This is a genomic window from Pararhodobacter zhoushanensis, from assembly GCF_025949695.1.
Lineage (GTDB): Bacteria > Pseudomonadota > Alphaproteobacteria > Rhodobacterales > Rhodobacteraceae > Pararhodobacter > Pararhodobacter zhoushanensis_A.
Map to the genome: position 1 here is coordinate 1 of NZ_JAPDFL010000001.1, position 55,132 is coordinate 55,132.

56 protein-coding genes (1 of these 56 cut by a window edge) are annotated in these 55,132 nt (G+C 65.6%); 20 read left to right on the forward strand and 36 right to left on the reverse strand.

Features of this window, described 5'->3' with window-relative positions; genetic code table 11:
• Positions 1-178: 178 nt before the first annotated feature.
• From OKW52_RS00010 to OKW52_RS00020, 3 genes are all read right to left on the reverse strand, one after another.
• Positions 179-2,236 (reverse strand): bifunctional DedA family/phosphatase PAP2 family protein, encoded by a 2,058-nt coding sequence (locus OKW52_RS00010; RefSeq protein ID WP_264503878.1) that lies wholly within the window; start codon positions 2,234-2,236, stop codon positions 179-181.
• A 10-nt stretch (positions 2,237-2,246) separates the two neighbouring features.
• Positions 2,247-2,672: a GlcG/HbpS family heme-binding protein gene (locus tag OKW52_RS00015; protein ID WP_264503879.1), complete on the reverse strand. Its 426-nt coding sequence runs from the start codon at positions 2,670-2,672 to the stop codon at positions 2,247-2,249.
• Positions 2,673-2,788: 116 nt separating this feature from the next.
• Positions 2,789-4,948: a malate synthase G gene (locus tag OKW52_RS00020; RefSeq protein ID WP_264503880.1), complete on the reverse strand. Its 2,160-nt coding sequence runs from the start codon at positions 4,946-4,948 to the stop codon at positions 2,789-2,791.
• Between the two features lie 231 nt (positions 4,949-5,179).
• Here OKW52_RS00020 and OKW52_RS00025 point away from each other — a divergent pair, with 231 nt between their 5' ends.
• From OKW52_RS00025 to OKW52_RS00040, 4 genes are all read left to right on the forward strand, one after another.
• Positions 5,180-5,572 (forward strand): VOC family protein, encoded by a 393-nt coding sequence (locus tag OKW52_RS00025; RefSeq protein WP_264503881.1) that lies wholly within the window; start codon positions 5,180-5,182, stop codon positions 5,570-5,572.
• Positions 5,573-5,710: 138 nt separating this feature from the next.
• Entirely contained in the window at positions 5,711-6,049 is a 339-nt protein-coding gene (locus tag OKW52_RS00030) for an ArsR/SmtB family transcription factor (RefSeq protein WP_264503882.1), read from the forward strand.
• Positions 6,046-6,519, forward strand: coding sequence for an SRPBCC family protein (locus OKW52_RS00035; protein ID WP_264503883.1), 474 nt, complete (start codon positions 6,046-6,048; stop codon positions 6,517-6,519). The genes OKW52_RS00030 and OKW52_RS00035 overlap by 4 nt, the downstream gene beginning before the upstream one ends.
• Complete coding sequence (locus tag OKW52_RS00040) at positions 6,516-7,388, forward strand: SRPBCC domain-containing protein (protein WP_264503884.1); 873 nt, start codon at positions 6,516-6,518, stop codon at positions 7,386-7,388. The genes OKW52_RS00035 and OKW52_RS00040 overlap by 4 nt, the downstream gene beginning before the upstream one ends.
• Here OKW52_RS00040 and OKW52_RS00045 read toward each other — a convergent pair.
• On the reverse strand, positions 7,385-8,716 hold the full coding sequence (locus OKW52_RS00045) for an FAD-binding domain-containing protein (protein ID WP_264503885.1): 1,332 nt from the start codon (positions 8,714-8,716) through the stop codon (positions 7,385-7,387). The genes OKW52_RS00040 and OKW52_RS00045 overlap by 4 nt on opposite strands.
• Before the next feature lie 124 nt (positions 8,717-8,840).
• On the opposite strand from OKW52_RS00045, the gene OKW52_RS00050 reads away from it, so the two are divergent.
• Positions 8,841-8,999 carry a hypothetical protein gene (locus OKW52_RS00050; protein ID WP_164736631.1) on the forward strand — a complete coding sequence of 53 codons (159 nt, stop codon included), beginning with the start codon at positions 8,841-8,843 and terminating at the stop codon, positions 8,997-8,999.
• 9 nt (positions 9,000-9,008) lie between these two features.
• Here the strand turns inward: OKW52_RS00050 and OKW52_RS00055 are convergent, their stop codons facing one another.
• From OKW52_RS00055 to OKW52_RS00075, 5 genes are all read right to left on the reverse strand, one after another.
• Entirely contained in the window at positions 9,009-9,818 is an 810-nt protein-coding gene (locus tag OKW52_RS00055) for a division plane positioning ATPase MipZ (protein WP_264503886.1), read from the reverse strand.
• A gap of 91 nt (positions 9,819-9,909) precedes the next feature.
• Positions 9,910-11,094: a hypothetical protein gene (locus OKW52_RS00060; protein ID WP_264503887.1), complete on the reverse strand. Its 1,185-nt coding sequence runs from the start codon at positions 11,092-11,094 to the stop codon at positions 9,910-9,912.
• A gap of 72 nt (positions 11,095-11,166) precedes the next feature.
• Positions 11,167-11,388 carry a 50S ribosomal protein L31 gene (rpmE, locus tag OKW52_RS00065; RefSeq protein WP_264503888.1) on the reverse strand — a complete coding sequence of 74 codons (222 nt, stop codon included), beginning with the start codon at positions 11,386-11,388 and terminating at the stop codon, positions 11,167-11,169.
• An 11-nt stretch (positions 11,389-11,399) separates the two neighbouring features.
• Positions 11,400-11,777, reverse strand: coding sequence for a 50S ribosomal protein L19 (rplS, locus tag OKW52_RS00070; RefSeq protein WP_264503889.1), 378 nt, complete (start codon positions 11,775-11,777; stop codon positions 11,400-11,402).
• Positions 11,778-12,095: 318 nt separating this feature from the next.
• Positions 12,096-13,079 carry an Abi family protein gene (locus tag OKW52_RS00075; protein WP_264503890.1) on the reverse strand — a complete coding sequence of 328 codons (984 nt, stop codon included), beginning with the start codon at positions 13,077-13,079 and terminating at the stop codon, positions 12,096-12,098.
• A gap of 530 nt (positions 13,080-13,609) precedes the next feature.
• On the opposite strand from OKW52_RS00075, the gene OKW52_RS00080 reads away from it, so the two are divergent.
• On the forward strand, positions 13,610-13,933 hold the full coding sequence (locus OKW52_RS00080) for a hypothetical protein (protein ID WP_264503891.1): 324 nt from the start codon (positions 13,610-13,612) through the stop codon (positions 13,931-13,933).
• A gap of 3 nt (positions 13,934-13,936) precedes the next feature.
• Here the strand turns inward: OKW52_RS00080 and trmD are convergent, their stop codons facing one another.
• The 7 genes from trmD to ffh are packed head-to-tail and all read right to left on the reverse strand — an operon-like array spanning position 13,937 to position 18,716.
• On the reverse strand, positions 13,937-14,746 hold the full coding sequence (trmD, locus tag OKW52_RS00085; protein ID WP_264503892.1) for a tRNA (guanosine(37)-N1)-methyltransferase TrmD: 810 nt from the start codon (positions 14,744-14,746) through the stop codon (positions 13,937-13,939).
• The gene (gene rimM / locus OKW52_RS00090) at positions 14,743-15,246 is read right to left on the reverse strand and encodes a ribosome maturation factor RimM (protein ID WP_127107116.1); all 504 of its coding nucleotides are present in this window, start codon (positions 15,244-15,246) and stop codon (positions 14,743-14,745) included. Before rimM ends, trmD begins: the two co-directional genes overlap by 4 nt.
• An 8-nt stretch (positions 15,247-15,254) precedes the next feature.
• Entirely contained in the window at positions 15,255-15,890 is a 636-nt protein-coding gene (gene bluB / locus OKW52_RS00095; protein WP_264503893.1) for a 5,6-dimethylbenzimidazole synthase, read from the reverse strand.
• A 4-nt stretch (positions 15,891-15,894) separates the two neighbouring features.
• Positions 15,895-16,257, reverse strand: a complete 363-nt coding sequence (rpsP, locus tag OKW52_RS00100; RefSeq protein ID WP_264503894.1) for a 30S ribosomal protein S16 — start codon at positions 16,255-16,257, stop codon at positions 15,895-15,897.
• Positions 16,258-16,316: 59 nt separating this feature from the next.
• Positions 16,317-16,613 carry a chorismate mutase gene (locus OKW52_RS00105; RefSeq protein WP_127107110.1) on the reverse strand — a complete coding sequence of 99 codons (297 nt, stop codon included), beginning with the start codon at positions 16,611-16,613 and terminating at the stop codon, positions 16,317-16,319.
• On the reverse strand, positions 16,610-17,203 hold the full coding sequence (locus OKW52_RS00110; RefSeq protein ID WP_264503895.1) for a GNAT family N-acetyltransferase: 594 nt from the start codon (positions 17,201-17,203) through the stop codon (positions 16,610-16,612). The genes OKW52_RS00105 and OKW52_RS00110 overlap by 4 nt, the downstream gene beginning before the upstream one ends.
• A 4-nt stretch (positions 17,204-17,207) precedes the next feature.
• Positions 17,208-18,716, reverse strand: coding sequence for a signal recognition particle protein (ffh, locus tag OKW52_RS00115; protein ID WP_264503896.1), 1,509 nt, complete (start codon positions 18,714-18,716; stop codon positions 17,208-17,210).
• A 293-nt stretch (positions 18,717-19,009) separates the two neighbouring features.
• On the opposite strand from ffh, the gene OKW52_RS00120 reads away from it, so the two are divergent.
• The gene (locus OKW52_RS00120) at positions 19,010-19,828 is read left to right on the forward strand and encodes a rhomboid family intramembrane serine protease (RefSeq protein WP_264503897.1); all 819 of its coding nucleotides are present in this window, start codon (positions 19,010-19,012) and stop codon (positions 19,826-19,828) included.
• A 27-nt stretch (positions 19,829-19,855) separates the two neighbouring features.
• A complete protein-coding gene (trhO, locus tag OKW52_RS00125) occupies positions 19,856-20,758 on the forward strand; it encodes an oxygen-dependent tRNA uridine(34) hydroxylase TrhO (protein ID WP_264503898.1) in 903 nt (300 codons plus the stop codon).
• Between the two features lie 70 nt (positions 20,759-20,828).
• Here the strand turns inward: trhO and OKW52_RS00130 are convergent, their stop codons facing one another.
• The 4 genes from OKW52_RS00130 to OKW52_RS00145 form a co-directional block, all read right to left on the reverse strand.
• The gene (locus tag OKW52_RS00130; protein ID WP_264503899.1) at positions 20,829-22,310 is read right to left on the reverse strand and encodes an inorganic phosphate transporter; all 1,482 of its coding nucleotides are present in this window, start codon (positions 22,308-22,310) and stop codon (positions 20,829-20,831) included.
• 154 nt (positions 22,311-22,464) lie between these two features.
• Complete coding sequence (locus OKW52_RS00135) at positions 22,465-22,923, reverse strand: NUDIX hydrolase (protein ID WP_264503900.1); 459 nt, start codon at positions 22,921-22,923, stop codon at positions 22,465-22,467.
• Between the two features lie 93 nt (positions 22,924-23,016).
• Positions 23,017-23,442 carry an alternative ribosome rescue aminoacyl-tRNA hydrolase ArfB gene (gene arfB / locus OKW52_RS00140; RefSeq protein ID WP_264503901.1) on the reverse strand — a complete coding sequence of 142 codons (426 nt, stop codon included), beginning with the start codon at positions 23,440-23,442 and terminating at the stop codon, positions 23,017-23,019.
• 264 nt (positions 23,443-23,706) lie between these two features.
• On the reverse strand, positions 23,707-24,342 hold the full coding sequence (locus OKW52_RS00145) for a queuosine precursor transporter (RefSeq protein ID WP_264503902.1): 636 nt from the start codon (positions 24,340-24,342) through the stop codon (positions 23,707-23,709).
• A gap of 208 nt (positions 24,343-24,550) precedes the next feature.
• On the opposite strand from OKW52_RS00145, the gene OKW52_RS00150 reads away from it, so the two are divergent.
• Both OKW52_RS00150 and OKW52_RS00155 read left to right on the forward strand, forming a co-directional pair.
• Complete coding sequence (locus tag OKW52_RS00150; RefSeq protein WP_264503903.1) at positions 24,551-26,995, forward strand: hypothetical protein; 2,445 nt, start codon at positions 24,551-24,553, stop codon at positions 26,993-26,995.
• A gap of 104 nt (positions 26,996-27,099) precedes the next feature.
• Entirely contained in the window at positions 27,100-28,362 is a 1,263-nt protein-coding gene (locus OKW52_RS00155) for an aminotransferase class V-fold PLP-dependent enzyme (RefSeq protein WP_264503904.1), read from the forward strand.
• Positions 28,363-28,408: 46 nt separating this feature from the next.
• On the opposite strand, the gene OKW52_RS00160 is transcribed toward OKW52_RS00155, so the two are convergent.
• From OKW52_RS00160 to OKW52_RS00205, 10 genes are all read right to left on the reverse strand, one after another.
• Entirely contained in the window at positions 28,409-29,203 is a 795-nt protein-coding gene (locus tag OKW52_RS00160) for a ferredoxin--NADP reductase (RefSeq protein WP_319800438.1), read from the reverse strand.
• Positions 29,200-29,577: a DUF934 domain-containing protein gene (locus OKW52_RS00165; protein ID WP_264503905.1), complete on the reverse strand. Its 378-nt coding sequence runs from the start codon at positions 29,575-29,577 to the stop codon at positions 29,200-29,202. Before OKW52_RS00165 ends, OKW52_RS00160 begins: the two co-directional genes overlap by 4 nt.
• The gene (locus OKW52_RS00170) at positions 29,574-30,284 is read right to left on the reverse strand and encodes a phosphoadenylyl-sulfate reductase (RefSeq protein ID WP_264503906.1); all 711 of its coding nucleotides are present in this window, start codon (positions 30,282-30,284) and stop codon (positions 29,574-29,576) included. Before OKW52_RS00170 ends, OKW52_RS00165 begins: the two co-directional genes overlap by 4 nt.
• Positions 30,274-31,938 carry a nitrite/sulfite reductase gene (locus tag OKW52_RS00175; RefSeq protein WP_264503907.1) on the reverse strand — a complete coding sequence of 555 codons (1,665 nt, stop codon included), beginning with the start codon at positions 31,936-31,938 and terminating at the stop codon, positions 30,274-30,276. Before OKW52_RS00175 ends, OKW52_RS00170 begins: the two co-directional genes overlap by 11 nt.
• Positions 31,939-31,949: 11 nt before the next feature.
• Complete coding sequence (locus OKW52_RS00180; RefSeq protein WP_264503908.1) at positions 31,950-32,249, reverse strand: DUF2849 domain-containing protein; 300 nt, start codon at positions 32,247-32,249, stop codon at positions 31,950-31,952.
• Positions 32,249-33,643 carry a siroheme synthase CysG gene (gene cysG, locus OKW52_RS00185; protein ID WP_264503909.1) on the reverse strand — a complete coding sequence of 465 codons (1,395 nt, stop codon included), beginning with the start codon at positions 33,641-33,643 and terminating at the stop codon, positions 32,249-32,251. The genes OKW52_RS00180 and cysG overlap by 1 nt, the downstream gene beginning before the upstream one ends.
• Before the next feature lie 187 nt (positions 33,644-33,830).
• A complete protein-coding gene (locus OKW52_RS00190; protein ID WP_264503910.1) occupies positions 33,831-34,904 on the reverse strand; it encodes a hypothetical protein in 1,074 nt (357 codons plus the stop codon).
• Entirely contained in the window at positions 34,885-35,745 is an 861-nt protein-coding gene (locus OKW52_RS00195) for a viral aspartic protease (protein ID WP_264503911.1), read from the reverse strand. The genes OKW52_RS00190 and OKW52_RS00195 overlap by 20 nt, the downstream gene beginning before the upstream one ends.
• Before the next feature lie 93 nt (positions 35,746-35,838).
• Positions 35,839-36,930, reverse strand: a complete 1,092-nt coding sequence (locus OKW52_RS00200) for a DUF475 domain-containing protein (protein ID WP_264503912.1) — start codon at positions 36,928-36,930, stop codon at positions 35,839-35,841.
• A 157-nt stretch (positions 36,931-37,087) separates the two neighbouring features.
• On the reverse strand, positions 37,088-37,798 hold the full coding sequence (locus OKW52_RS00205) for a helix-turn-helix transcriptional regulator (RefSeq protein ID WP_264503913.1): 711 nt from the start codon (positions 37,796-37,798) through the stop codon (positions 37,088-37,090).
• A 75-nt stretch (positions 37,799-37,873) separates the two neighbouring features.
• Between OKW52_RS00205 and OKW52_RS00210 the strand changes: the two genes are divergently transcribed.
• The 3 genes from OKW52_RS00210 to OKW52_RS00220 all read left to right on the forward strand — a co-directional run bounded on the left by OKW52_RS00210 (position 37,874) and on the right by OKW52_RS00220 (position 40,952).
• Positions 37,874-38,395 carry a VOC family protein gene (locus OKW52_RS00210; RefSeq protein ID WP_264503914.1) on the forward strand — a complete coding sequence of 174 codons (522 nt, stop codon included), beginning with the start codon at positions 37,874-37,876 and terminating at the stop codon, positions 38,393-38,395.
• Between the two features lie 173 nt (positions 38,396-38,568).
• The gene (locus tag OKW52_RS00215) at positions 38,569-39,744 is read left to right on the forward strand and encodes an alpha/beta fold hydrolase (RefSeq protein ID WP_264503915.1); all 1,176 of its coding nucleotides are present in this window, start codon (positions 38,569-38,571) and stop codon (positions 39,742-39,744) included.
• A gap of 2 nt (positions 39,745-39,746) precedes the next feature.
• Entirely contained in the window at positions 39,747-40,952 is a 1,206-nt protein-coding gene (locus tag OKW52_RS00220; protein ID WP_264503916.1) for an FAD-dependent monooxygenase, read from the forward strand.
• A 3-nt stretch (positions 40,953-40,955) separates the two neighbouring features.
• Here the strand turns inward: OKW52_RS00220 and OKW52_RS00225 are convergent, their stop codons facing one another.
• Positions 40,956-41,405 carry a MarR family winged helix-turn-helix transcriptional regulator gene (locus OKW52_RS00225; RefSeq protein WP_264503917.1) on the reverse strand — a complete coding sequence of 150 codons (450 nt, stop codon included), beginning with the start codon at positions 41,403-41,405 and terminating at the stop codon, positions 40,956-40,958.
• A 65-nt stretch (positions 41,406-41,470) separates the two neighbouring features.
• Between OKW52_RS00225 and OKW52_RS00230 the strand changes: the two genes are divergently transcribed.
• Positions 41,471-42,319, forward strand: coding sequence for a p-hydroxycinnamoyl CoA hydratase/lyase (locus tag OKW52_RS00230; protein ID WP_127107060.1), 849 nt, complete (start codon positions 41,471-41,473; stop codon positions 42,317-42,319).
• 55 nt (positions 42,320-42,374) lie between these two features.
• Here OKW52_RS00230 and OKW52_RS00235 read toward each other — a convergent pair whose 3' ends face one another.
• From OKW52_RS00235 to OKW52_RS00255, 5 genes are all read right to left on the reverse strand, one after another.
• Positions 42,375-42,893, reverse strand: coding sequence for an NADPH-dependent FMN reductase (locus tag OKW52_RS00235; protein WP_264503918.1), 519 nt, complete (start codon positions 42,891-42,893; stop codon positions 42,375-42,377).
• 99 nt (positions 42,894-42,992) lie between these two features.
• Complete coding sequence (locus OKW52_RS00240) at positions 42,993-44,531, reverse strand: tripartite tricarboxylate transporter permease (RefSeq protein ID WP_264503919.1); 1,539 nt, start codon at positions 44,529-44,531, stop codon at positions 42,993-42,995.
• Complete coding sequence (locus OKW52_RS00245; protein ID WP_264503920.1) at positions 44,528-44,986, reverse strand: tripartite tricarboxylate transporter TctB family protein; 459 nt, start codon at positions 44,984-44,986, stop codon at positions 44,528-44,530. Before OKW52_RS00245 ends, OKW52_RS00240 begins: the two co-directional genes overlap by 4 nt.
• 115 nt (positions 44,987-45,101) lie before the next feature.
• The gene (locus OKW52_RS00250) at positions 45,102-46,091 is read right to left on the reverse strand and encodes a Bug family tripartite tricarboxylate transporter substrate binding protein (RefSeq protein ID WP_264503921.1); all 990 of its coding nucleotides are present in this window, start codon (positions 46,089-46,091) and stop codon (positions 45,102-45,104) included.
• Positions 46,092-46,196: 105 nt separating this feature from the next.
• The gene (locus OKW52_RS00255; protein ID WP_264503922.1) at positions 46,197-47,186 is read right to left on the reverse strand and encodes a Bug family tripartite tricarboxylate transporter substrate binding protein; all 990 of its coding nucleotides are present in this window, start codon (positions 47,184-47,186) and stop codon (positions 46,197-46,199) included.
• A gap of 521 nt (positions 47,187-47,707) precedes the next feature.
• Here OKW52_RS00255 and OKW52_RS00260 point away from each other — a divergent pair.
• From OKW52_RS00260 to OKW52_RS00285, 6 genes are all read left to right on the forward strand, one after another.
• Entirely contained in the window at positions 47,708-48,436 is a 729-nt protein-coding gene (locus tag OKW52_RS00260; protein WP_264503923.1) for an SDR family oxidoreductase, read from the forward strand.
• 89 nt (positions 48,437-48,525) lie between these two features.
• Positions 48,526-48,951: a CoA-binding protein gene (locus OKW52_RS00265; RefSeq protein ID WP_264503924.1), complete on the forward strand. Its 426-nt coding sequence runs from the start codon at positions 48,526-48,528 to the stop codon at positions 48,949-48,951.
• Between the two features lie 37 nt (positions 48,952-48,988).
• Positions 48,989-50,653, forward strand: a complete 1,665-nt coding sequence (locus OKW52_RS00270; RefSeq protein ID WP_264507617.1) for an acetate--CoA ligase family protein — start codon at positions 48,989-48,991, stop codon at positions 50,651-50,653.
• A gap of 11 nt (positions 50,654-50,664) precedes the next feature.
• Entirely contained in the window at positions 50,665-52,104 is a 1,440-nt protein-coding gene (locus OKW52_RS00275; protein ID WP_264503925.1) for an NAD-dependent succinate-semialdehyde dehydrogenase, read from the forward strand.
• Between the two features lie 10 nt (positions 52,105-52,114).
• Positions 52,115-52,954, forward strand: coding sequence for a p-hydroxycinnamoyl CoA hydratase/lyase (locus tag OKW52_RS00280; protein WP_264503926.1), 840 nt, complete (start codon positions 52,115-52,117; stop codon positions 52,952-52,954).
• A protein-coding gene (locus OKW52_RS00285) for an acyl-CoA dehydrogenase (RefSeq protein ID WP_264503927.1) crosses the window boundary here: on the forward strand, positions 52,955-55,132 show its 5' portion. Its footprint extends 81 nt past the window's final position; the window shows 2,178 of its 2,259 coding nt (coding positions 1-2,178); its start codon is at positions 52,955-52,957; its stop codon lies off the right edge, out of view.

Below are 55,132 nucleotides of genomic sequence, written 5' to 3' on the forward strand. Positions count from 1 at the left end.
CGACCTCGGCCACGGCTTCGGTGTTCATCGTGCCCCCGGCGTGAACCTGATAGGTCTCGTTCAAGAGGGCGGTATTGCCGATTATCCCGACAACAGGACGCTTTCGCGGCATGGCTTGACCTTGCGACGTCTGTGATGAGGGAAACCTAGTCTGCTGCAGCTGCAAAGAAAAGGGGTGTTACGGCAGGATGACAACAGCCGCCTGACCATCGGTCGTCCAGGTGAGGCCGGTCAGGGTGGTGCCGCTGCGCCCGGTGCCGGTGGCGATGCTGGCAGCCGGTTGCGCACCGGCGGCGATCAGGTCGGCGACCAGCAGGTCACGTTGCGCATCGGGGTCCGGCGGGATGCCCGAGATGCCGATATCCAGCGTCGCCGTGCCCACATAGACCCGCTGGCCGTCCGGCCCCAGATACGCGCTGCGCCAGAGCCGCAGATGCGGGCGGGCGGCGGTGTCGGCGATCGGCTTTTCATAGGCCATATCGTTGGGCTGGCCGTCCCAGAAATCTGGCGTGACCGGGGCGATGGGGTCATCGGCACCGCGCCATGACGCCCAGGCCTCGCGCAAAAGCAGCGTCGCGGCGGGGCGCTGCGCGGCGACCCATCCGGCATCGGCCAGCGCGGTGGCTACGGCGGCGTCATCCCCGGCCAGCAGGATCACGTTGACCGGGCCGAGCCGCCTGCCCAGCAGCGTCTCGGTCTGCGCGGTAAAGCCGGGGGCGGCGGGCAGCGCGGCGAGGTCGGTCAGGGTGACATCGGCAGGGGCGCTCCACGGGATGCCCAGCGCCTTGTCGTAGAAGACGACGACCCACCCGGCGGTGACCACCAGCGCCAGTGTGGCGCTGAGCGCCAGCAGGCGGAGCGCGCCAACCGGCGCGGGCGCGGGCTCTGGTTGCGACTCGAGCCGCCATTCGGCGATGGCGACGCCGACGACCAGCCACAGCGCGCCGACCAGCCAGCCGTTGAACACGTCGCTGACGAAATGCTCGGCCAGATAGACGCGGCTTGCACCGATGGTGAAGGCCAGCAGCACGGCGGCCAGTGTCGCCGGGACCAGCGGCAGGCGCCCGATGCGCCAGAGCGCGTAACAGGCGGTTCCCCAGAAGGCGACCGAGATGGCGGCGTGGCCCGAGGGGAAGCTGCTGGAGGTTTCAAGGAAATAGGCGAACTCGGGGCGCGGGCGGTCGAAGACCCGCTTGAGAATGCTCACCGACAGCGCGTTGCCGACCACGGCCACGACAAGCCCCAGCACCAGATCGCGCCGCCCCTTGAGCACCAGCCAGACCGCCAGCGCAACGGCAAGCGCCGTCACCACGCGGCTGTCGCCCAGCGCGGTGATGTGCATCACGACCCGCAGGATGCCCGGGCTCCAGAACGAATGCGCCAGATTGGACAGGCGCGTGTCGATGGCGACGATCGGCGCGGCGGTCAGCCAGTCGGCGACCGACCCGACCCAGACGGCGAAGACATAGACAAAGACCACACCCAGCAGCGTCAGCGGCAGACCGGCGAAACGCCCGCTGTCCAGACGCCGCGCCAGCAGCGCGTTGGTGCGCGGGAAGCGGGCTTGCAGCGCCTGCACCTGCGGGTTCCCGGCCAGCGCGCGCAGCACGGATTGCCCGACCGAGCGCACGAAGGGAAAAAGCCGGATCGCGCGCATCACCAGCCAGATCAGCGCGGCGAGCGCCAGCAGCACGGCCACCACCACCAGCGCGACCCGGGTGGCCAGCGGTCCCAGCCGGGTCATCGTGTCGCCCAGCACGTAACCCAGCGCCAGATGCCCGGCGGCATAGGGCACGGCGGCAATCGCGGACCACATCAGGAAACGACGGTGCGGCATGCCTGAAAGCGCTGCGACCATCGGCACCAAGCCCGAAACCGGCCCCAGAAACCGCCCGATGACCAGCGCCAGCCCGCCGTGGCGCTGGAAAAGCGCCTCGGCGCGGGCATAGGCCTTGGACCCGGCCAAGCGCCCGCGAAGCCCGCGCTTGGCCAGACGGCCGGTCCAGTAGCCCAGCTCGGCCCCGATCAATGCACCACCGGCGACGAACCAGCCCAGATCGAACAGATCAAGCACGCCCTGCTGCGCAAGGATCCCACCCGCATCGACGATCAGCGAGCCGGGCACGAAGACGCCGGTGACAAACCACGCCTCGAGCATCGCCGCCGCGCCGATGATCCAGTAGGTCGCCATGCCCAGCGACGCCAGCGAGGGCAGGATCTGGTCCAGTCCGATCACTGTTGGCGGCTCAGCCCTGCCCGACCAGCCCGGCGGCTTCCGCCCCGGCGATGCCCGCGTCGGCGTCATTGTCCGAGGTGTCGCCGGTCACGCCCACCGCGCCGACAATCGCGCCGCCGGCATCGCGCAGCAGCACGCCACCGGCGGCAGGAACCACCTTGCCGTCATAGAGCGTGCTGAGCGAAGCGACGAAATGCGGGCGCTCGGCGGCCATGACACCCAGCTGGCGGCTGGGCACACCGACCATGATCGCACCATACGCCTTGCCCTGCGCAAGCGCGAAGCGGCCCACCGGCGCGCCGTCTTCCCGCTCGAACGCCAGAACCTGACCGCCGGCATCCAGCACCACGACGGACAGCGGTTTCATGTCCTTTTCGCGACCAAGGGCGCGGGCAGCGGCGATGATGGTGCGGGCTTGGTCGAGGGTCAGGGTCATGGGCCGTCCTTTCAAAACAGACCCTCTGATACCGTCCCGCGCGCCATCACGCAAAGCCGATCTTTGCAAGGGCCCGGAACGCAAAGGGCGGCCCGTTTCGGGGCCGCCCAGGTGTCTCAGTTCCGCGCTGCCTTGAGTTGCAGGCGGCGGGCGTGCAGCACCGGTTCGGTATAGCCCGAGGGCTGGACGCGTCCCTTGAACACCAGATCGCAAGCCGCCTGAAAGGCAATGGTTTCAAAGCCCGGCGCCATCGGCGTGTAGAGCGGATCGTCGGCGTTCTGGCGGTCGACCACCGCCGCCATCCGCTTCATCGCGTCCAGGACGTCCGCCTCGCTGACAATGCCGTGGTGCAGCCAGTTGGCGATATGCTGCGACGAAATCCGGCAGGTCGCGCGGTCTTCCATCAGGCCGACGTCGTGAATGTCGGGCACCTTGGAACAGCCCACCCCCTGATCAATCCAGCGCACCACATAGCCAAGGATGCCTTGGGCGTTGTTCTCGACCTCGGCCATGATCTGCGCGGGCGACCATTTGCGATAGGTGGCCAGCGGGATTTCCAGCAGGGCATCCAGATGCGCCCGGCGCCCGCCCCCGGCCAGCTTTTTCTGCACCGCGAACACATCGACCTTGTGGTAATGCAGCGCGTGCAGCGTGGCGGCGGTGGGGCTGGGCACCCAGGCGGTATTGGCCCCGGCGCGCGGATGCGCGATCTTCTGATCCAGCATCGCCGCCATCAGATCGGGCGCGGCCCACATGCCCTTGCCGATCTGCGCCTTGCCGCTGAGCCCGCATTCCAGACCGATATCGACGTTGCGGTCCTCATACGCATTGATCCAGGTCTTGCGCTTGATGAAGTCCTTGCGGCTGAATGGCCCGGCCTCCATCGAGGTGTGGATCTCGTCGCCGGTGCGGTCCAGAAAACCGGTGTTGATGAAGGCGATCCGCGATTTGGCGGCGCGGATGCATTCCTTGAGATTGGCCGAGGTGCGGCGTTCCTCATCCATGATACCCAGCTTGACGGTATTGGCGGGCAGGCCCAGCGCGGCCTCGACCCTGTCGAAGATCTCGACCGCGAAGGCGGCTTCTTCCGGCCCGTGCATCTTGGGCTTCACCACATACATCGAGCCATGCTGCGAATTGCGCGCGCCTTTGGTCTTTTGCAGATCGTGCTTGGCGATCAGCGTGGTGATCATGGCGTCCATGATGCCTTCGGGGATTTCCGAGCCGTCTTGCAGCAGGATCGCCGGGTTGGTCATCAGATGGCCGACATTGCGCACCCACAGCAGGGCGCGGCACTTCACGGTGAGTGTACCGCCGCCGGGGGCGTTGTAGGCGGCATCGGGGTTCAGTTTGCGCGTAAAGCTCTTGCCGCCCTTGGTGACCTCTTCCGCCAGATCGCCCTTCATCAGGCCCAGCCAGTTGCCATAGGCCTGCACCTTGTCCTCGGCATCGACGCAGGCGACGGAATCCTCGCAATCCATGATCGCGGTCAGCGCGCTTTCCAGCCAGACATCCGAAATCCCGGCGCGGTCGGTGCGCCCGACCTCGGTCGTGGGATCGACGAGGATCTCGATCAAGAGCCCGTTCGAGCGCAGCAGGACCTGCAGCGGGCACAGGTCATTCTCAAGCCAGCCCGCGAACTGGGCCGGGTTCTTGAGCCCCCGTTCGCCGCGCGCCGTCACCACCAGTTGACCGTCGCGCACGGCGAGCGCCGTCACTTCGGTCCAGGACGCGCCGTCGAGCGGGACCGCTTCGTCCAGAAACACCCGCACCCGCGCCACGACCCGTGCGCCGTGGCCGTGCTCGTACGCGCCCTTGGGCGGCAGCGCGCCCATCGCATCGGTGCCATAGAGCGCGTCATACAGGCTGCCCCAGCGCGCATTCGCCGCGTTCAGCGCATAGCGGGCGTTGGTGATCGGCACGACCAGCTGCGGACCGGCGATGGTGGCGATCTCAGGATCGACGTTCTGGGTTTCGATCTGGAAATCGCCGCCTTCGGGCAGCAGATAGCCGATCTCGGACAGGAAAGCCTTGTACGCCTCGCCATCATGCGGCGCGTCGCGGTGGCTGCGGTGCCAGTCGTCGATCTGCGCCTGCAGGCTGTCGCGCTTGTCCAGCAGGGCGCGGTTTTTCGGCGCCAGATCATGCACGAGGGTCGAGAAGGCCTGCCAGAAGGCCGCCGGGTCGATCCCGGTGCCGGGCAGCGCCTGCGCGTCGATGAAATCCGCCAGTTGCAGGTCAACCTTCAGACCCGCCTTGTCGATGCGCTGTGTCATACCACCCTCTTTTTTGATGTCGCGCCTGAGCCGCAAAGCCCGCCTCCCGGTGCGTTCGCTGAGGATATCGGAAAAAGTTTCCTATAGGCAACACGCTTTCCCCTCTGCAACGCCGACAAATCCCGACATGATTTTCAAGAAATAATTGTAAGTCACATGCCTAAGTTTTTCTTGCGCGACTCGGCTCCGATAGTTAGTTATTTTCCTAAGCGATACAGAAGGAGCGGCGTCATGCCCCGAATGATCTTTGTGAACCTGCCCGTCGCAGACCTGCCCAAAGCCATGGGGTTCTGGCGCGCGCTGGGGTTCGACTTCAACCTCGACTACACCGACGAGACCGCTGCCTGTCTGGTGCTGTCGGACACCATGTTCGCCATGCTGCTGACGCATGACAAGTTCCGTGGCTTCGCCAAGGCCGAGGTCGCCGATACCAGCAAGGCCCGCGAAGTGCTGATCGCCCTGACCTGCGAGACCCGCGACGACGTGGACCGCCTGTGCGATACCGCCGCCGCCGAGGGCGGCGCGGCGCAGGGAGAGCCGCAGGACCACGGCTTCATGTATTTCCGCGCGTTCACCGACCCTGACGGGCACGTCTGGGAACTGACCCACTTCCCCGAGGCCTGACATGGGGCAGCTGCGCGGGCATCGCGTCACGGGATCGCTGCGCGGCGACGGGGTCCGGGGGCGCACCATGCCTGACCATGGGCACATAGGGTGGGGTGAAACCCCACCCTACGGCGGCACCGCAGTCGGGCTGGCCCGATGAGCGCCGAACCGCGCCTTGATGCGTTGTTTCAGGCGCTGGCCGATCCGACCCGCCGCGCGATCCTGTCGCAGCTGGCGCGCGGTCCGGCCAGCGTCAGCGATCTGGCGCAACCTTTCGACATGGCCCTGCCCAGCCTGATGGCGCATCTGCGCAAGCTGGAACAGGCCGGGTTGATCGACAGCCACAAGGACGGCCGCGTGCGCACCTGTGCCATTGTGCCCGAGGCTTTCACCCCCGTGCGCGGCTGGCTGGATGAACAGCGCGCGCAGTGGGAGGGGCGGCTTGACCGTCTGGAAGATTACGTGACCCGATTGATGAAGGAACGCCAACAATGACACTTGATCCCGATACCGACCTGATCCTGACCCGCACCCTGAACGCGCCCCGCACGATCCTGTGGGAATGCTGGACCTCGCCCGAACATCTGCCGCAGTGGTTCGTGCCCAAACCGCATAAGGTTGTCGCCTGCGAGCTGGACGTACGGCCCGGCGGCAAATGCAACACGACCTTCGAGGTCGAGGGCAACCTGATGGAGAACAACGGCGTGTATCTCGAGGTGATCCCCGGCGAAAAGCTGGTGTTCACCGACACCTACACCGAAGGCTGGAAGCCAAACCCTGAACCCTTCATGACCGCCATCGTCACCTTTGAAGATGCCGGTGACGGCAAGACGACCTATACCGCCATCGCCCGCCACCGCAGCGTTGAGAGCGCCAAGCAACACGCCGACATGGGGTTCCACGACGGCTGGGGCACCGTCGCCGCGCAGCTTGAAGCCTATGCGCAGGAGCTTGCCGCCAGATGAGCACGCAGTTCGATACGCTGGTGTTCGAGCGCGACATCGCCGCCTCGCCGGGTGCGGTCTGGCATGCGTGGATCGACCCGGCGGCGCGGGCGGCGTGGTCCGCGCCCAGCCCGGCAGTGACGGTCGAGTATCTGAGCGCCGATGCGCGGGTTGGCGGTGAGGAAATCTCGCTGTGCAAGGTGAAGGGCCAGCCCGACATCCGCTGCGACATCCGCTGGCTGGCGATGGACCCCGGCCTGCGGAGCGTGAACAGCGAAGTGATCGCGCAGGAGGGCACGACGCTGTCCACCGCTTTGGTCACAGCCGAGCTGCGCGGCATGGGTGAGGGCTGCGTGCTGACGCTGACGGTGCAACTGGCCTCTCTGGCCGAGGATATGGGCGTCGGGTATCAGCAGGGGTTCGGGGCCGGGCTGGATAACCTGACCGACGTCGCCCAGCGGGTGCTGAGCATCGAGCGGGTGATCGACGCGCCGGTGGCGGCGCTATGGGAGGCATGGACCGACCCAGAGGCACTGCCGCTCTGGTGGGGGCCGGACGGGTTCTCGTGCCGCACCCAGCGCATTGATCTGCGCAAGGGGGGCGAGTGGGTGTTCGACATGGTCGGCCCTGACGGCACCGTCTATCCCAACCACCACCGCTATACCCGCCACATCCCGCAGACGCGCATCGACTACACGCTGCACTGGGGCGAGAACGGGCCGAAACATGCCGATGCCTCGGCCCGGTTCGAGCCGATGGGAAAGCGCACCAAGGTGACGCTGGATATGCTGATGGCCACGCAGGACGACTACGATCAGGCCAAGGCGATGGGGGCGATGGAGCTGGGTCTGCAGACGCTGGGCAAGCTGGCGCGGCAGGTCGGCGCTTAAAGGTCCAGCGCCATCTGCCCTTTGGGCGCGCGTTTGCGCGGGGTGACGAGCGGGCGGGGCACCGGGGTGCGTTCCGCCCGCGCGGCGCGTCCGGCGGTGGCGGGATCGACTACCGGCTCGGGATAGCGCCCGGCCAGCAGTTTGCGCGCGCGGGGCCAGAGCCAGGGTGCGTGCAGATGGGCATCGGGGACGCGGGCGAGTTCGGGCACCCAGCGGCGGATAAAAGCGCCCTGCGGGTCCAGCCGTTGACCCATCGCCACCGGATCGGGGATGCGGCCCAGCGCGACGCTTTGCAAGGCACGCCAGTGGATCGCCGGGTCATAATCGGTGCACAGGCGGGACAGGTGCAGGCCCACGGCAGAAGGGTTGAGTGCCAGATGATGCACGCCGACGGCAGCGAGCAGTGCGCGCGAGCGGGCGTCGAGCCAGCCAGTCGCGGCCAACGCACGCATGGTGGCGTCGATGAACGGCAGGCCGGTCTGGCCGTCGGCCCAGGGGCCGGTGGCGGGTGTGTCGCCGGGGGGCATCAGCGGTAGCGCGTCCTGCGCCTGCGTGCGGGCGCGCAGTTGCGCGGCCAGCGCGCGCAGGGCACCGGACCAGTCGGAATTGCCACGCCAGCGCTGGCGCGCCTCAGCCAGCGCCGCCTGCACTTCGCGCGGTGAAAGCACGCCGTAAGCCAGATAGGGCGACAACCGGCTGCCCGCGCGCTCGGCCCCCAATGCGGTGGCGGTGGCGGGGGAATAGCCCTGCCCGCGCACCGACAGATAACTTTCCAGCAATTGCAGCCCCGCCGCGCGGCCACCCGGCTGGCGGTAGGGGCAGCGATCCTCGGCCAGTCCCAGCGCTTTGAGGCCGGGCAGCGCGCCCGTCCCCTCAACCACCATCGGCAGCGGGGGCGCTGGCAACACAGGGCCATCGCCCTGCGCCAAGGCGACCCACTCGACCCCTGCCCCGCGCGCCCAGTCGGCCACGCGCTGCTGACGCGCGCGCGCCCAGGCGCTGCCGGTTTCCTGATGGGTGATGAGGCGCAAGAAGCCGTGCTTGGCCTGCAGGCGCGTCAGCACCTCGACCGGATCGCCGGTGCGCAGGATCAGGGGCTGGCCCAGCTCGGCCAGATCGGCGCGCAAGCCCCGCAGGCAGTCGTCCAGAAAACCCCAGTGCCGCGCTGACACCTCAGGCCGTGCCCATTCGGCCGGATCGGCAATCCAGACCGGCAGAACACGCCCGCCCGCAGCCGCAAGCGACAGGGCCGGATGGTCCTGAACGCGGAGATCACGGGTGAACCAGACGAGCGAGAGCATGGTGAGCGCCGAGTCTTGCGAGGGCATGTTCCCGGTTTACCCCCACAATCGCCGCCCGGCAACCCCTCCCACAAAGGACCATGCCTGCGCCCCATTGCTGCCACGAAACAGGAGTGAAGTCTGCCTAAGCCCGCGTCAGAAAGGACCTTCTATGAAACCGCAGAGCAGCACCCTCGACTTCCTCGGCCAAGCGCTGAAACTTCCGTTCAACCTGTTTGCCGACGACGAGGACCGCGTGTTGTCGCGGCTCGATGACCTGCACAAACAATTGCCTGAATCCCTGCCGCAAAAGCGCTTTTTCAAGCACTGAACGCCGGTTTCACACGCTGACCGTTACCCCCGGAAGACGCAGCGCGGTCATCAGATCGCGCAGCTCTTGCCGGGCGGCAACGTTTGAGATGTTCATCTGCTCGACACCCGTGTCACGCAGATCCAGCAAGGTCAGCCCGCGCGGGAACAGCTCGCGGAAGATGACCCGCTCGGAAAAGCCGGGCGCCACGCGGAAACCGATCCGCTTGGACAGCGCCTCGAGCGCCTCACCGACCTTGCGCTTGTTGTGCATCTGCTGCGCGCCAAGCCGGTTGCGCACAACCATCCAGTCAATCGGTTTAAGGCCTGCCTGCGCGCGCAATTGCCGGGCCTGCCAGACCATTTCCGCATAAATCGACGGACCCAGCACCGTGTTGGTCTCAGAATCGATCCGGGCCAGCAGGTCAAAGTCGATGAAGCTGTCATTCATCGGCGTGATCAGCGTATCGGCCAGCGAATGCGCCACCTGGCTCAGCCGCGTATGGCTGCCGGGGCAGTCGATAAGGATGAAATCACACGTCTCATCCAGCCCGGCCATGGCCTCGGACAGACGATGGTCGTTGATGTTCTCATTCGGACCCAGCTGGGCCGCGTCCACCTCGGGCAGCTCGCGGTAGTCCGGGCTGGGCAAGGTGATGCCTTCGCGCGCGCAATATGCCACGCGGTTTTCAATATAGCGGCCAAAAGTGCGTTGGCGGACATCCAGATCCAGTGCCCCGACGCGATGCCCCATCCGGGCCAGCGCCGTTGCAATATGCATCGCGGTGGTCGATTTGCCCGACCCGCCCTTTTCATTGCCGGTGACGATAATATGCGCCACGTTCTTCCCTGCTCTTGCTGCGCCCGGTTCGACGCGCCCGGACAATAAGCCGGGGAGCGGCGGGGGGAAGCGGAAAGCCGCCGAAAGACGGTTACTCGATCGGAGTCCCGAAGATCGCGATGGCCACGGCGAGCAGCGCAAGCGCCGCATGCCGGGCGGCGCGGACCGGCCGGTCCGGCCAGACGCGCCACGCGGCAATCGCCGCCTGCACGGCGTAATACGCGGCAAACGCCCGCGAGGCATAGGCGATGATCTGGAACACATCCGCGACCCAGGTGATCCCCAGCCCCACCGCGACGGTCAGCGCATAGGCGTGGCGCTGGGTGATGCGCTGACGACTGAGTTCGGCGATCAGCCCACCCGACCCGCCGGTATCCGCCACCGCCGCCGAAAACTGAGCGGCCAGCGCGGCGGCGACCAGCACCAGCGGCAACAGGGGTGAGATGACACCCATCATATCGACGATGGCGGTTTCAGACAGCGACATGCCGGCGGGATCGAAAGCATAGGTCACCAGCGCGATATAGATCAGGTAAATCGCCGTTGAGACGATCTGCGCCAGCCGCATCGAGTTGATCCGCGTCTGCGCCTTGTATTGCGCGCCCAGATAGCGCGAGGTCTCGAAGCCCTGCACCGTCACGATCAGGCCAAAGCCCAGCGTCAGCGCGGCCCAGCCTGTCTCGTGAACCTCGCTGATAACAAGCGTCCCTTCGACTGCCTTGCCGCCGGTGAACACCGCCAGCGCCAGCAGCAACCCGGCGATGATCGCCAGCTTCAGCGCCACGCTGGCGTATTCCATCCGCTCCAGCGTCTTGAACCCGCGCGTCCAGCCGACGACCAGAATCAGCGCATAGATCGCGCTGGTCATCAGCCGCGCGTTGAACGGAGAGGCGAAAGGCGTGAGCGACAGGGCGAAGCTGCCAAAGAGGTTGAGGTAATAGGCCACCGACACCATGAAGGCGAAACCCAGCAGGGCCGAGGCCAACGACTCGGCCCAGACCGGTTTCGCCGTGCCGTCATCACCAATCGCGCGGATGTTGTCGCGGATGGCCGCGCCATAGCCCCAGGCCACCAAACACAGCAGCGCCATCGCCAGCGGTGCAAAGCGACCATAGGCGTGGTTGAGCAGCGGCCCCAGCACCAGAAAGCCCGACCCGATGATCGAGGCCAGCGGCGTCACCATCGCGCGCCAGACCGGGGCTTTGCGCAGGGCGGGCAGCGACAAGAGCGCGCCGGTGATCAGGATGGTCGCGGCGATGGCAAGGTTGAACAGCATCGTTGGCCTTTGGAATGCAGAACGCCGCTACGGATGTAGCGGCGCTCAACGTCTTTGCAAACGGGGGTAGGTTTAGAAACCCAGGCCCGAGTATTTGTTCTTGAACTTCGACACGCGGCCGCCGGTGTCCATCAGACGCGAGGTGCCGCCGGTCCAGGCCGGGTGCACCGACGGGTCGATGTCCAGCGACATGCTGTCGCCTTCTTTGCCCCAGGTCGATTTCATCTGCACGATCGTGCCGTCAACCAGCTTGACGTTGATGACGTGATAGTCGGGGTGAATATCTGCTCTCATCATCCGGCTCCTTACTCAGCGCCCATCGGACGGTAGTTGGTCTTTTCAACGATACGCGCCGACTTACCGCGACGATCGCGCAGGTAGTACAGCTTGGCGCGACGAACGCGACCGCGGCGAACAACCTCGATGCTGTCGATGTTGGTCGAATAGAGCGGGAACATCCGCTCGACGCCTTCACCGAACGAGATCTTGCGCACGGTGAACGAGGCGGCGATGTTCTTGCCACCGCTGCGGCCGATGCAGACGCCTTCAAACGCCTGAACGCGCGAGCGGGTGCCCTCGGTCACTTTGTAGCCGACACGGATGGTGTCACCGGCCTTGAAATCCGGAATGGTCTTGCCGAGCGAGGCGATCTGCTCGGCTTCGAGTTCTGCGATCAGGTTCATCTGATCTTCTCCTATCATGCTCACGGTTGGCCCGCGAAGGTCTGTGCCGATGCAGAGCTCTGGTCTTCACCCGGGTCCCGCTTGCCCGCAAGGGGAAGCAGCCCGACAGAGATACGATCGTCGTTCCTGTGCGATCCGTTTGTTCCGTGATCCGCCGAAGAAGGCAGGGCCCAAACGAAAACGGCCCGGCGGGCGATTCCGCCCCCGGACGAGCGCGGTATAGGGCTTGCGAGGGGGTGGGTCAAGCGGGGGTTGGGGAAGATTTGGGGCGTTTCGACGGTGAGTTGCCCGGAAGCAACTGCGCAAACCGTGCAAACCTCAGTTCCAAGCCGACGTCGTCTCCCAACCCGTGGGGAAACCCGCAGAAGCCGTAGAAATTTCTGCGGCAAGAGTTTTCTCGCTCACCAGCTTGGCAAAGCGATGATGCCATTCAGTTTTGGGGTGAATTCGTTTCAAAAGGAATACGATAGCCATCAGCGCTCCATACAAGCGTGCAGAGTGCTGCTGGTCGATCTTCCCGCGATCCGTCCGCATGTGATCGAAATCGGGAAGCTGACCAAGTTTTTGAAAACCGGGCGCGTTCGTGAGCACCTTATTCCACATCCTTGAATGATGCGCGCAGGCATTCCGCACCTCATTCAAACTCGCCATCCAGGAAATCAAAGTTTTTTGCTCGAGCGCGGGATGGATCAAGGCGCAGATTGCACTCATGTTCCTGTCTGAAAGATAGCGAAAAGTATAGGATAGGTTCCCCCAGTCCCACCCCCCAGCCGCAATCCAAATAGGCGGATGACCTGCATAAGTTCGGCGGAAATGCTTTGCAAATTCTTCGTTCGACCGCGCGAAGGCTTCGTCAAGCCCTGACAGAAAACTGTCTAGTGGTAGCTCACCCGTTATTGCGTCACGCGCGGCTAAATGTGCGTTGTAACTTCTTAGGTCTCGGTGCGCGTGCGCGCCGTGCGCACCCAAAACTTCGACCAAAAAAGCCCGCATCGCTATCTCGATCCGCTCGAGAGCGTCGGAGATCATCAGGCGGATTTCTTTGTCGTACAGATAAAAATCCAATACATGGTCGAAAGTCGTGCCCTTAACGAAGCGATCACAGCGGACCAACCGACCACCCTCCGCGGGCAATACGCAGAAATCCCGAAACGGGTACCAATAGGCACTGAGTCGATAATAGCCGATCCGTGAAAAACACCGTTCTGCGTAGTGTTCATCGGAAAAGAGCATCCCCCGTTCCTTGAGGATATCAATATTGGAACGGATATCCCTGAACGGCTTCAGGTACGGCAGCATCATTCGAAGGCGTTCTCAATATGAGAAGACCGGCCCGTAACAAGGCGACGAGGCCAAGCCAGGGGAGCCGGTCATAAGGTCCACATTAGCTAATTCGTGGGCACGAACACGTCAAGCTTCTTGTTGCGCTTTTCGCAACGCTCGCGTGTCCTGCAACAGTGCTTTGAGTGTTCCTGAACACGGCTCGTGGACGCACACCGTACCCCTCGGTGTCCTAGATTCGTCGCGACGGGCCAACCGACCGCATGAGGGGTTTCCCCCTTGACCTCCCCCCATTCCCCCCCATCATCAGTCTAAATACCCTCATCCCGCCGGAGACCCTGCCCCTTGCCCCGCCAGCCCGTGACCCGCCTGACCTTCGCCGCTGCGATCACTGCAAGCCTGACCTTCCCCGCCCTTGCCGAACCCACCAACCCCAACGAGCGCAGCAGCCTGTATGGCGAGACGCGCAGCTGGCTGGTGGAGGCGCTGCATGATGACAGCGGCTTCTCTGGGTGCCGGGCGACGATCCCGTTGCAAGAGGGGGGCCGCTGTTGCTGGAGCGGAGCTTCGACGCGCTGGAGGGGTGGACGATGTATGTGCCCAGCCCGCAAACCCCCGAGGAGAAGGGCAGCACCAGCGCGCCCGGTCTGTTCATCGTTGATGGCGAGGAACTGCCGGTAACCTATGACTTGCTCGGCCACGGCTGGGCGGCGCAGCCGCTGACCGAGGTGATGCGGCAGCGGTTGATGGACGGGAACTATTTCAGCGCGGCGCTTGAGGGCGACCCGGCGCGGGAGTGGATCCTGAACGGGTCGACCGCCGCGATGGATCTGGCGCAGGAATGCTACGAGCGGCAGGGCGCGATCTGGCGTTAACCGTCAGGGCTTTTCGCGGCGGGCCCACATATCCGGGCGGCGCTCGCGGGTGATCCGCTCGGCCTGCGCGCGGCGCCATTTGGCGATTTCGGCGTGGTTACCCGACAGCAGAACCGGCGGGATCTCGCGGCCTTCCCACACAGCGGGCTTGGTGTATTGCGGGTGTTCCAGCAACCCGCTGGAATGGCTTTCTTCCTCGGTCGAGGCGGCATTGCCCAGCACGCCGGGCAGCAGGCGCACGGTGGCATCGAGCACGGCCTGCGCGGCGATCTCGCCGCCGGTCAGGACGAAATCCCCCAGCGAGACCTCTTCGATGGCGAAATGTTCGAGCACGCGCTCATCGACACCCTCGAACCGGCCACACAGCAGGGTGATGCCGTCGCCGGCGGCAAAGCGGCGGGCCATCGCCTGATCAAAGGGCGTGCCGCGCGGCGAGAGGTAAACCACCGGCCAGCGCGGGCGCGGTCCAGTGCCGATCTCGGCCATGCGCAACGCGCGGGCAAGGATGTCGGCGCGCAGCACCATCCCGGCACCACCACCCGCAGGCGTGTCATCGACGTTGCGGTGCCTGCCCTCGCCAAAGGGGCGCAGATCGAGCGTGTCGAGCGACCACAGGCCCCGGTCCAGCGCCTTGCCGGTCAGCGACTGACCGAGCACGCCGGGGAAAGCATCGGGGAACAGGGTGATGATCTTGGCGGCCCAAGCGCTCTTGATGCGCGGCGGGCCGCCCATCAGATCGCGCGGCTGGCCTGTGACACTCATCGCCACACGCCCGTGCGAGCGGCGGGGGGCGGGCGTGTCGTCGTCGCTCATTCAAACAGACCCTCGGGCGGATCGACGATGACCCGGCCCGAGGCCAGATCGACGGTCGGCACGATGGCCAGCGTGAAGGGGATCAGCGCGCTGCCCTTGGCCGGGATCTGGATTTCCAGCAGATCGCCCGCACCGTGGTTCTGGACCGAGGTAACACGGCCCAGTTCGGTCCCGCCCGTGTCAAGCACGGTCAGGCCGATCAGATCGGCGTGGTAGAATTCATCATCCGGCAGGCTGGGCAGCTTGTCGCGGTCGGCGTAAAGCCGGGTGCCACGCAGCGCCTCGGCTTCTTCGCGCGACGCAATGCCGGACAGGCGCGCGGACAGCCCGTTGGGCACCGGCGAGCCAAGCTTGACGGTGAAGCTGCGCTTGCCGTCTTCGGTATAAAGCGGGGCATAGGCGCCGATCGCCTCGGGCTGGGCGCAGAAGCTTTTCAGCCGCACCTCACCCCGGACGCCAAAGGCTCCGGCAATCGCTCCGACACAGACACGCTCGCCCATGATCACCCCTATCGTCGTTCTATCGGCACAGCGAGGCTGCGCTGTTCCCAGCCCGCGCGTTCCAGTTCCGGTTCGTCATCGCTGGTTTCAGGCCAGCCGATGCACAGATAGGCAACCAGCCGCCAACCGGCGTCAATCCCCAGATCGACCGAGAGCTGGTCGGCGTCAAGGATCGAGACCCAGCCCATCCCCAAGCCTTCGGCGCGCAGCATCAGCCAGAGCTGCATCACCGCGCCCGCGACGGAATAGCGCCGCATCTCGGGCATGGTCTGCGCCCCAAGGCCCGAGCCTTTGACCGTGCTCTCGTCGCAGAACACGGCCAGCTGAACGGGCGCTTCGCGCATGCCGGTCAGTTTGAGACCGGCATAGAGCGTGGCGCGCTCGCCGTCATACCCTTGCAAGGCGGCCGTATTGGCCGCCTTGAAGTTGCGCAGGGCGGCGTCCCGCGCGGCGGGGCTTTCGACCCTGACGATGCGCCAGGGCTCCGACAGCCCGACCGAGGGTGCCAGACGAAAGGCAGTCAGGCACCGTTCCAACGCGTCCTCATCCACCGGGTCCGACCGGAAGCGGCGCACATCGCGCCGCCACCGCACCAGATCCGCCAGCTGCGCGCGGAACGTTTCGCTGAACGCCCCGTCTTGCATCGGCTTACTCAGCCGACGCCGTGGCAGCAGCTTCAGCCTTGTCGGCACGCTCTTTCGCGCGGGCGACGGCTTTCTTGCCCGGCTTGGCTTTGTTCGGGTTGTTGCGCTCGACTTTGGCGCGGACACCGGCAGCTTCCACGAAGCGCACGACGCGGTCGGTCGGCTGCGCGCCTTTGTCCAGCCACGCCTGCACGCGCTCGATGTCCATTTTCACGCGGTCTTCGCTGTCTTTGGCCAGCAGCGGGTTATACGTGCCGACCTTTTCCAGGAAACGGCCGTCGCGCGGCATGCGGCTGTCGCACACGACGATCGCGTAGAACGGGCGCTTTTTCGAGCCACCACGGGCGAGACGGATTTTAGTAGCCATTGTGTATTCTCCTATTGATGGCTTGTCGGACGCAGGGAACCCCCGCGCCAATTCGGGTGTCAGTTTTGCAGCTTCTCGTGGTGACGGATCACTTCCGAGATGATGAACGTCAGGAATTTCTTGGCGAATTCCGGGTCGAGATCGGCCTCTTTGGCCAACCATTCCAGCCGCTCGATCTGGCGCGCTTCACGCGACGGATCGGACGGCGGCAGCGCGTGTTCGGCTTTCAGCCGCCCGACGCCCTGCGTGTGCTTGAAGCGTTCGGCCAGCGTGTAGACCAGAATGGCATCCAGCCGGTCGATGCTTTCGCGGTGCTCACGCAGCAGCTCTTCGGCGCGTTGGGAATCGTCGCTCATGCGTAAGCCTCCATGCCAGCGCCCTGCGTATCCGCAGCCGGGTGCCGCCAGATCGAGGTTGCGCCAAATTGCGGATGGGTCATGCCCCCGTCGCGGACGCAGCCAAGGCGCTCAGCCAGCGCTTCCGAACGGGTGTTGCCCTCAAGGATCACGCTGACCGCGGTGGTCCAGCCCAGCGTCTCATAGGCATAGGCACGCCCGGCCAGCGCGGCCTCGGCGGCGATGCCCTTGCCCTCGGTGCTGCTGTCCCACAGCGTCCATGCGATTTCCGGTTCGGGCCAGCCCTCGGGGAAATAGGGGCCGGTGGTGCCCAGCGCCCGGCCGGTCGCCTTGTCCTCGATCACGAAGATCCCGTAGCCGCGCATCACCCAATGCCCGACCGCATGGCCCCAGCCGCGCCAGGCCAGGTTGCGGTCCATCGGCCCGCCGGTATAGCGCGAGCGGTCCGAGGCCAGATACCCGGCGAACCCGTCGAAATCGGCCAGCCCCGGCGCGCGCAGGATCAGGCGCGGCGTCTCGATCCGGGGGACCATTTGCGCGAAGGTTTGCTCCAGCGTCATCGCTGTGCCCCCGCCGAGGATGCGCACCACAGGCTCACTTCTTGCGCCCCAGTCCTGACAGACCGCCCGGCAAACCGCCGCCGCCCAGCCCGGGCAGCCCGGGCATGCCCCGCGACATCGCCCCGCCGCGCATCGCGGCCTGAGCGGCTTTCATCGCCTCGGGATCGGCCAGCTGCTTTTGCATGTCGGCCATGTCGGGATTCTTGCCGAACATCGACTTCATCGCCTGTTTCAGCATGCCGCCCTTGCCCATCTTCTTCATCACATCGGCCATCTGCCGCTGCATTTTCAGAAGCTTGTTCAGCTCGGCCACGTCAAGGCCCGCCCCCGCCGCGATCCGCTTCTTGCGGCTCGCCTGCAGGATCTCGGGGCGGGCACGTTCGGATTTGGTCATCGAGCCGATCAGGGCGATCTGCCGCTTGAGCATCGTGTCGTCGAACCCGGCAGCCTCGGCCTGTTTCGACATCTTGCCCATGCCGGGCATCATGCCCATGACCGACTGCATGCCGCCCATTTTCAGCATCTGGTCCAGCTGCTGGCGCAGGTCGTTCATGTTGAACTGACCCTTCTGGAAGCGCTTCATCATGCGCTCGGCCTGCTCGGCCTCCAGCGTAACTTGCGCCTTTTCCACCAGCGCGACGATATCGCCCATGCCCAGAATGCGGCCCGCGACGCGCTCGGCCTCGAAGCTCTCCAGCGCGTCGGTCTTTTCGCCCATACCGACAAAGCGGATCGGCTTGCCGGTCACCGCGCGCATCGACAGCGCCGCACCGCCGCGCCCGTCGCCGTCCATCCGGGTCAGAACCACGCCGGTGATGCCGACCTTGCCCTCGAACTCGGTGGCGACGTTGACGGCATCCTGCCCGGTCAGACCATCGACCACCAAGAGCGTCTCGCGCGGGTTGACGGCATCGCGGACGGCCTGAACCTCGTCCATCAGCACTTCGTCGATGTGCAGACGACCGGCGGTATCCAGCAGATAGACGTCATAGCCGCCCATCGTCGCCTGAGACTTGGCGCGCTTGGCGATCTGAACGGCGTTCTCACCCTTGACGATCGGCAGGGTGTCGACGCCGATCTGGGTGCCCAGGATCGCCAGCTGCTCCATCGCCGCCGGGCGGTTGGTGTCCAGCGAGGCCATCAGCACCCGCTTGCCCTCCCGCTCTTTCAGGCGGCGCGCCAGCTTGGCGGTGGTGGTGGTCTTGCCCGAACCCTGCAGACCGACCATCAGCACCGGCGCGGGCGGGTTGTCGATCTTCAGCTTGCCGGGATCCTCATCACCGCGCAGCGTGGCGATCAGCTCGTCATGGACGATCTTGACGACCTGCTGGCCCGGCGTCACCGATTTCGTGACCGAGGCACCGGTGGCCTTGACCTGCACCCGCTTGATGAAATCGCGCGCCACCGGCAGCGAGACATCGGCCTCCAAGAGCGCGGTCCGCACTTCACGCAGCGCCGCCGTGACGTCGTCCGCCGACAGCGCACCCGCCTTGGTCAGGCGGTCGAAGACACCGCCAAGGCGCTCGGACAGATTCTCGAACATGGCTCGTCCTTTCGGGCACGGGCTTGCGGGGCCACGGGGCATTGCACCCGTGGGCGCAACGCGCTGACGGATGGCGATCCCCGCAAAAGCGATGGGACCGGAAGCAGGCGGCTTCCGGGGGAATTCCGGGCTCCGATACGCCCGCCTCCCGGCAGAGTCAAGGAAATCTGCCCCGGCCCGTTCAGCGGGTGCGTTTTCATCTTGCCACAACTACGCTCCGGGGGGTGAATTCGGCTTTAGCCGAAGAGGGGGCGGAAAGCCCCCTGCCCCCTCACCCCCGGAGCCGCGCCGCAATGCTTGCCCTCGCCGATCACAACCCGACGCGCCACATCCGCGCGCCTTGGGTCAACTGGGCCCTCATCGCGCTCTGCGTCACCGTCTATGCGCTGGGCGTCCCCTGGCAGGACTTCGCCTTTACCCCGGCCACACTCTCTCTGACTGGCGGCACCAAGGCTCCGGGCGGCACGCCCGAGGTCATCGGGCAGATGGCCAGCTATATCTTCCTCCATGCCAGCTTCCTGCATCTGGCGGGCAACATGATCGTGCTCTGGGTGTTTGGCGACAACATCGAGGACAGCATGGGCCCGCTCCGCTACGCGCTGTTCTTTGTGCTGTGCGGCATGGCAGGGGCCGGGGCCGAGTCGCTGTTTTCGCGCAACCCGATGGTGCCGGTGATCGGCGCATCGGGGGCAATCGCGGGGGTGATGGGGGCGTATCTGTTGCTGCATCCGCGCGCGCAGGTGCTGGTCCTTGTGGGTCTGCGGGTGCCGGTGACGGTGCCGGCGGGGGTCTTCGTCGGCCTGTCGGTGGTGCTGGATCTGATCGCCGCGCTGGCCGAGGAACCCGGTCAGGTCAGCATCACCTTCTGGGCGCATATCGGCGGTTTCGCTGCCGGGGCTGTGCTGCTCACCGTCCTGCGCTGGCGCGATGTGCCGCTGTTCCAGCCGCCCGTGCCCCATCCCGAAGCGGCCTTTCTGGGCCTGTCGCGCTGGCTCCCCTCGCTGGGCGATGCCACGACCGAAGGCACCGGCAGTGCGCGCTGGTGGTTCTGGATCAAGACCGCGGCGTTCTTTATCCTCGTCAGCCTTGTGATCGAATCCTTTCTTGCCTGAGACGCCGCTCTGTCGCACAAGCCGCCCATGTTCATCGTCGCCGCACTCTATCATTTCACCCGTTTCCCCGACCCCGCCGCGCTCAAGCACCCGCTGGCGCAGCTCGCCTGTTCGCAAGGCGTCAAAGGCTCGCTGCTGCTGGCACCCGAGGGGATCAACGGCACCATCGCCGGCCCCCGCGCCGGGATCGACGCGGTGCTGGCGCATATCCGCGCCCTGCCCGGCTGCGGCGATCTGGAGTGGAAAGAGGCGCAGGCCGACACCATGCCCTTTGGCCGCCTCAAGGTCCGCCTCAAACGCGAGATCGTCACCATGGGGCAACCCGATGTCGATCCGCTGGCCCGCGTTGGCCATTACGTCGAGGCGTCCGACTGGAACGCGCTGATCTCGGACCCCGACGTGGCGGTGATCGACACCCGCAACGGTTATGAGGTGGCGATCGGCACGTTCGAGGGCGCGGTCGATCCCGGCACGCGGGCGTTCGGTGATTTCCCGGCATGGTGGGAGGCCAACAAGGAGCGCTTCCACAACAAGCGGATCGCGATGTTCTGCACCGGGGGCATCCGCTGCGAGAAATCGACGAATTATCTGCTGGGTCAGGGGATTGACGAGGTGTTCCACCTCAAGGGCGGCATCCTGAAGTATCTTGAGGAGGTGCCGCCCGAGCAAAGCCTCTGGCACGGCGGGTGCTTTGTGTTCGATCAGCGCGTCGCGGTGGGGCACGGGTTGCAGCCCACCGGCCATGTCATGTGCCACGCCTGTCGCAGGCCGCTGGAGCCTGCGGATCTGTCACGGCCCGAGTATGAGCACGGGGTCAGCTGTCACCACTGCCTGAGCGAATACGACGACGCCCGCCGCGAGGGTTTCCGCGAGCGCCAGAAGCAGATCGCGCTGGCCGAAGCGCGCGGCGCGCTGCATCTGGGACGCTGAGCACCGGTGCGCTGAAGCGCACCCTACCCGTCGCCCGTAGGGTGCGCTTCAGCGCACCACCCGTTGCCGCTCAGCGCAGACCGGCCAGCAGCGTCGCGGCAAAGAACAGCCCCGCCGACAGCACTGCCGTTGCAGGCACCGTGATCACCCACGCGGTCATGATCGTCATCAGATGCGAGCGGCGCACGACCTTGCGGCGGGTACGTTCCTCGACCGGCAGGGCCGACAGGTCGCGATTCTCTTTCAGGATCTTCTCGTGATACCACTCGCGGTAAAAGCCCACGCCAAAGATCCCGCCGATGGCGATATGGGTCGAACTGACCGGCAGCCCCAGCCAGGACGCCAGAATCACGACCAGCGCCGCCGACAGCGCCACGCACCACGCGCGCATCGCGTTCAGGCGGGTGATCTCGGACCCGACGATGTTGATCAGCTTGGGCCCGAACAGCATCAGCCCGACCGACAGCCCCAACGCCCCGGTGATCATCACCCAATACGGGATCTGCACCCGGTCGCCCGACGAGCCATCCTGAATCACATGCACAATCGCCGCCAGCGGCCCCACCGCATTGGCCACATCATTCGCACCATGGGCAAAGGACAGCAGCGCGGCAGACAGCACCAGCGGGATCGAGAACAGCGCCTTGATCGACTTGACCCGGTTCTCCATGCCGCGTGACTGGCGGCGGATCACCGGGCGCATCAGCAGCGCCAGCGGAATACCGACGGCCACACCGATCATCACCGATTCACCCAGTGACACATCGACCAGCTTCTTCAGCCCCTTCATCGCCATATAGGTGGCGAACACGCCGCCCATCAGACCGATCAGCACCGGCACCCAGGTGCGGGCGGCGGCGATCCGGTCCTCGCGGTACAGGATGCGCGAATTGATCAGCGCCAGAAACAGCGCCGCGATCACCCCGCCCATCAGCGGCGAGACCACCCAGCTGGCCGCAATTGCCGCCATGGTCGGCCAGTTGACCGCACCGAACCCGGCGGCAGCAATGCCCGCGCCCATCACCCCGCCGACGATGGAATGCGTGGTCGAAACCGGCGCGCCCATGGCGGTGGCAAGGTGAATCCACAGCGCCCCTGCGAGCAGCGCCGCCATCATCGCCCAGACGAAAACCTGCGGCTCGGCCACCGATTCGGGCGCGACGATGCCGCGTGAGACAGTGCTCACCACATCGCCCCCGGCCAGCAGCGCACCTGCCGTCTCGCAGATTGCCGCAATGATCAGCGCGCCGCCCAGCGTGACGGCATTCGCCCCCACCGCCGGGCCCATGTTGTTGGCCACGTCATTGGCACCGATGTTCACGGCCATATAGGCCCCGATCACCGCCGCGATCACCACCACCCAGGTCCCGGTCCCTGCGCCGATGATCGTGGCCGCAGCCAGACCGGCCAGCGCCATGAACACCAGCGCGATGCCCGGCCCGACCAGCGGGCGGGCGGTGAACATGGTCGCTTGTTCCAGCAGGCCGATGCGCCCGAGGTCTTTGTCGAGGGTCTTGATGGCCTTGGCGTTCGGGTCGGCAGGCGAGGTCATCACGGGCTCCGTGGCTGTCGCAAAAGTGTCACAAAGCCCCTAGCGCGCCCAAGGCAGGATCACAACACCCGCAGCCGGGACTGCGACAGGTTGCGTCAAAGCGTTGCCGATCCGTCCACCCGCGCTGGTGGCGCGCGTTCGGGTGACCAGCTCTTCAGTTGAGCGTCAGGATCAGGGCTTTCAATTCGGGTTCTTCGACCGCTTTCGCAGCCTCGGACGGGCGCATCCAGTGGCGCACCCGGCGGCCCTTTTCCGGGAAGTCATTGGCCAGATCGGACACGTCGATGCGGAACACCGAGCAGCGGCAGATCACCGGAATGCCGTTCTTGACCAGCTTGCGATAGGCGAAATCACCCATCGACGCGGTTGCGACCTTGCCCTTGACCCCGGCCTCTTCCCACGCTTCCTGCATCGCCGCCTCGGCCAGAGTCCGGCCATCCATCGGCCAGCCCTTGGGCACGATCCAGCGTTTGGTGGTCAGGCTTGTTACCAGCAACACCTCAGGACCCTTTTTCGTCTTGCGCACGCACAGTGCCGCGGCCTGAATGAAATCAGGGCGGCGCCAAACGGGTTCGACGAAAGTGCGAAAGGCCGCCAGGGCGGATTGCTTCATGGATGCCTGCTCGGGTTCGGGGGCAACCGTTGAGGACGGCCGCGCATTTTTGTGGTTCACCGGATCTGTGTCGGAATTATCCACAGTCTGCCCTCAGCTGTCCGTGTCGTCAACGCGTCCGCGCAGGGATTTGATCGTCCCCCGCCTGTTTTTCGCTTCAACGCGCCTGATTTTACTACCGTAGGTCGGTTTTGTTGCAATTCTGCGACGCGGTGCGACCAAAGATTGCCGGATCAGTTCCACCAGCCGCTCGCGCGCCAATTCGCGGTTGCGGGCCTGACTGCGGGTATCTTCGACCCTGAGCAGCAGCGCGCCGTCCAGCGTCCAGCGCCGTCCGGCCAGCCGTTTGAGCCGTGCCTTGGCGGCAGGCGTCAGGGCAGGCGACCGCTCGGCCTCGAATCGCAGTTCGACCGCGGTTGAGACCTTGTTGACGTTTTGCCCACCCGGACCCGAAGAGCGCGTGAAGCTTTCGCTCAGCTCCCAGTCCTGAATGATGATCTGATCGGTCACGAAAAGCATGATGCGGGCTTATCAAACACTGCCGTTAAATCAATCGAAAGGGCCGCCCGAAAATCGAGCGGCCCTCACGAGCTTCAGGAGATGGAGCCGGTTAGAACCAGGCCCAATCAAGGGGGTGCAGCCGTCAGACTGCCGTCAGCTCACGCGCCCCTCTGACTGTCCCGACACCACTCTCCAATATCACTCTAGACACTGGACCACCTCCTTTCGCTGGGTTGAACCGTAAGGCGATGGTGGCACATATCTGGTGTTTGTCAAAACCTTTTAAGCGACAGGTTGCGTTAGTTTTCGCACGATGACGCGAAATGGCACCAAAGCGATCAAAGCCAGCGCCAGTTTGACCATCCAGTCGGCAAAGCCCAAAGACACCCACAAAGGCACGCCCGGACCAAAGCCCAGCAGTGGCAAAACCTCTTGTGCCCAGCTAACGTCCGCCGCCGGATCGAGGGGCGCGGCCAGCACCGAAAACGCGATCGTGAAAAAGATCGCCGTGTCCAGAGATGCGCCAATCAGCGTTGAAATAAGAGGCGCTTTCCACCAGACGCGGGACGAGACGCTGTTGAACACGGCGACATCGACCATCTGCGCGGTCAGAAACGCAAGGCCCGAGCCGATGGCCACGCGCAGCGTGACAGCCGGGAAGGTATAGCCGTCGCCCTGCAGCATGATCTGCGTGCCGATCAGCGAACAGGCGACGCCCACGGCGAAACCAGCCCAGACCACGCGCCGGGCGGCGGCTGCGCCATAGACGCGGTTCATCACATCGGTGACGAGGAAAGCGAAGGGATAGGTCAGCGCACCCCAGGTGAGCCAGTTGCCCAGCAGGAATTGCACAAGGATATTCGAAGCCACGACGATGGCGGCCATGGCAAGGATGCCGGGCAGGTAGACTCTGGTCATGTTCTGAAACCGTTTTGACAAGGTGGTCGGGGACTTGGCCACCCGTCGGGCGACGCGGCTCTTTACGCCCGGCAGGCCAACGGTGCAAGGGGTGTGCGGCGCGCGTGGTTACACAGGCGTGAACGCACGCGCCGGTTGGGGACTAGGCATGGGGGGGATCAGTGCTATCGTGACCGCAGATTTGCCTTTGCCCTGAAGGATAATTTTGATGTCTGTATTTACGCTGCGCAGTTCGACCGCCCTGATCGCGCTCACCGTCTCTCTGGCGGCGTTCGCGCCGCTGACGCCAAGCCCCGCCCGCGCGCAGGACACGGCGGTAACCGCCCCCCCGATCGCCGAGACCGCGCAACCCGAACAGGTCAGCCGCTTTGGCGTCGACTTCGCCCTTCCCCCCGGCATGACAGTGACCCGCGACGCGGCGACCACCTATGCCGTGGCTGATCTGGATGACGCGGGTGTCGGCGCGCGCATCGGTCTGCGGGTGTTGTCACCCGACATTCTGGCCCTCGCCCCGCCCGCGGGCACGCCCGAGTATACCGCTTTTCTCAGCGATCAGATGGACATGCCCGTTACCGACAGCGGTATCGTGGTGCAGGTTGGCGCGCGCGCGCTGCATCTCTTTCGCGGCACCGGGACAACGCCCGGCGCTGACGGCACCCCGCTGGAAACGACCCTTCTGCTGATGGTCACGCAGGAAGCCGACGAGGATGGCACCGGCCTGATGATCGCCGTGTTCAGCGCAGGCCTTGGGGCCGAGGTGGCGGGCGCGCTCGAACTGGATTTCATCACCAGCCTGCGGGCATCCGAGCCGGTGGAGGAAGCAACCGTTGATACCCCCGATGACGGCGCAAGCGACGACACCGCCGACGCCCCCACGACGGCGCAGGTCGACAGCACCGAGCCCGATGCCGCAGCCGAGGCCGACGCCACCCCTGAGCCCCCCACGGCCATCGCCAGCGCAGACGCGCCCGTCGTGGAACCCGCATTACCTGAGACAGAGGTTGCCGACGCCGGGACTGACGAGGCGGCGGCCGCCGCGTCGGTGCCGATGGATTCCCCGCGCGACTCAATCGAGTTGATTGCCGGTCTGGCCTCGGTCGCCGTTGCGCCGGATCAGGTGGCGAATGAGACGCTGCGCAACCCGCGCGCCGTGTTCCTGTATCTCGCCGATGCCGAAACCCCCACCGTGCCCACCGCCCGCATTGCCGCCGGGGAACTGTCCCGCCCGGTTGAACAGCAGGTCCAGCGCCTGCTCGCCGGGATTGATGCCGTGGTCGAGGCCGATGTCGGCGGTCAGCCTGTCTGGGTGATCTATGGCCCGGCGTCGCGCGGTCTGAGCGACGAATCTGCCAGCGCCGAGGATGGTATCCCGGCCCGCGTGATCGCCCCGCGTCGCTGCGTTGACGGTCGCCCGGCCTATCTGGTCGCCTTGATGGCCGCGCCGGGGAACGAGGCTGAGCTGGATACGCTGCAGGACTCGCTGACGCTTGCCGTGCCCGAGGGCAGCACGCTGTGCGACGATGCGGTCATCGCGCCGGTGCGTGCGGCGATTGCGCCGGAGATGTCCGAGCAAGCGCCACAAGTCGCGCAGACACCGGATGCCATGCCCGGCGCCCTGCCCCCCGGCTGGGTCCAGCGCGAACGCTTCGGCCTGAGCTTTGCGGTGCCGGACACGATGACCGTCCGCCGCGAGCGCGACGAAGTGGATCGCATGGAGTTGTGGCTGCAAGCCCGTGACGCCGCAGACGACATTGCGCAGGAAGTTTCGATCCGGATCTTCAGCCCCGAGGCCCTGCAACGCGTGCCGCACCCGTCGCCCCGTGACCCCGAGTTCCCCGCGATGCTGTCGGATTTTGCCAACATGCCGCTCAGCGCAACCGGCGAGACCCTGACGCTGAGCACCAGCACGCTGCATGTTTTCCGTGGCACCGAGATCGACGAGGGGGTCGAAACGCAGATGGTCTACCTGATCGCGGACGCCCCAAATGGCGTCGGCCTGACCCCCTGGATCGCCCTGCGCAGCGTCGGGCAAGGGGCCGAGAGCGCCGCCGCCTTTGAGGCGGCCTTCCTTGCCAGCCTCAGCGGCTCGCCGGAATTGCCCGACGGCGTCAGCCTGCCCCCGGTTCAGGCCGAACCGACCGCGCAGCCGCAGATGCCCCCGGCGGAGGGTGGCAAAGACCCGGTGGCCACAGCCGAGCCTGCGCCCGAGACAACGCCTCCGGCTGCGATCGTGACGCCGCCAGCCCGCGACGCCAGCCCCGAAGCGCAGGCCTGGCAGTTCGCGCAAAGCGAGCAGTCGGTCGAGACGATGCAGGCGTATCTCATGGGCTTCCCGCGCAGTCTGAACTCGCGTCTTGCGCGCGAGTGGCTGCGTGAACGGGGGGTGACGCCGTTTGACGAGGTTGCCGCAGAGCCGATGCCGCAGGTGTCGGAGCCGCGCCCGATGACGCCACCCGTCCTGACCGAAACGCAGGCTTGGGCCGCTGCACTGGGACAAGGCCGGCCCGAGGCGATCTGGACCTTCCTCAAGCTTTGGCCGAACGGCGTCTTCGCCGCACAGGCGCGTGGGTTGGTGGCGTATCAGGAGCCAGTGCATGCGCCCGGCGCGATCCCTTACAGCCCGGCGCCCGCCCCGGCAGCGCCCGGCAAATAACCAATGCGCGGGGGGCGGCCTGTCACGGGTCGCCCCCTCTTGCCATTCGGCGCGGGGCGTTGCACGTCAAGAGGAACCCTTCTCTTGCTGGCAGGACCCCCGCGATGATCACCGACAAACCAGGCCTGATCGAGGCCGTGCGCGACCGCTTTGCCCATATCGACACCTGCCCGTTCGAGGGCCCGCGCGTGTTCTTCGAGAATGCGGGCGGCGCGCTGCGGCTGAAATCGGTGGTCGAGACCTCGGCGCTTTACGCCAGCTATCCCGACAATCAGGGCCGCCCGAACATTGCCTCGCAAACCCTGATGGGCGCGATCGACAAGGGCAAGGCGGACATGCGCCAGTTCCTGAACGCGCCGACGGGTCAGGTCTTCGTCGGCGAAAGCGGGACCGAGGTGCTGTTCCGGCTGGTGCGCACGGCGGCGGTGGGGGCGCAGGCGGGCGGCACCATGCTGCGCTCGACGCTGGAACACCCGGCGCTGGGATCGTCGATGACGCATTGGGCCGGGGTGACCGGGCGCGAGCTGATCGAAGTGGCGCACGACGATGCCACGGGCGTGGTCAGCGTCGAGGCGTACAAGGCGGCGCTGCGGCCCGACATTCGCGTGGCCTCGATCATCCACACCTCGCCCGTCACCGGAATGGCCACGGATGTGGACGCGATTGCGGCGGCGATCCGAAAGGTTGCGCCCGAGGCGTTTATCATCGTCGACGGCATCCAGCACGCCTGCCACGGCCCGGTCGATGTGTCCCGCGCCGGGATCGATGCTTATGCGCTCAGCCCCTACAAGATGTTCTCGCGGCATGGGTATGGGGTGGGCTGGGCCTCGGACCGGCTGACGGCGCTGAGCCATGAGCAGATCATCGGCAACGGGCCGACCAGCTGGGAACTGGGCACGCGCGATGCGGGCGCGTATGCGACCTTCAGCGATGTGGTGGCATATTTCGACTGGCTGGGCGGGCAGTTCTCGACCAGCACCGACCGGCGCGAGCGGCTGGAAGCGGCAGGTGCTGCGATCCACGCGGAAGAGGCGAAGCTGCTGGGCTGGCTGATGTCAGGCACCGGTAACCTGCGCGGACTGGCCGAGATGCCGGGCGTTACGCTGGTCGGCGGCGCGGCGCTGGAGGGGCGTGAAGGCGTGGTGTCGCTGCGGCTTGACGGCTGGGACACGCTGAAACTGGTCGAGTTTCTGGGCGCGCGCGGCATCAGGGTGCATATCCGCAAGGCGGATCAGTATTCGGGCAATGTGCTCACGCCGCTGGGGATGCCCGATTGCGTGCGCATCTCGTTTTGCCACTACAACACCGAGGCTGAGGTGGCGAAGCTGCTTAGTGCGATGGAAGAGGCGATCAGCGCCAGGGGGTGAGGCGGTGGCGTAAGGTGGGGTTAAACCCCACCCTACGCGGATCCGCTCACACGCCGTCGCCGACGAAAGCCTTTTCGATCACGTAGTCGCCCGGCGCTGAATTCGCCCCTTCGTGCAACCCGAAACCGTCCAGCACCGCCGCCACGTCCTTGTTGAACGCCAGCGAACCGCAGACCATCGCGCGGTCGATCTCGGGGTCCAGCGGTCCGGGCAGGCCCAGATCGGTGAATACCTTGCCCGAGGTCAGGTTGTCGGTGATCCGCCCCATGAACGGCCCCGCCTCACGCGTCGTCGTCGGGTAATAGTGCAGCTTGCCCGCCACCAGTTCGCCGATCAGCGGATCGTTCTGCAGATCCTCGACCAGTTTGCGGCCGTATTCCAGCTCGCCCGCCTCGCGGCAGGTGTGCATCATCACCACCCGCTCGTTCTTTTCCCAGGTCTCGGGATCGCGCAGCAGGCTGGCGAAGGGGGCAAAGCCGGTGCCGGTGGCCAGCATCCACAGCCGGAACCCCGGCTTGAGCGCGTCATGCACCAGCGTGCCGACCGGCTTGGGCCGCAAGATGATCGGATCACCGGGCTGGACGTGCTGCAGGCGGCTGGTCAAGGGGCCGTTGGCAACCTTGATCGAATAAAACTCCAGCTCGTCATCCCAAGACGGCGACGCGATGGAATAGGCCCGCAGGATCGGTTTGCCGTTGTCGCCGGGCAGCCCGATCATCACGAACTCGCCCGAGCGGAAGCGCAGGCTGGCGGGCCGGGTCACACGGAACGAAAACAGCGTGTCGGTCCAGTGGGTGACTTTGGTGACGGTTTGCAGGTCGGGGTTGGTCATCTGGTTCATGCAGTCCTCCGCAGCCGTGCGCGGTAGTCGTGGCCCTGCCAGTCGGCACGGGACAGCCATTGTTCCTGAGGCTGGCGCTCAGCCAGCTCATCCGAGATTTCCACCTCGTCAAAGCCCGAGCGCCGCGCCATCGCGTATTGGTCGGCAATCACATGACCCTGCGCGCGCAGACGCCCGGCAAAGCCCATGCGCCGCAGCCGCGCCGCCAGCGTAAAGCCGCGCCCGTCCGAGAACGACGGAAACGCGATGCGGATCGCCTGCGCACCATCGAGCTGGTCGCCCAGCGCCGAGGGGTCAATGTCCGAAGCGAGGTCGAACCAGTCGCCGTTGTGGGTGTCGGGGGTGAAGCCCCGGTCGGTGACGATCACGCTCATGATGCCTGCCTTCTGATCACGCGGCCATCCACGATATGAATGCCGCATTCGTCCTTTTCCTGCCCGCGCCAGCGCCCGGCGCGGGGGTCTTCGCCCGCCGCGACCGGCCCGGTGCACGGGGCGCAGCCGATCGACGGATAGCCGCGCGCCACCAACGGGTGCCGGGGCAGCATATGGCGATTCATGTAGTCGCCCAGATCCTTGGCGCTCCACCCGGCCAGCGGGTTGACCTTGAGATGCCCGGTCGCCGGGTCATGCTCGAACAGATCGAGGCTGGCGCGCAGCCCGCCTTGATAGCGCTTGCGCCCGGTGATCCAGCCGTCAAACCCCTGCAGCGCCCGCTCCAGCGGCCGCGTCTTGCGCAGATCGCAGCAGCTGTCGGTGTCGGCCAGATGCAGGATGTTATCGGCATCCTTTTCCAGCAGCTCGCCCCGGTCCGGCCCGATGACGCGCAGGTCGGTCAGGCCCAGCTGCTTGCCCAGATCGTGCTGATAGGTCAGCGTTTCGGGGAACAGCATCAGCGTGTTGATGAACAGCACCGGCGTCGCGCGGTCGATCTGCGCGACCAGATGCAGCAGCACCGCCGAATCGGCCCCAAAGCTGGAGACCATGGCGATCTTGCCCAGAGCGCCCGACAGCGCGACGCGCAGCGCGCCTTCGGCGTCGCCCTCGTAGCGGGCGTTGAGGCGGGTCAGGTCAGGCTGCATGGCTCTCGGCCTCATACAAAGCGGCCTTGAACGGGGCCAGACCGACGCGGCGATAGGCCATGAGGAAGGTTTCCTCGCGGCTGGTACGCAGGTCAAGATAGGCGCGCAGGATGCGCTCGACGGCGGGGACGATCTGGTCATAGGCAAAGCCGGGGCCGGTGCGTTCGCCCAGCGCCGCGTCTTCCGACCCGTCGCCGCCCAGCGTGATCTGGTAGTTTTCCACCCCGGCGCGATCCAGACCCAGAATGCCGATATGTCCGACATGGTGATGCCCGCAGGCGTTGATGCAGCCCGAGATCTTGATCTTGAGCGGGCCGATGTCATGCTCGAGCTTCAGCGCGTCGAAATGCGTGGCGATTTCCTGCGCGATCGGGATCGAGCGGGCCGTGGCCAGCGCGCAATAATCCATGCCCGGGCAGGCGATGATGTCGCTGACCAGCCCGACATTGGCCGTGGCCAGCCCCTGCGCCTTGAGCGCCTTGTGCACGGCAGGCAAGTCGGCGCGGGCGACATGGGGCAGGATGACGTTCTGCTCGTGGCTGATGCGGATCTCGCCGTAGCCGAACTTCTCGGCCAGATCGGCGATCACACGCATCTGGGCGCTGGTCGCATCGCCCGGGGTTTCGCCATGGGCTTTCAGGCTGACGGTGACGATGGCGTGGCCCGCGTCGCGGTGGGCGTGCAGGTTGGTATCGGCCCAGGCGCGGAAAATCGGGTCGGCGTTATAGGCCGCCTGATAGGCAAGGTCCGAGGCCGCGCGGAAATCAGGCGCGCGGAACATGCGCTGAAGGCGGTCGAGTTGCTGCAGGGTGTTGCCCGCGTCGAACTGCGGGGCGATTTCGGCAAAACGGGCTTCGACCAGATCGCGGACCGTGTCGATGCCGTTCTCATGCACGGTGATCTTGATGCGCGCCTTGTACTTGTTGTCGCGCCGGCCCAGCAGGTTATAGGTGCCGACCACGGCCTCAAGATACGGCAGCAGGTCGCTGACCGGCAGGAAATCACGCAGCACCTTGCCGATCATCGGCGTGCGGCCAAGGCCGCCGCCGACGATGACCTCGAACCCGGTCTCGCCATCGCGCTGCACCATGCGCAGCCCGATGTCATGCGCGCGGGTGACGGCGCGGTCGATTTCCGAACCGGTCACCGCAACCTTGAACTTGCGCGGCAGGAACTGGAATTCGGGGTGGTCGGTCGACCATTGGCGGATCAGTTCGGCATAGGGGCGCGGGTCGGCGATTTCATCCGCCGCCGCCCCGGCGAAATGGTCCGAGGTCACGTTGCGGATGGTGTTGCCCGAGGTCTGGATCGCGTGCAGCCCGACCTCGGCCAGCGCGTCCAGCATATCGGGCACGTCGGTCAGCTTCGGCCAGTTATACTGGATGTTCTGGCGGGTGGTGAAATGGCCGTAGCCCTCATCCCAGCGATCCGCGATCTCGGCCAGTTTGCGCATCTGCGACGGGTTGAGCGAGCCATAGGGGATCGCCACGCGCAGCATATAGGCGTGCAGTTGCAGGTAGAGCCCGTTCATCAGGCGCAGCGGCTTGAACTCGTCCTCGGTCAGCGAGCCGTCGATGCGGCGGGCGACCTGGCCCCGGAACTGGCGGTTGCGCTCGGCGATGAAGGCGCGGTCGAAATCATCATAGACGTACATTTTGGTATTCCTCAGGCCGCGGCTTGCTTGCCATGGGCATAGTTCGAGGGGCCGCGGCGGCGGAAATCCTCGCGGAAATGGGCAGGTTCGATGCCTTGGGCGGTCTGGCGGACCTCGGCCAGATAACACCCGACCACCTCGGCATCGCGCCTGGACGCGGCTTTGAGCGCGGCCTCGGCCAGCTCGGGGTCAGTGAAGACCTGTGCCTGCGTCAGGTGGCGGGTCCAGTTGTCACCGGCGGCCAGATAGGCGACGTCACCCTCGATCAGGGCGTTGGCGGTGACAACTTGGGTCTTGGGGGCGCGGGACATCAGGCGAATTCTTCGATCAGGGCAGGCAGGACAGCGGCGGCGCGGGCGGGTGCCAGGCCGAACAGGGTGATGACGGGACCGGCGAAAGCCGCCTCGGCGATGTCTTGGGGCAGTTGGTCCAGACGGCTGGTGACGATGCGCTGATCCGGGCGGCTGACGTTTTCAACCAGCGTGACCGGGGTTTGCCCGTCGGCGCCATGCATCAGCAACCGGCCCTGCACGAAACGCGCGGCGCGCTTGCCCATGTAAATCGCGGCGACGGCACCGGGACGGGCCAGCGCGCGCCAGTCGTGATCGGCAAAGCCGCTGACGTCATGGGCGGTGAGCAGGCGCAGGTCGCTGTTGCGGCCACGCCGGGTCAGGCTGGCACCGATGCTGGCGGCGGCGGCACTGGCGGCGGTGATGCCGGGGGTGACAGACCAGTCGATCCCGGCGGCGCTGAGCGCCTCGGTTTCCTCGTCCAGACGGCCAAAGACCGACGCATCGCCGCCCTTGAGGCGCACCACACGGTGACCGGCCTGCGCGTGTTCGATCATCGCCGCGTTGATGTCTTCCTGCGGGGTCGAGGGGGCGAAGCCGATCTTGCCGACACCGACAAAGATCGCCTCGCGCCGCGCCAGCTCAAGGATCGCGGCGGGGACAAGATGGTCGTGGATCACCACATCGGCCCCGTCCAGCAGGCGGCGGGCCTTGAGCGTCATCAGCTCAGGGTCACCGGGGCCAGCGCCGACCAGATCGACACGGCCGGGTTCGGTGGCAGCGTTCAGGTGCTGGTCGAGCAGCGCGTGCAGGGCGTGGTCGAGCAGTTCCTCGCCCGCCTCGGCCAGAACCAGCGGGCCGGTGTTGAAGTAGTAGTCCGCCCAGAAATCGCGGCGGGCGCGGCCTTGCGGCAGGGCCTCGGCGTGGGGGCGAAACAGCTTGCCAGCCCGGGCGAGCGGGCCAAGCGTAACTGGCAGCGTCGCCTCCAGATCGGCCTTGATCTTGCGCGCCAGAACGGGGGCAGCACCCTCGGTGCCGATGGCAATGGTCACCGGGTCACGGTCGACGATGGCGGGGGTGATGAAGTCGCTGGCTTCGAGGTTATCAACCACGTTGACGATGACCCCTGCGGCGCGGGCCAACCCGGCCAGCCGGGCATCCGCCGCCGCCTCGCCATGCGCTGCATAGGCCAGCGCGGCACCGCTGAGGTCGGCTGCCTCGACGCTCCGACGGTGCAGGGGAACGGCAAGCTCGGCAGCGGCGGATTCCAGATCAGCCTCGGGCACCGGCGCATAGAGCGCCAGACGCGCCTGCGTCTTGGACAACAGCCGCATCTTGGCCAGCGCGAACGCGCCATTCCCGGCGATGACGACGGGACGGTCGGCAAGGTCAAGAAAGATCGGGAAATGTTGCATGGCGGTGTCTCCGGCTGGATACCACCAAGATGGAAAATTTTCCCGATTCTAGCAAGGTATCCGGGCGAACAAGGAGGTTTTGGCCCCTCGTATCGCCTTTGTGGAAGGAAGTTGTTCCAACACCGGGGCGAACCGGACGATTATCCCGGCCCTTTGCCGCAGCGCGGAATACTGGTCTGGCCTGCGGTCAGCGATTGCCCAGCTGAAAGCGCACGGTGAGGCCGGTGCGCGACTCATCGAACAGCGAAATGGTGGACCGGGTGACCTGATGCATCAGATCCACGCTCATCCCCGGACGCGCCTGAACCGACACGCCAAGGCCGGTCAACCGATCCTCACGCGGCATGCCCAGCAGCATCCCGCCGCTTGAGCGCATGTGCCATGCGCTCAGGGTGACCGGGCGGTTGTGCCAGATCCAGCTGGTACGCGCGGTGAGCCGGGCGCGGGTGGCCGAAGCGTTGGGGATCGCCTCGCCCAGCGTCAGGCTGACATCGGTGGTGGCCCGGTTCCAGATGCTGGCCCAGCCCAGGGTGACCGAGTTCTGGTCGCCCGCGCTCAACTGGCGGCGCTCAACCTCGACCGAGACTTCATGCGTGCCCGCCCCCGCCGCGAACAGCTGCGCGACCGTGGCCGACACCGCTGTCGAGGTGGCCGAGGACAGCTCGCGCCAGCCGCCGCCGGCCGTGACGCAGACATCGGCAAAGGTCCAGCCGGTCACATGGTTGCGCGCGCAGGCCGACAGGGCGGCATTGGCGCGCCCGATCTCGTGGCGCGGCGACCATGCAGCCTCGGTATGCGCGGAGAAGTCCAGATAGCGCCCCTCGGCATAGGCCAGCCGGACCGAGCCCTCAACGCGCCCGCCAAAGACGAACCCGGCGCGCGCAAGATTGTCGGGGCTGACCAGAAACTGCAGGCCGAACAGATCCAGCGTATCGTTGAAATAGCCGCCGTTGATGTTGTCATCCCACGCCACAACCGGGCTGAAACGCAGCGACCGGCCCAGCAGGCTGATGCCGCCGCCCTGATGGTAGAAGCCTGTGCGCTCCATCGTGCGGCGCATGGCGGTGGTGATGGCCTGCGGCGGATGCGGGGTTTGCAGCGCGCGGCCATAGGTGAACAGGCGCAACCGTTCGCTCGACGCGAGCGGTGCCATCCGCGCGCGGTCCATCGCATCGGCCAGCGCGGGCGCAGGCCCCAACAGCACGACGATGGGCACCGCGACAAGCGCGTGCCACAGCCGGTCAGTGATCAGGGATACCATTGGGATCCATACCAAAGAACACCCCGTCCACGCGAACCTCGCGGCCGGTGTCCGTATCGGTGCCCTCAGCGGTATAGAGCCCCGCCGTTGACAGATCGTGCTGATCATCCTCATAGCGCGGCGAACCGGCCAGATTGCCCAAAAGCGTGCCGTCGACGTCCAGAATGTCGGGGCTGTCCGGGTCCCAGACACGGATCGTGATGTCCCCGCCATAGCCACCGGTGATGATGTTGAGCGGCATGTCCTCAACCAGGATCTCCATGCGCACGTCCGAGCCGTCATTGACCCCGGTGCGCAGGTTCAGATTGACTGATTCGGTGTCAAAGTCGATGACCATGTTGACCAGACCGTCTTGATCCGCGCCGCTGAGCAAGGGGCCGTCATCAATCGACACCCAGCTGAAATTCGATCCGCGCAGAAAGAATTGGCCGGTGGCCGCGATCAGTTCGCCGTTCTCGACGTTGGTAAAGGGTGCCGCGTCAGCGGTCAGGCGCAGCAGGCGCTGCGCGGGGCCATCGGGGGTATCGACCTCGGCGATGACCTCGATGTTCATGCGCCCGCCGTAGAGCTGCTCGTTCAGCGCAATCAGGTTGCGATAGCCGGCGGGATCGGAGGGATCGCCATCCTCGAACCCGGCGATCACGGCGGCATCGGCGTCGGTCGCATAGCTGCGACGGACACGGCTGAAGCCGTTGTGGTCGGTCGTGTAGCTTTCGAACCCGGCGACATCAATGACCCGCCCATCGGGCAGTTCGGTCACGGGGGCACTGCTGCCGCCGCAGGCGGCGAGCAGGGCAAGAAGCGGGGCAAGAAGCGGGGCAAGGGCGATGATCGGGCGCATGATCACCCCCCTACCGGCAAACGATGTCAGCAAGAAGGCGATGCAAGCGTTGGTTGCCGATTTATCGTGGCCTGTTGCACGCTTGGCGCAGGGTCAGTCCTTGCAGGCAAAGCGTTTGTTCCAGCGGATCGACGACCAGAACGACACGCCGATCAGCGCCGCGCCGAACAGGCCGGTGATGACCTCAGGGATCGCGAAGAGCGATTGCGCGTACATGATCACCGACAACGCGATGATCGCGTAGAAGGCGCCGTGCTCAAGATAGCGGTATTCGGCCAGCGTGCCCTTTTCGACCAGCATGATGGTCATCGCGCGCACATACATCGCGCCGATGCCCAGCCCGATGGCGATGACGAACAGGTTCTGGCTGAGCGCAAAGGCCCCGATCACCCCGTCAAAGCTGAACGAGGCATCCAGCACTTCCAGATACAAAAACGCCCCGATCCCGCCCCGCGCGGCGGTTTTCAGCGTGCCTTGGGTGCTGTCGAGCAGCCCGCCCAGCACCTCGACCAGCAGAAAGGTCAGCAGCCCCCAGACAGCGGCGAGCATGAAAGTATGCCGCTCAACCCCGTGCAGAAAGCGCGAAAAGAGCAGCACGAGGATCAGCACGACCGCGACTTCAATGCCGCGCACCGTGGCCGAGCGGGCCATGGTGCTTTCCAGCCATTGCATCCAGTGCACGTCCTTCTCGTGATCAAAAAAGAACGACAGCCCGACCATCATCAGGAACGTGCCGCCAAAGGCCGCAATCGGCAGATGGGCGTCGTGCATGATATGGGCGTATTCGCCGGGCTGGGTGGCGGCCAACACCAGCGCCTGCCACGGGCCGATATGGGCGGCGATCACCACGATCATCAGCGGGAACAGGATGCGCATCCCGAAAACGGCGATAATGATGCCCCAGGTCAGGAACCGGCGCTGCCATTCGGGGCGCATGTCCTTGAGCTTGTTGGCATTCACGATGGCGTTGTCAAAGGACAGCGAAATTTCCAGCACCGCCAGCACGGCGACGATGATGAACACGCCCAGCGTGCCCGATACGGTGCCGGTGCTTTGCCAGCCCAACACCGCGCCCAGCACCAGACCCAGCGCGGTGACGATGAAAGCCCAGCGGAAATAGCGGAATATGCTACTATGCGCCTGCGTGCGCGTAGCCTCGGATGCGAGGGTCGACCTGCGGTTCATGGACATGCGTCACGCGGCTGTTTGCGTTCAGTGCCGACATCACGAGAGCGCCGCTACTCTCGCCAGAGGGGCCCGGTCACCGATTGGCTGTCTGCCGAAGCGGACGCCTGTCATATAGCATTGCGCAGGCCTTTGGCAAAGGGCGCTGATCGTGACGTCACTCACCCGTCAACAGCGCGCGCAGCTGGTGGCGGTTGCTGACCCCCAGCTTGGCATAGGCGCGCTTGCGGTAGGTGATCACCGAACTGGGCGCGAGGTTGAGCGCCTCGGCGATCTGCGGTTGCTCGGCCCCGTCGGCGGTCATGCTGGCGACCTGCGCCTCGCGCCAGCTGAGGGTGGTGGCGGGTTGCTCGGGCGGTCTGGCCAGCGCGGCGTGGCGGGCGAGCGCCGCGTGCAGCAGGGTCGCCATCGCCGCAAAGGCGCGCAAATGGTCGGGGGTGAAGGGGCCCGAATCGCGGGCGCGGTAGGCGTTGGCGATGATCCCCGGCGTCCCCGCGCGGTAGAGCGACAGCCGCTCGACCACCGCGCCCTCGGTGTAGCATTCGTGGCGGTAGTCGATGTCCAGAATCCCCTGCGCCGGGCGTTTGAGCACCTGCACCGCCCGATGCGCCCGCCCCAGCGTGCTGGCCGCCGAGGTATCGCGCCGCCAGTAGCGTTGGGCGTAACGCAGCGAGGCAACGCGGGCGAAGGCCGAGCGTTCGGGGGCGATGCTTTCGGCGACCAGCACGCTGGCCCCTTCGCCCGCGATCGCAAAGACCGAGCACAGGTCGGCCCCGCATTCGGCATGGAGCAGCGCCATCAGCGCGGGGGCGAAACCGGGCTGGCCGAGGCTTGCCACCAGCGGCGCAAAGGCATCGAGTTCCGGCATGTTGTCCCCCCTGAAGTGGGACACAGCCTAAGCCCGCCCCCGCTAGCGTGTCAAACGCAACAGAAGGAGTCCGCCATGAGCATTCCCGCCATCAAGGGTCTGTACCACTTTTCGTTTCCCTGCCGCGACGGCGAGGAAACCCGCGCGTTTTACGAGGATATTCTGGGCCTGCCGCTGGTCGCCTGCATGATGGCCGACAAGGTGCCCTCGACCGGCGAAGAAAAGCCCTATGCGCATTTCTTCTTTGAAATGGGCGATGGGTCCTACATCGCGTTCTTTGATCTGGGCGAGAACGAGATGCCCCTGCCCTCGCCCAACACGCCGGGCTGGGTGATGCATTTCGCGGTCGAGCTGGAGAGCGTGGAAGCCGTCGAAGCGATGGGTGAGCGGCTCAAGGCGGCGGGGGTCGATGTGACCCCGGTGGTGGACCATCATTTCATCAAGTCGATCTATTTCTTCGACCCCAACGGGTTGCGGCTGGAAGTGACCGCGCGGGTCGATGAACCAGGGTATCTGGAACAGGAAGCGAAGGCGGCGCACGGGATTCTCAAGGAATGGGGCGCCAAGAAAGCCCGGCTGCTGGCGCAAAAGGCCTGATACCGCGCAGATCGGTCAGGGGGTCGCCCGGCGGGCGGCCCCTTTCGCATGTCAGGGGGCCTGTGACTGGTTGACGCAGCCGTTTTATTCGGAATAATACAATCACGTTCAACAAAAACAAACGCCACGCAGGGCCATGCCTGCGGGCGCAGGATCGCCGGAAAATCTTGATAATGCAGACAAAAGCCCCTTGGCGCCGCCAGCTTGAGATCGTCTCGTTTGCCGAGAACGTCAAAGCAACCGAGGTTTACGGCTTCGCCGGAAACTCGGGGATGGTGAACCTTGAGGGACAACTGCTGCGCGGCGAGGCCGACGCCAGGACGGTGTTCGTGTTCATGCACCCGACCTCGACCCTGCAACTGCTGCCGATGCCGATGGCGCTGGCCGACCGGGGCTTTCACGTCCTGTGCGCCGCCAGCCGCTATGCCAAGAACGACTCGGCGCTGATCATGGAGAAGGTGGCGCTGGATCTGGGCGCGTGGATCCGCCATGCGCGCGAGACGCTGGGCTATGCCAAGGTCGTGCTGGTCGGCTGGTCCGGCGGTGGGTCATTGTCGCTGTTCTATCAGGCGCAGGCCGAGCATCCGACGATCACCCACACCCCCGCCGGTGACCCGGTGGACCTGACCACAGCGGGGCTGAGCCCGGCGGATGGTGTGGTGTTCATCGCCGCCCACCTGAGCCGGGCCGAAACGCTGACCGAATGGCTGGACCCCTCGGTGCTGGATGAAACCGACCCCGACAAGCGCGATCCCGAGTTTGACATCTATTCCCCCGACTGCCCGCACCAGCCGCCCTATTCCGCCGAGTTCGTCGCGCGCTTCCGCGACGCGCAGCGCGCGCGCAACCGGCGCATCACTTCTTGGGTGCAGGGGCTGCTGGCCGAGCTGAAAGCGCGCGGCACGCCCGAGGTCGAGCGCGCCTTTGTCGTGCACCGCACGATGTGCGACGTGCGCTGGCTGGACCCGACGCTGGACCCCAACGGCCGCAAACCGGAATGGACCTATATGGGCCATCCGATGACGGTGAATGTCGGCCCCGTCGGGTTGGCGCGCTATACCTCGCTGCGCTCGTGGCTCAGCCAGTGGAGCTATGATCTGTCCAACGCCAAGGGCCCGCTGAACGCCGCCCGCATCACCGATGCACCGGTTCTGCAGATCGTCAACGGCGCCGATGATGCCGTGCCCGCGACGCATAACCCGGCGATCCGCGCGGCGCTGGCAACGCAGGACACAACCCATGTCGAGCTGCCGGGCGCGACTCATTACTATCTGGGCCAGCCCGAGCTGCTGACCCAATGCATCGACACCGTCGCCGCCTGGTGCGCGGCGCGGGGGCTGGAGGGCTAAGAATGAGCGCGAAACCGACAATCCTGATCGCAGGCGCAGGCATTGGTGGCCTGACCGCCGCGCTGGCGCTGTTGCAGCGCGGCTTTGATGTGACCGTGTTCGAGCAGGCCCCCGTGCTGGCCGAACTGGGCGCCGGCATCCAGATGGCGGCCAATGGCTCGCGCGTGCTGATCGAGCTGGGGCTGGAAGAGCGGCTGGCGGACATCGTCTGCGAAGCGGCGGCCAAGGAAGTGCGGCTGTGGAACACTGGCCAGACGTGGAAGCTGTTCGATCTGGGGGCTGACAGCATCGAGCGTTTCGGCGCACCCTACTGGATGGTGCACCGGGGCGAGCTGCACCGGGTCTTGCTGGAAGCCGTGCGCGCGCTGAAATCCGACGCGGTGATCACCGGCGCGCAGGCGGTCGGGTTCGAGCAGGACGACGGCAGCGTCACCCTCCGGCTGGCCGACGGGCGGCAGATCCGGGCCGATGTGCTGGTCGGTGCGGATGGCGTGCATTCCAAGCTGCGCTCGCAGATGTGGCAATCGCCGCAGGCGCGCTTCACCGGGTTGATGGCGTGGCGCGGGCTGGCGCCGATGGACGCTCTGCCCGCCGAATTGCAGCGTCCGGTGGGCACCAACTGGATCGGGCCGGGCGGCCATGTGATCACCTATCCGATCAGCGGCAACCGGCTGCTCAATTTTGTCGGGCTGGTGGAAAACCGCGCCTGGACCAGCGAAAGCTGGACCGAAGCGGGCACGCAGGCCGAGTGCAAGGCGGATTTCGCTGGCTGGAACCCGCTGATCCACGCGGTGATCGACACGCTGGACCAACCCTTCCGCTGGGCGCTGGTCAGCCGCGATCCGCTGCCGAACTGGACGCAAGGCCGCGTGACGCTGCTGGGCGACGCCTGCCACCCGACGCTGCCGTTTCTGGCGCAGGGCGCGATCATGGCGATCGAGGACGGCTATATTCTGGCGCGCTGCCTTGAGGATGCGCCGGGCGACCCGCAGGGCGCGCTCAAGACCTATGAGGCCCTGCGCTCGGAACGCACAGCCGCCATCGTCACCGGGTCCGAGGCCAACCTGCACCGCTTTCACAACCCGGTGCTGGCCGATCCCGTCGAGGCCCCGCGCTATGTCGAGCGCGAATGGCAGCCGGACAAGGTCCGCCTGCGCTATGACTGGCTGTTCGAATACGACGCGACGCGCCTGCCGATCCCGGCCTGAGCCTTATCCCGCCGTGCGCATCTTGAGCTGTTGATCGCGCAGAATGCGGTGGAGCGTCTTTTGATCCGCGTCGGACAGGTCGCCGAACACGTCCTGCTCAAGCGCATCGGCGATCTGGTCGCACTCGTCCAGCAGCGCGCGGCCGTCGTCGGTGATGCGCGAATTGAGGATGCGCTTGTTCGCCTCGCTCTCGGACCGGGCGATCAGGCCACGGCGTTCCAGCGCCGTGACGCTTTCATTCATCGTCTGCGGCGTCACGAAAAACCGGCGTGACAGCTCGGCCGAGCTGATCCCTTCACGGTCGCGGACCAGCGCCAGAATGGTGTATTGCAGCCCGCCCAGATTGAACGGCTTCAGCCGCTCGTCCAGCGATTTACGCGCCAGAAGGTTGAGGCTGTTGAGCAAATAGATGAGGCGCGGCCGCAAAGTGGCCAGATCATGTGGATCAGACATTGACAGTATAAGGCACCCTGATATGTTCTCTTTCCAAAGCGTAGAGGAACACAGGGAGGCTGACAATGAGTCACGAAACATCAGGCACTGGCTGGGGCAACGCGGTCACGGTCTCTATCGAGGACGGCGTGGCATGGGTCACGATGAACCGCCCGGACAAGCGCAACGCGATCAACCCGGCCATCGTGCGGGAAATGACGGCAGTGTTCGACGCGCTGGAAGCCGACGATGCGGCCGAGGTGATCGTGATCACCGGTGCGGGGGATGCGTTCTCGGCCGGGCAGGATCTGAAGGAATACTTCCGCGAGACGGAAAGCTGGCCGCCGCACGAGCGCGACAAGCTGTTCGCGCAGAACGCCGCGTGGCAGTGGCGCCGCACGATGTTCTACCGCAAACCGACCATCGCCGCCGTCAACGGCTGGTGCTTTGGCGGCGCGTTCCAGATCCTGATCGGCTGCGATCTGGCGATTGCCTCGGACGACGCGACCTTTGGTCTGTCGGAAATCAACTGGGGGATCATCCCGGCGGGCATCGTCACCAAATCGGTGTCGATGGTGATGAGCCAGCGCGACGCGATGTATTACATCATGACCGGCGAGACGTTTGACGGCAAACAAGCCGCCGAGATGAAGCTGGTCAACAAATCCGTCCCCGCCGATCAGCTGCGCGCCGAAGCGTCGAAGCTGGCGCAAACGCTGCGGGCCAAGAACCCCAACGTGCTGCGCGCCTGCAAGACCGCCTATCACCACGTGCGCCAGATGGGCTGGGAACAGTCGCTGGATTACCTGATGGCCAAGTCGGATCAAACCACCTTCCGCGACAAGTCGCGCGGGGCGGAAAAGGGCATGAGCCAGTTCATCGACGAAAAGAAATACCGCCCGGGTCTGGGTGCCTATGACAAAGACGCGGGCTGAGGACTTTCTCGGCGGATTGAAGGGGCGGCGGGGAAACCTGCCGCCCTTTTGCATGTCAGGACGCGGCGAAGGCGGTCAGAAAGGCCGCGACCGCCGCGCGGTTCTCGGGCTCGGCCATGCGCTGCGCGATCTCGTCCGGCGTCAGTTTCATCAGCGCGAAGCGGGCGAAGACTTCGGGCGCGAAGCGCTGGCTGACCGTCCCCAGCACCAGCCGCAGTTGCGCCAACATGTCGTCGCCGCGATGCGAGGCATGCAGCAGCGCGAGGGGCTTGGCGACGATCTCGTCGCGCGACACCAGCCAGTCGATGGCGTTCTTCAGCCCGCCGGGGATGGCGCGGACGTATTCGGGACTGGCGATGATCACGCCGTCACTGGCGCGGATCAGATCGGCGAAGCGCTGGACCGGGGCGGGCAGTGGCCCGGCTTCCAGATCAGGTGAAAACACCGGCAACCCGGCGATGCCGTCCCACACCGTCACGCGGTGCGCAGGCTGCGCAATCCCTGCCACCGCGCGCAACAGCGCCGTGTTGGTCGAAGCGGCCCGCCCGCTGCCCGAGATCGCGAGGATGTTCATTCCCGCTTGGCTATCGGCGGCAGAGGCGAAGATCAACGCCGCGCACAGCAAAAGGGCGGCAGGTTTCCCCGCCGCCCTTGCTTTTCTCGCGCTGTGCCCTCAATCGTCGGGCAGGTTCCGCGCCATCTCGCGCAGGTGGTCACGCCGGACACTGCGCGCCTTGATCGCACCATAGACGGTCCAGATCAGGACCAGTGCGGCCATCGCCATGAACATGCCCGAGATGGGGCGGGTGAAGAACACCGTGTAATCGCCCCGCGACAGGGTCAGCGCCCGCCGCATGTTCTCTTCCAGCATCGGCCCCAGAATCAGGCCCAGCACCAGCGGCGCGGGCTCGAACTTGAGCGTGGTCATGACAACCCCGAGGACGCCGAAGAAGATCAGGACATACAGATCCACGACCGAGCTGTTCACGCTGTAAACACCGATGCAGATGAAGGCGATGATGAACGGATAGAGTACCCAGTACGGAATCGACAGCATCCGCACCCACAGCCCGATCAGCGGGATATTGAGCACCAGCAGCATCATGTTGCCGAACAGGAAGCTGACCAGCAGGCCCCAGAACAGATCGGGGTGCGAGTTGATCACCGACACGCCCGGCTGGATGCCGTGAATGGTCAGCGCCCCCAGCATGATCGCCATGACGATATCGCCCGGAATGCCCAGCGTCAGCGTCGGGATAAAGGCGGTCTGCACGGCAGCATTGTTGGCGGCTTCGGGCCCGGCGATGCCCTCGATCGCGCCCTTGCCAAAGCGCCAGGGCTCTTTGGACAGACGGCGCTCGGTTGCGTAGGACATGAAGCTGGCCAGCAGCCCGCCCGTACCCGGCAGCGCGCCAAAGAAGCTGCCCAGCGCGGTGCCGCGTCCCATGGCACCCCAGCTGCGCCGCCAGTCATCGCGGGTCGGCAGCATGGAGCGGAACGAGATGTCCTTGGCCTTGACCGTGCGGCCGGTGATCTGGCCGGCGTTCTTGATCACCTCGGGCAGACCGAAGATGCCCAGCGCCACGGCGACCAGCGGCAGGCCTTCGTAAAGCTCGTCCACGCCGTAGGAAAAGCGCAGCAGGCCGGAATAGAGATCGCGCCCGACCATGCCCATGATCAACCCCAGCCCAATCATCGCCAGCCCTTTGATCGGCGAGCCAGAAGCGAGGGTCGAGGCGGCGATCATCCCCAGCACCATGAGCGAGAAGAAGTCAGGGGCTGAAAAACTGAACGCAAGGGCTGCAATGGGCGGGGAGAAGATCGCCATGATCAGCATGCCGCAGATCGAGCCGAAAAAGGACGCGATCGCCGTCATGAACAGCGCCACGCCTGCGCGGCCCTGCTGGGACATCGGGTAGCCTTCGATGCAGGTCACCGCCGAAGACGGCGTGCCCGGCAGGTTGAGCAGGATCGACGCGGTCGAGCCACCATAGTTCGAGCCATAGTAGATGCCCGCCAGCATGATCAACGCATGCGTTGGCTCCATGCCAAAGGTCAATGGCAGCAGCATGGCGATGGCCGCCAGCGAACCGATGCCGGGCAGAACGCCGATGAACGTGCCTAGCGACACGCCGAGAAAGCAGTAGGCCATCGCCTCCCACGAGAAGGCAACCGAAAAGCCCAGCGACAGATTTGAGACGAAATCGCTCATGGCCGCCACCGGATCACGTCAACATGCATATCCAGCCCGATCTTGAATATCAGTGTGGCAACAAGCGGCACGGCAACTGCGACCGTCAGCTTTTGCGTCAGTGTTGTGTTGGTATCCGCCAGCGAAGCCAGAAACACCCCGACGCCGACCGCCGGGATCAGCCCGAAACGCTCGATCATCACCGCGAAGGTGACGACAGCGGCCATGATCAACAGCGGCGCACGCAGCGGCGGAAACGAGAACTCGGTATCCGCCAGCGACTTTGTCCACAGCCGTTCCAGGGCAATCACGACCCCCAGAAGCACCATGAACAGGCCGACATAAAAGGGGAAATAGCCCGGTCCGATGCGACGCGTCGTCCCGATATCGAAGCTGAGCGACTCGACGATGGCGAGTACGCCGATCAGGACGATAAACGCCCCTGCGCATACGTCGATTGTCTTGATTTTGGTCAACTGCACCTCCCGTGCGCGGTAACCCGTGGGCTTTCAAGTGAGAACGTCGGAGAGCGTAGCCCCCCGACGCCCGATCGTTCTGCCGCCGGGGCTGACCCCCGGCTGCGGTGCTGTGTCAGTTCTTGGGGATACCGGCCAGATCGACCAGATAGGCCCCAAGCTCGACGTCATCGGCCATCTGCTGGTCAACTTCGGCCGGAGACGCGCGCCAGACAATGCTGCCCGCGCCCGCCAGGAATTCGCGCGTTTCCTCGGTCGCAAGCACGCCGTCGAACATCGCCGCCAGCTGGTCGACGATCTCTTGCGGCGTGCCGGGTGCAACATAGGCCCCCCAGACACCGACCTGATCAACGTCCATGCCGAACTCGGTCAGCGACGGTACATCAGGCGCCACTTCCATCCGGGTGCCAGCCCCGGTGGCGAGCAGACGCAGGCGGCCCTCACGCTGCTGAACCAGGGCGTTCACCCCATCGGTCACAGCGAAATCAACCGCGCCGTTGACGACATCGGGGATCATCTCGGCCCCGGTGCGATACGGCACCTCGACCGGGGAGGCCCCCAGTTCGGACAGGTACTGTGCGGTCAACAACCGGCCCGAGGTCGCGCTGGCACCGAAGGTGGCCTGATCGCCCGCTTCGAGCAGATAGGCGTTCAGGTCTTCAATCGTCTGGTGCGGAGAGTCAGGCCCCACAACCAGATAGAACGCCAGAGCGCTCAGCCCGGCGACACCCATCAGATCCGTGCGCGGATCGATGGCCGGGTTGTTCCACAATGAATAGTTCACGGCGGTGGAAAAGCCCGAGTGCACGTAGACCGTGTACCCATCGGGATCAGAGCGCGCGACATACTCGGCCGAGATGCTGCCCGCAGCACCCGGCTTGTTTTCGACGATGATCGTGTGGCCGGTCGATTCCTGAATCCCGTTGGCAAAGTAGCGCACCAGAACGTCAGCACCGCTGCCGGCCGGAAAGGCACAGACAAAGGTGATCGGACGCGACGGATACGCGTCTTGCGCGAAGGCGGGCAGCGTGACGGCGGTGGCCATCGCGGCCCCGCCAGCAAGCGCCAGCAGCTGGCGGCGGGTCGTTGCAAAGAGTGTCTTCATTGATCAATCCTCCCGTTTTTTTCGCTGACGGAGACGTGTTTCGCTCTCACCACGACCCCAGATCGTCGGCATGCCCCCCGCATCGGGGGGCATGCTGTCGCTTCGTCAGTTCTTGGGAAGTTCGGCCAGATCGACCAGATACGCCCCAAGTTCAACGTTCTGCGCCATGCGCTCGTCGACTTCGGCCGGAGTCGCGATCCACGGCACGCCACCCATGGTGCGCAGGTAGGCCTGCGTGTCCTCGGTTTCGAGCACGCTGTGGAACATGCCGGCAAGCGTATCGACGACATCCTGCGGCGTCCCTGCGGGCACATAGGCTGCCCAGACACCCATCTGATCGACATCCATGCCGAACTCGGTCAGCGACGGCACTTCGGGCGCCACGTCCAGACGACGGCCCGCGCCGGTGGCCAGCACGCGCAGACGACCTTCGCGCTCTTGCACCATCGCGGTCACCGGGTCGGTCACAGCGAAATCGACGCCCAGATTGACGACATCGGGAACCATTTCCATGCCGGTGCGATAGGGCACCTCGACCGGAGTGCCACCCAGTTCGGACAGGTATTGCGCGGCCAGCAAACGACCCGAGGTCGCGCTGACGCCATAGGTCGCTTCGTCGCCCGCTTCGAGCAGATAGGCATTCAGCTGTTCGATCGACTGGATTTCGGAATCGACACCGACGACGATATAGAACGGCTGTTCGTTGATCCCGGCCACGCCCATCAGGTCACTGCGCGGATCAATCGCCGGGGTGTTCCACAGCGAATAGTTCACGGCAGTGGAAAAGCCGGAGTGGACATAAACCGTGTAGCCGTCAGGATCCGAGCGCGCGACATATTCCGCCGAGATGCTGCCCGACGCGCCGGGCTTGTTCTCGACGATGATCGTGTGGCCCGTCGATTCCTGAATCGCGTTGGCAAAGTAGCGTACCAGAACGTCAGCACCGCTGCCGGCCGGGAAGGCACAGACAAAGGTGACCGGACGCGACGGATAGGCGTCTTGCGCAAAGGCGGGCAGTGTGACGGCGGTGGCCATCGCGGCCCCGCCGGCAAGAACCAGCAATTTGCGGCGTGTGGTGGTGATAAACGAGTTCATAGGGTCAATCCTCCCATTTTCCCTGATGACGACTTACGGTCCGCAGCCATCGTCAGTCGCCGCAGCCATGCCCCGTTCGCGGGTTCTGTGGCGCAGCGACGCCGATAGCGCGGCATTGCCTCCTGTTCGTATACAGCATCATGCGAGGGAGACCCTCACAGTCAACAGCTATTTTCACCTCAAATCAGCGGGATGCGCCGATTCTGCGCCTGCGAAGTGACGCGCAATACATTGTTAATATTTACATTTTTACCTATATTCGGCTCCCATACATCACTTCAATTCTATCATATCAATTTATACGATGTCGGATTTCAGGGCATTTGCCCGCAGCCGGACCCGCCCGCCGCTGCCCTGAAATTCACCGATGCATACACCCATCGCCCCCGCCACGCGGCCAGCACAACCGACGGATGTCTGATTCTGACACCAGCGCGCGGATTTTGCCGGATGGGATTACGATACATTGACAAATCGTGTTTGCCGTCAGCAAATTTCGCGCAACTCAGAAAGGACGTTCCATGCTGCTCAAAGATCGCGTTACCATCGTCACCGGAGCCAGTTCGGGCATCGGGCTTGCCATTGCCGAGGCACTGGCCGCACAGGGTGCCAAAGTGGTGGTCGCCGCCCGCAGCGCCGACAAGCTGGCCGCGCTGGTCACCCGGATCGAAGCCGCTGGCGGCACCGCGCTGGCCGTGCCGACCGACATGACGAACGAGGCGCAGGTCGACGCGCTGTTTGCCGCCTGCCAGTCCGCCTATGGCCCGCCCGCGCTGGTGGTAAACAACGCCGGGATCGCCGACCATACGCCGACAGTGGACCTGTCGATGGCGCGGTGGAGCGAAGTGATCGGCGCGAACCTGACTTCGGTGTTTCTGGGCGCGCGGGCGGCCATGCGGGCAATGATCGCGGCGGGCAAGCCGGGGCGCATTCTGAACGTCGGCTCGATCTCGGCCAAGGTGCCGCGCCCCGATACCGCCGCCTATACCGCCAGCAAGTTCGGGCTTGAGGGGCTGACCCGCTCGCTGGCGCTGGACGGCCGTCCGCACGGCATCGCCGTGTCGATGGTGCACCCCGGCTCGACGATCAGCAGCCTTGTGCCGGGCATCACCGACCAGAAACGTGAAGGCACGATGGCCGCCGAGGACGTGGCGCGCGTGGTGGTCCTGATGGCCTCGCTACCGGACGACGTGAACCTCTATGAGAGCACGATTCTGCCGGTAACCATGCCCTTCCTTGGTCGGGGCTAAGAGCGCGTCGCAGCGCGTTGACAGATATACGGCTCCCTGATAACCAAATCGCAGCGGGCCGACAGGCTCAGACTTTGGGGGAGAGCAGAATGACGGTTGGCGACACGCAAAACGGGCTGGGCAAAGCAGCAATCGAACGGCTGCTGAACCCGCAGTCCATCGCCATTCTTGGCGCCTCGCCCGAGCGCGATTCGATCGGTGGCGGGGTGCTGTCGAACCTTGAATCCTTTGGCTACAAAGGCGCGATCCATCTGGTCAGCCGCTCGCGCGACGAGATCAACGGGCGGCCCTGCGTCAAGACCATCGCCGAGCTGCCGCGCGACATCGACGTGGCGGTGCTGATCGTGCCGCACAAGGCGATCTCGTCAGTCGGTGGTCGAGTGCATCGCGCAAGGCGTCCGCGGGATCGTCGTCTATACTTCGGGTTTTGCCGAAGCATCGGACGAGGGTCGCCGCCAGCAGGAAGAACTGGCGCAGCTGTGCTCGGACGCCGGCGTGACGCTGCTGGGGCCTAACTGCATGGGCTACACCAATTTTGTCGCCGGCATCCCGATGACATTCGAGCCGATTGCCAAGCATGACGCCGGCACCGGCAACCGCGTCGCAATCATCGCACAATCCGGCGCGACGGCGGCCAACATCCGCTTTGCGCTGCAGTCGCGCGCAATCTCGCTGTCGCATGTCGTGGCGACCGGGAACGAGGCGCAACTGGGAGCCGAGGATTTCATCGAGCACGCGCTGGATGACGCCAACATTGCCGTGCTTGCCGTCTATGTCGAACAGCTGCGCGACCCGGCCCGCTTCCTGACCCTTGCCGCCCGCGCCCGCGCTGTCGGCAAGCCCATCGTCATGCTGCACCCCGGCTCCAGCGAGCGGGGGCGCAAGGCCGCCGAAAGCCACACCGGCGCGCTGGCCGGGGATCACGCCATGATGCTCGCCGCCGCGCGGGCCGAGGCGGTGGTCTGCGTGCCGACGCTCGATGAGATGTTCGACTGCTGCGCCATTCTGGTGCGCTTTCCGACGCCTGCGCCGGGTGGCGCGGGGATCATCACCAACTCGGGTGCGATCCGCGGGCTGGCCTTCGATTTCGGCGAAAGCGTCGGGCTGGAGATTGCGAAACTCGCCCCTGAAACCGAGGCCGAGCTGTCCACCCATGTGCCCGATTACGTGCATGTCGATAACCCGTTCGACATCGGCACCACCGGTTTCGCCAATCCGGGGATCTATGGCACCTCGGCCACGGCGATGCTGAATGATCCGAATGTCGGGATCATTCTGAGCGTGCATGCCGGGGGCTCGCCGGGCATGCAGGAGAAGAAGATCGACTACCTGCTGCCGGTCTATGAGACCGCGCAAAAGCCCATCGTCTTTGCGCTGATCGGCGATGACTACCCCCTGACCCCGCCCTTCGTGGACAAGGTCCGCGCCTGCGGCGTGCCGTTCTTCCGCTCGCCCGAGCGCGCCATGCGGGCGATGAAACTGGTCAGCGACTATGCCGCCGCCCGGGTTGCCGCCGAAGACCGCGACACCCGCGATGCGCCCATGCTGGACCTGCCCGCCGGTGGCGCGGTGGTCGAGTATCTGGGCAAGCAGGCGCTGGGATCGGCGGGCGTTGCCGTGCCGCAGGGCGGAATGGCGAGCAATGTAGACGAGGCTGTCAGCATCGCGAACCGCATCGGCTATCCGGTGGTGATCAAGGCGCAGGCCGCCAAGCTCAGCCACAAGAGCGACGCAGGCGCGGTGCTGATCAACCTGCGCGACGAAGCGGCGCTGCGCGACGGCTGGGAGAAGCTGATCGGCAACGTTCAGCGCGCCGCGCCGGGGTTGGAACTGGACGGTGTGCTGGTCGAGGAAATGGTCAAGCCGGGACTGGAGCTGGTCATCGGCGCGATGCGCGATCCGAACTGGGGCCCGATGGTGCTGGTGGGCCTGGGCGGCGTGTGGATCGAGGTTCTGAAGGACTCGCGCCTGATGCCTGCCGATGTCAGCGTTGCCCGTGCCAAGGCCGAGATCGGCAAGCTGAAAGCCGCCAAATTGCTGGGCGCGTTCCGGGGTCAGCCTGCGCGCGATGTGCAGGCGGTGGCTGAGGTTGCGGTGCAACTGGGGGCGCTGATGCGGGCCAATCCGCAGATTCTGGAAGTCGATATCAACCCGCTGGTGGTGCACGCCGAGGGTGAGGGCGTGACCGCGCTGGACGCGCTGTTCGTAACCGAGTGAGGAAGACGCACATGGACGACCGCTACGGCGCTTTGCATCTGTTCATCGACGGCGAGTGGCTGGGGGCCGGGGGCCGCCAGACCGAAGACGTGATCAACCCCGCCACCGGCGAGGCCATCGGCACCCTGCCCCACGCGACGCCCGGCGATCTGGACCGCGCGGCGGCGGCTGCCGGGGCGGCGTTCGCAAGCTGGCGCCGGGTGCCGGCGTTTGAGCGCGCGCAGATCCTGCGCAAGGCGGCGCAGTTGCTGCGCGAGCGTGCCGATCTGATCGGCACGCGGATGACACTGGAGCAGGGCAAACCCTTTGCCGAGGCGCGGCTAGAGGCGCTGATCTCGGCCGATATCTTCGACTACACGGCGGATGAGGGGCGGCGCACCTATGGCCGCATCATCCCCGCCCGCGTGCCCGGCATGCGCTGGATGGTCACGCGCGAACCCGTGGGGCCTGTCGCGGCCTTCACGCCGTGGAACTTCCCCTGCGTGATCCCGGCGCGCAAGATTTCCGCCGCCTTGGCGACGGGCTGCACGATGGTGATCAAACCGTCCGAAGAAACCCCCGCCTCGGTGCTCGAAATCGCCCGCGCGTTGCAGGATGCGGGCCTGCCCGCGGGCGTGCTGAACGTGGTTTACGGCGTGCCCGCCGAGGTCAGCGCGCATCTGATCGCCGCCGAGCCGATCCGCAAGATCACCTTCACCGGCTCGACCGGCGTGGGCCAACAGCTGGCGGTTCTGGCCGCCAAGGCCGGGGTGAAACGCGCGACGATGGAACTGGGCGGCCATGCGCCGGTGATGGTGTTCGAGGATGCCGATATCGACGCCGCCGTGCAGGCGATGGTCGGTGCCAAGTTCCGCAACGCAGGCCAGATCTGCATCGCACCGACGCGGTTCTATCTGCACGACTCGGTGCATGACCGCTTTGTCGAAGGCTTCGCGGCGGCTGCCGCCAAGATCAGGATGGGCGACGGGATGGACCCGGCCTCGACAATGGGCCCCTTGGCCAACAACCGCCGCGTCGCGGCGATGGAGGCGCTGGTGGCCGATGCCGTGGATCACGGCGCGGGGCTGCGTCTGGGTGGCAATCCCGGCGGCAACCGGGGCTATTTCTTTGAGCCGACGGTGCTGACCGATGTGCCCGCCAACGCGCGGATCATGAATGAAGAGCCCTTCGGCCCGGTCGCCGTGACCGCGCGGTTCAGCACGCTCGATGAGGTGATCGAACAGGCCAACCGCCTGCCCTTTGGTCTGGCCTCTTACGCCTTCACCCAAGATACCCGCATCGCTTCGGCGCTTGCGGACCGGGTCGAGGCCGGGATGCTCGGCATCAACAACGTCGCCATCAACATGCCCGAAACCCCCTTCGGCGGGGTCAAGCAGTCCGGCTACGGATCGGAAGGCGGGTCCGAGGGTATGGACGCCTATCTTGTCACCAAAACCGTTTCTCAATCGTAAAGAGGCCATCATGACCAAGCAACAAGACCCCTGGGGCACCGATGTCCTCGTTGATTTCGAGGACGGCATCGCCTGGGTGCAGATCAACCGCCCCGACAAGCGCAACGCCATGTCGGTCGGTCTGGCGCATGAGATGAACGCAACGCTCGATGCGCTGGAAATCGACGACCGCGCGGGCGTGATCGTGCTGACCGGCGTGGGCGAGGCGTTCTCGTCCGGCATGGACCTGAAGGACTTCTTCCGCGCCACCGATGGCGTGTCGGATGTCGAACGCATGCGCGCCTATCGCTCGACCCGCGCGTGGCAGTGGCGCACGCTGATGCATTACGCCAAGCCGACCATCGCCATGGTCAACGGCTGGTGCTTTGGCGGGGCCTTCACGCCGCTGATCTGCTGCGATCTGGCGATCTCGTCGGATGATGCGGTCTTTGGCCTGTCGGAAATCAACTGGGGCATCATCCCCGGCGGCGTGGTCTCCAAGGCGATCTCGACCGTGATGAGTGACCGCAAGGCGATGTATTACGTGATGACCGGCGAGAAATTCGACGGCAAGAAAGCCGCCGAGCTGAACCTGGTCAACGAATCCGTGCCCGCCGATCAGCTGCGCGCGCGCACGACCGAACTGGCGAAGGTGCTGTTGGAGAAGAACCCGACGGTGCTGCGTCAGGCGCGCATGGGGTATAAATACGCCCGCTACATGGATTGGGAGCAGGCGGCGGAATACCTGACCGCCAAGGGCGACCAGACCACTTTTGTGGACCCCGAAAAGGGCCGTCAGCAGGGTCTGAAACAGTTCCTCGACGACAAGACCTATCGCCCCGGCCTCGGCGCCTATTCGCGCGAGAGCTGAATGCGTCTGATCCCCGGTGACGAAGAGAGGATGCTGCGCGATTCAGCGCGGCGTCTGCTGGCGGGTGGGGCCTCGTGGGCTGACTTCGCCGAACAGGGCTGGCTGGCGCTGCCGGTGCCCGAGGCTTTCGGCGGTCTGGGCGGTGCTGCCAGCACGGTCGCCGTGCTGGCCGAGGAGATGGGCCGCGCGCGGGTGGTTGAGCGGTGGGTTGCCGGGGCCGTGCTGCCTGCCGTGCTGATCGACGCTTTGGCAAGCGAGGCGCAAAAGGCCCGCTGGCTGCCCGCGATGGCAGAGGGCACGCTGCGCGTGGCCTTCGCGCATGTCGAGCGGGGGGACGGGCTGCTGTCGGTCGCAACGCGCTGGGACGGTGCGCTGACCGGCGCGAAGGCGGCGGTGTTTGATGGCGACAAGGCCGGGCTGTTGCTGGTGACGGCTCAGACCCCGGCGGGGCTGGGCCTGTTCGCGGTGGCACCTGCGGGCCTGACGCCCTACGCCACCGTTGACGGCGGGATTGCGGCGGATCTGGTGCTGGACAGCACGCCGGGTGAGGTGCTGGGCGATCCGGCAGTGGACGCCAGCCCCGGCCTGCTGCAAGCCCTCGACCACGCCAATGCGGCGGCCTGTTCCGAGGCCGTCGGCGCGATGGCCGCGCTGCTGGAAGCGACGGTCAGCTATACGAAGGAGCGGGTGCAATTCGGCCAGCCGCTCGCGAAATTTCAGGCGCTGCGGCACCGCATGGCCGAGATGGCGGTCAAGCTGGAAGAGGCGCGCGCCTCGGCCCTGCTGGCGGCTTTGTCGCTGGGCATGGAACCCTTGGAGCGTGCGCGGGGTGTGTCCGGTGCGCGTGCCAAGATCGGCAAGCTGTCCCGCTCGGTGGCGCAAGAGGCGATCCAGTTGCATGGCGCGATGGGCTTCTCGGAGGAGATGCCAGTCGGCGGCTGGTTCAAGCGGCTCTATGCGCTGGAAAACACCTGGGGGGCCACGGCGTTCCACTTGCAGCGCTATGGCGAGGCCCTGCGTGACCCGGCGCTGCGCGAGCAAGGCTTGCTGCGGGCCGGCGCGGATGACGGCGGGATGAACCTTGCGCTGAGCAAGGACGATCTGGCCTTCCGCGATGAGGTGCGCGCGTTCTTTGACGCCACGCTCGACGCTGACACCAAACGGGCCGAGCGGCTGAACCCCTCGTTCCTGGCCCATCCCCCGATCGGGCTCAGCTGGCTGCAAAAGCTCCCCGCTGGCTGGGCCGCGCCCTCGTGGCCCGCTGAACATGGCGGGTCCGGCTGGACGCTGACGCAGCGCTACCTCTTTGACCAAGAAAGCGAGCGCGCCGGTGAGCCGCATTTCCGCGGTGCCAGTTTCAAGATGATCGCGCCGGTGTTGATGCGCTATGGCACGCCCGCGCAGCAAGCGCGTTATCTGCCGCGCATCCTGAACGGGCAGGATTTCTGGGCGCAGGGCTATTCCGAGCCGGGCTCGGGGTCCGATCTTGCCAGCCTGTCGTGCAAGGCGGTGCGCGACGGCGACAGCTATGTGGTGAACGGCTCAAAGATCTGGTCCACCCACGCCCACCACGCCACCCGCATGTTCGCGCTGGTGCGCACCGATGACAGCGGCAAGAAGCAACAGGGCATCAGTTTTCTGCTGATAGACATGAACGCGCCGGGTGTGTCGGTGAAACCGATCCGCTCGATCTGCGGCACGCATGAATTCAACCAGACGTTTTTCGACGCTGTGCGCGTCCCCGCCAGTGATCTGGTGGGGGCAGAGGGCGACGGGTGGGAGATCGCCAAGTACCTCTTGGAATTCGAGCGCGGCGGGGCTTTCGCCGGGGGGCTGCTGCGGGCGCTCTATGCGCGGTTGTGGCGGATGGCGGAAGCGTCGGGCCTGACCGATGATCCGCTGTTCATGGCCCGCTTTGCCGAAATCGGCACGGATATCGACGCCAATGACATGCTGGAACTGACGGCGATGTCGGCGGTGCAGGCGGGCGGCAATCCGGGCGCCGTGCCCTCATCCGTGATGAAGATCGAGCGCAGCCGCATCCGGCAGGCGATCACCGAGCTGGGGGCCTATAGCCTTGGCCCCGACGCGCTGCGGTGGGAGCCGCACCGGCCGCTGCACGATTTGCCGGTCGAGGAGGAGCTGGCTGAGGACCGCAAGGTCGCAAGTGCCGTTTAC

What these genes read in the sequence shown, in the direction of transcription:
- OKW52_RS00015 (WP_264503879.1), bottom strand. Translation starts at nt 2,672, where the DNA reads ATGACCCTGACCCTCGACCAAGCCCGCACCATCATCGCCGCTGCCCGC.
- OKW52_RS00020 (WP_264503880.1), bottom strand. Translation starts at nt 4,948, where the DNA reads ATGACACAGCGCATCGACAAGGCGGGTCTGAAGGTTGACCTGCAACTG.
- OKW52_RS00025 (WP_264503881.1), top strand. Translation starts at nt 5,180, where the DNA reads ATGCCCCGAATGATCTTTGTGAACCTGCCCGTCGCAGACCTGCCCAAA.
- OKW52_RS00030 (WP_264503882.1), top strand. Translation starts at nt 5,711, where the DNA reads ATGAGCGCCGAACCGCGCCTTGATGCGTTGTTTCAGGCGCTGGCCGAT.
- OKW52_RS00035 (WP_264503883.1), top strand. Translation starts at nt 6,046, where the DNA reads ATGACACTTGATCCCGATACCGACCTGATCCTGACCCGCACCCTGAAC.
- OKW52_RS00040 (WP_264503884.1), top strand. Translation starts at nt 6,516, where the DNA reads ATGAGCACGCAGTTCGATACGCTGGTGTTCGAGCGCGACATCGCCGCC.
- OKW52_RS00045 (WP_264503885.1), bottom strand. Translation starts at nt 8,716, where the DNA reads ATGCCCTCGCAAGACTCGGCGCTCACCATGCTCTCGCTCGTCTGGTTC.
- OKW52_RS00050 (WP_164736631.1), top strand. Translation starts at nt 8,841, where the DNA reads ATGAAACCGCAGAGCAGCACCCTCGACTTCCTCGGCCAAGCGCTGAAA.
- OKW52_RS00060 (WP_264503887.1), bottom strand. Translation starts at nt 11,094, where the DNA reads ATGCTGTTCAACCTTGCCATCGCCGCGACCATCCTGATCACCGGCGCG.
- rpmE (WP_264503888.1), bottom strand. Translation starts at nt 11,388, where the DNA reads ATGAGAGCAGATATTCACCCCGACTATCACGTCATCAACGTCAAGCTG.
- rplS (WP_264503889.1), bottom strand. Translation starts at nt 11,777, where the DNA reads ATGAACCTGATCGCAGAACTCGAAGCCGAGCAGATCGCCTCGCTCGGC.
- OKW52_RS00075 (WP_264503890.1), bottom strand. Translation starts at nt 13,079, where the DNA reads ATGATGCTGCCGTACCTGAAGCCGTTCAGGGATATCCGTTCCAATATT.
- trmD (WP_264503892.1), bottom strand. Translation starts at nt 14,746, where the DNA reads ATGAGCGACGACGACACGCCCGCCCCCCGCCGCTCGCACGGGCGTGTG.
- rimM (WP_127107116.1), bottom strand. Translation starts at nt 15,246, where the DNA reads ATGGGCGAGCGTGTCTGTGTCGGAGCGATTGCCGGAGCCTTTGGCGTC.
- bluB (WP_264503893.1), bottom strand. Translation starts at nt 15,890, where the DNA reads ATGCAAGACGGGGCGTTCAGCGAAACGTTCCGCGCGCAGCTGGCGGAT.
- rpsP (WP_264503894.1), bottom strand. Translation starts at nt 16,257, where the DNA reads ATGGCTACTAAAATCCGTCTCGCCCGTGGTGGCTCGAAAAAGCGCCCG.
- OKW52_RS00105 (WP_127107110.1), bottom strand. Translation starts at nt 16,613, where the DNA reads ATGAGCGACGATTCCCAACGCGCCGAAGAGCTGCTGCGTGAGCACCGC.
- ffh (WP_264503896.1), bottom strand. Translation starts at nt 18,716, where the DNA reads ATGTTCGAGAATCTGTCCGAGCGCCTTGGCGGTGTCTTCGACCGCCTG.
- OKW52_RS00120 (WP_264503897.1), top strand. Translation starts at nt 19,010, where the DNA reads ATGCTTGCCCTCGCCGATCACAACCCGACGCGCCACATCCGCGCGCCT.
- trhO (WP_264503898.1), top strand. Translation starts at nt 19,856, where the DNA reads ATGTTCATCGTCGCCGCACTCTATCATTTCACCCGTTTCCCCGACCCC.
- OKW52_RS00130 (WP_264503899.1), bottom strand. Translation starts at nt 22,310, where the DNA reads ATGACCTCGCCTGCCGACCCGAACGCCAAGGCCATCAAGACCCTCGAC.
- OKW52_RS00135 (WP_264503900.1), bottom strand. Translation starts at nt 22,923, where the DNA reads ATGAAGCAATCCGCCCTGGCGGCCTTTCGCACTTTCGTCGAACCCGTT.
- arfB (WP_264503901.1), bottom strand. Translation starts at nt 23,442, where the DNA reads ATGCTTTTCGTGACCGATCAGATCATCATTCAGGACTGGGAGCTGAGC.
- OKW52_RS00145 (WP_264503902.1), bottom strand. Translation starts at nt 24,342, where the DNA reads ATGACCAGAGTCTACCTGCCCGGCATCCTTGCCATGGCCGCCATCGTC.
- OKW52_RS00150 (WP_264503903.1), top strand. Translation starts at nt 24,551, where the DNA reads ATGTCTGTATTTACGCTGCGCAGTTCGACCGCCCTGATCGCGCTCACC.
- OKW52_RS00155 (WP_264503904.1), top strand. Translation starts at nt 27,100, where the DNA reads ATGATCACCGACAAACCAGGCCTGATCGAGGCCGTGCGCGACCGCTTT.
- OKW52_RS00160 (WP_319800438.1), bottom strand. Translation starts at nt 29,203, where the DNA reads ATGAACCAGATGACCAACCCCGACCTGCAAACCGTCACCAAAGTCACC.
- OKW52_RS00165 (WP_264503905.1), bottom strand. Translation starts at nt 29,577, where the DNA reads ATGAGCGTGATCGTCACCGACCGGGGCTTCACCCCCGACACCCACAAC.
- OKW52_RS00170 (WP_264503906.1), bottom strand. Translation starts at nt 30,284, where the DNA reads ATGCAGCCTGACCTGACCCGCCTCAACGCCCGCTACGAGGGCGACGCC.
- OKW52_RS00175 (WP_264503907.1), bottom strand. Translation starts at nt 31,938, where the DNA reads ATGTACGTCTATGATGATTTCGACCGCGCCTTCATCGCCGAGCGCAAC.
- OKW52_RS00180 (WP_264503908.1), bottom strand. Translation starts at nt 32,249, where the DNA reads ATGTCCCGCGCCCCCAAGACCCAAGTTGTCACCGCCAACGCCCTGATC.
- cysG (WP_264503909.1), bottom strand. Translation starts at nt 33,643, where the DNA reads ATGCAACATTTCCCGATCTTTCTTGACCTTGCCGACCGTCCCGTCGTC.
- OKW52_RS00190 (WP_264503910.1), bottom strand. Translation starts at nt 34,904, where the DNA reads ATGGTATCCCTGATCACTGACCGGCTGTGGCACGCGCTTGTCGCGGTG.
- OKW52_RS00195 (WP_264503911.1), bottom strand. Translation starts at nt 35,745, where the DNA reads ATGCGCCCGATCATCGCCCTTGCCCCGCTTCTTGCCCCGCTTCTTGCC.
- OKW52_RS00200 (WP_264503912.1), bottom strand. Translation starts at nt 36,930, where the DNA reads ATGAACCGCAGGTCGACCCTCGCATCCGAGGCTACGCGCACGCAGGCG.
- OKW52_RS00205 (WP_264503913.1), bottom strand. Translation starts at nt 37,798, where the DNA reads ATGCCGGAACTCGATGCCTTTGCGCCGCTGGTGGCAAGCCTCGGCCAG.
- OKW52_RS00210 (WP_264503914.1), top strand. Translation starts at nt 37,874, where the DNA reads ATGAGCATTCCCGCCATCAAGGGTCTGTACCACTTTTCGTTTCCCTGC.
- OKW52_RS00215 (WP_264503915.1), top strand. Translation starts at nt 38,569, where the DNA reads ATGCAGACAAAAGCCCCTTGGCGCCGCCAGCTTGAGATCGTCTCGTTT.
- OKW52_RS00220 (WP_264503916.1), top strand. Translation starts at nt 39,747, where the DNA reads ATGAGCGCGAAACCGACAATCCTGATCGCAGGCGCAGGCATTGGTGGC.
- OKW52_RS00225 (WP_264503917.1), bottom strand. Translation starts at nt 41,405, where the DNA reads ATGTCTGATCCACATGATCTGGCCACTTTGCGGCCGCGCCTCATCTAT.
- OKW52_RS00230 (WP_127107060.1), top strand. Translation starts at nt 41,471, where the DNA reads ATGAGTCACGAAACATCAGGCACTGGCTGGGGCAACGCGGTCACGGTC.
- OKW52_RS00235 (WP_264503918.1), bottom strand. Translation starts at nt 42,893, where the DNA reads ATGAACATCCTCGCGATCTCGGGCAGCGGGCGGGCCGCTTCGACCAAC.
- OKW52_RS00240 (WP_264503919.1), bottom strand. Translation starts at nt 44,531, where the DNA reads ATGAGCGATTTCGTCTCAAATCTGTCGCTGGGCTTTTCGGTTGCCTTC.
- OKW52_RS00250 (WP_264503921.1), bottom strand. Translation starts at nt 46,091, where the DNA reads ATGAAGACACTCTTTGCAACGACCCGCCGCCAGCTGCTGGCGCTTGCT.
- OKW52_RS00255 (WP_264503922.1), bottom strand. Translation starts at nt 47,186, where the DNA reads ATGAACTCGTTTATCACCACCACACGCCGCAAATTGCTGGTTCTTGCC.
- OKW52_RS00260 (WP_264503923.1), top strand. Translation starts at nt 47,708, where the DNA reads ATGCTGCTCAAAGATCGCGTTACCATCGTCACCGGAGCCAGTTCGGGC.
- OKW52_RS00265 (WP_264503924.1), top strand. Translation starts at nt 48,526, where the DNA reads ATGACGGTTGGCGACACGCAAAACGGGCTGGGCAAAGCAGCAATCGAA.
- OKW52_RS00270 (WP_264507617.1), top strand. Translation starts at nt 48,989, where the DNA reads ATGACATTCGAGCCGATTGCCAAGCATGACGCCGGCACCGGCAACCGC.
- OKW52_RS00275 (WP_264503925.1), top strand. Translation starts at nt 50,665, where the DNA reads ATGGACGACCGCTACGGCGCTTTGCATCTGTTCATCGACGGCGAGTGG.
- OKW52_RS00280 (WP_264503926.1), top strand. Translation starts at nt 52,115, where the DNA reads ATGACCAAGCAACAAGACCCCTGGGGCACCGATGTCCTCGTTGATTTC.